Here is a 57,671-nt window from a genome sequence, read left to right on the forward strand (position 1 = left end):
TGTGGAGTTAACAGATTTAATTTGGCTTCATATTTTAAAAGTTCATCAGTTCCTGGCAGATTCTTAAGAGCCCAAATCATATCTCCACACGCCCTTACGCTATCATATCCAGATCTTGAAGCTGATAATAAAGTCTGTTCAAGCGTTTTATACATTTTTTCGGCAGCAAACTCGCCATCTTTTATATACGTATTTTCAGAAGCTAGCACTTCTAATTGACCACTCGCGAGTTTTTGAGCAATAGATATTCCATTATCTGCCAGACAACGACAATGTTCTCCATGGCGGTTTCCTTCAAGGATATTAATCACTTTATCATTCGTTTCCAGTCCCTCCAAAATATAAGGAATAATGACTTCATACTGTTGTTCTCTCGAATCGAAAAAACCACAAATATGCATTGGAGCCGAAAATGATTCTCCACATACCGAAAAAGACATTTGTTTGTTCATAACTCAAATATCGCAATAAGCTTTTGCTTACACAAGTACTACATTTTAAAATTTCAATACCATTTCGTGTTTCAATTTTCCCAATATAAAAAGGCATCAAAAATCAACTCTACGTTAATAATCAATGCCTTAATAATGATACTATACTAAATGATGCCTATTCTTTCGTTTTAAAAACTTTATAAAACACAAAAAGAATACCGAGCCAAATCGGAATTAATTCTACAGATATCTCCATATTCGTCATCCACATAATGGCTAAAATACCCAATAAAAACGCGAAACAGATGTAATTGCTTATTGGATAAAATATAGAAGCAAACTTGGTTTTGGTGTTTTCTTTGTCTTTGGCACGTCTAAATTGCAGATGCGTATACGAAATCATAACCCAGTTAATTACCAAGCAAGACACGACTAAAGACATTAAAATACTAAAAGCTTCTTCTGGAATTATTTTGTTTATTAAAATACAGATAGCCGCAAAGCATGAAGAAACTAAAATAGCATTAACTGGAACCGATTGTTTGTTTAACTTCTTTAAAAATTTAGGCGCACTATTCTGATCTGCCAAACCAAATAACATTCGCGAGTTACTGTAAACACTGCTGTTGTAAACAGATAAAGCGGCAGTTAATACAATTAAATTAAGCACATTGGCGATAAGACTTGTAAAAAATATTTTGTTTCCAAAGAGCTCAAATTCCATTCCGTTTAAGTTTTGAAAAACCATTACAAACGGACTACTGTCAGTCGTAATTTGTCTCCAAGGCGACAAAGCAAATAAAATGACCAATGCTCCAACGTAAAATATAAGGATTCTATAAATAACCTGATTGGTAGCTTTTGGAATGTTTTTTTCTGGATTTTCTGCTTCAGCAGCGGTAATTCCAATAAGTTCCAAACCACCAAAAGAAAACATAATCAGAGCCATTGCTGACAATAAACCTTGAAAACCGCCATTTCCAGTTTTTTCAAAAATCCCTTTTGGAAAAAAGCCTCCGTCGTTATATAGATTATGAATTGTAGCGTGCTCTCCTCCTGTTCCGCTTATTAGCAGATAAGTGCCAAAAAGAATCATGGCAATAATCGCAACCACTTTTATAATTGAAAACCAAAATTCTGTTTCTCCGTACACCTTTACCGAGGCAAAATTTAAGGCATTAATAACCAGAAAGAAAAATAAACTGGATGCCCAAAGCGGAATTTCGGGCCACCAAAACTGCACATAAACTCCAATGGCTGTAAGTTCGGCCATACTTACCAGAATATACAAAATCCAATAATTCCAACCTGATGCAAAACCGGCAAAAGAACCGCAATATTTATAGGCAAAATAACTAAAGCTTCCAGATACGGGTTCTTCGACAACCATTTCTCCAAGTTGTCTCATAATAAAGAAAGCGATAATTCCGGCAATAGCGTATCCTAAAATAACAGATGGCCCTGCTAATACGGCCGCTGGACCAATGCCAAGGAAAAGACCTGTTCCTATAGATCCGCCTAAGGCAATTAACTGAATGTGTCGGTTAGTTAGTCCACGTTTAAGCTGATTCTCTTCTACAGCATCATGATTATTTTTCACAGATTTTGTTTTAAGGTATTTAAATGTATTCAGAATGTATAAAAAGCGAAGATAAGTTAAAAAAGCAATCACACAAAGCATCGTTCTGTGACTTCTTTTATAATCAAATATAAATATTCTTTTTTTAGCCGTTGAACTAGCAAATCAACAACAAGCGATATTCTCCATCATTTTCTTTTGGCGCCCTATGAATACAAGGCTTTACTTGCTGTTTTGGATGATCGACGGCCAAACGCCAAAGGTGCATTTGTCCTAAATTAATAGGTTCTGCACCTTCATGCAATTGATAATGCAGGTCAAAGAAATTTTCTTTTAAAAACTCTTCGAATTCTTCCTCTGCTCCATCATGCAGTTCTTTTAGTTTTGCTCGAATTTCTGGAATTAAAATTTTCTGTTCTGCCTGCGAATTAGGAATTATATCACTTGCTGTTCCGTGATAAGTGCACAAAAATGTATCGGTTGCAATGGGCGAACGATCAACGTGAAACGAATATACATCGGTAGATATGAAATCAAATTCGTCATCGCGCTCGTAACACTTCAGTAAATTAAGAGAAGGCGAAGCGCCAAATTCAGTTAATAGTTGCAAATCGGTTAAGATTATTTCTCTGGCTCTATTTCCTTTTTCAGATAATTGAAGCGCGATTAAATCTTCTGGATAAATTTCTGTTATATTTTCTTTTAAACTTAATTGATTCACAATCTCTTTAAAATCCCCATCCAGATTTCTGTACCAACATAATGCATTCATTTCTTCCTTAAAATCGGTATGCACAAGCTCCGAAAAAGTAGAGACCACGCCAATTTGACTGTTGGAAGAAAATGTTTTATTCATAGTTTGGATATTTTAGATCGATTGCAAAAATAGGCAATAGCAGTTGCTTCTTACCTTTTTATGCATTTAATTTTATTTGATGCTGCGCTCTTTTCTTAAAGAAAAGCTACTGCTTTTTAATAGCAAATAACCATGAAATCAGGTATTGTTTACTGCATCTTGCATTGGTAAATTTGTTATGAACTAAAAAAAATATAGAATGATAGATACTAATGTTGATGGTTTTAAAGTAATGAAGTCATTTTCTTTAAAAAATAAAACTGCTCGTTTTGTAAAACAGCTTTTTTATGTTTCCATTTTAACCGTGCTTTTCTCGGCTTGTTCAAGCAGTGATAGTGAATCAAATAACAATGAATCTGATTATTATTTTAAAGCCACTCTAGATGGTCGTAAAATAAATTTTCATAATGCCAACTTTCAGGCCTCTGGCAACGATAATCGATTTGAGTATATTATACTCGGGGGATATGAAGCGCCTTATCCTAAAACTGCTGGTGAGCAACTTCCTCCATCATTAGATTTTGAAATTTGGAAAATTGGAGGAAACATCACCGCAGGCACTTATTCTACTCCAGCAGAATTAGAAATGGTGGCCCGATATGCTGTTCAAACCGCAAACGGAACTATTTTGTATAGTACTCGAGCTGCCGATGACGTTTTTATAGTAAAAATTGAATCTATAAGTAAAAACGGAATTAAAGGCACCTTTTCTGGAAAGGTTCGAAATCTAGAATCAGGAGTAGCAGTAGAAATCACAGACGGATCTTTTAACCTTCCGGACTCAGACATAATTAATCCGTAAAGTAGGATTTCTAAAATTAGAAAAGGTGTTTGAAACTCTCAAACACCTTTTCTACTTCTATTAATATTTATTAATGTAAACCGTTTTCTTGTTTACAAATTCCTGAATGCCGTCTTGCGAAAGTTCACGGCCATATCCGGAGTTTTTAGTTCCGCCAAAAGGCAGCCTCTGATCACTCTTTACCAGTTCGTTTACAAATACTGCTCCTTCATTAAATTTGGGCACTAATCGGAATGCTTTTTCGAAATCTTCTGTAAAAATGGTAACACCAAGTCCGAATGGGCTATTGTTTGAAAGTGCAATAGCTTCTTTTTCATCCTTAAAAGTCGTGATTCCAATTAATGGACCAAAAACTTCTTCTTTAAAAATCGACATATCTGTCGTCACGTTTCCAATAACAGTCGGTTCAAAATAAGCCTTATTCCTTTTGCCTCCCAATAAAACTTCACCGCCTTTATCCAATGCATCTTGAAGCTGTTTTTCCAATTCTTCAGCAAGGTCCAATCTTGCCATTGTTCCTATTGTTGTTTCTTCACTCAAAGGATCGCCCGAACGAAGTTTGCCAACTTCTTCGATAAAAGCTTTTGTAAACTCATCTGCAATAGACGATTCTACTAGAAGACGTTTTCCGGCAATACAGCTTTGCCCCGCATTCTGAAAACGCGCTTGTACACAAGTTTTAACCGTTTTCTGCAAGTTGCAATCTGCAAAAACCACCAAAGCATTACTGCCTCCTAACTCTAAAACTGTTTTCTTAATTTCATTTCCAGCAACCGCAGCTACGGCTCTTCCTGCCGCTTCGCTTCCTGTTAGTGTAACTGCTTTAATTTTAGGATTTTTAATGATTTCTTCTACCATTTTACTTCCAATAGGCAAATTAGTAAAACATCCTGAAGGAAAGCCTGCTCTATCAAATATTTTTTCAATGCTCATAGCACTTTTCATCACATTGCTGGCATGTTTTAAAACAGCAACATTTCCGGCCATTAATGCTGGAACCGCAAAACGCATCACTTGCCAGAAAGGATAATTCCATGGCATAATGGCTAAAACAATTCCTATTGGTTCGTAGCTTACATAACTCTTATGGGCTTCTGTTTCTATTATTTTATCGGCAAGCATCTTTGAAGCATTCTCAGCATAATAATCACATAAAGTGGCGCATTTTTCTACTTCTGCCAATGCCTGAGTAATCGGTTTTCCCATTTCTTGGGTAATAATTTCGGCATATTCGCGTGCATTTTTTCGTAGCTCTTGACCAGCGGCTTTCATTAACACGGAACGTTCAGAAAAGGGAATTTCTTTCCAAATCGAGTATTGAGTATCAGCTTTATCAATTGCATTTTCTACTTCTTTCCTATCAAACTCAGCAACTTCATAGACAATTTCTTGATTATAAGGATTTATAGACTTTATCATAACATTATTTTTTATCGTATTTATTTAAAAACGATATAAAAGGTACAATTTATTTTTAGTTTTTAAATTGTGTAAAGCTTGTTTTTTTGATGAAAGTCTCTTTTTAAAACAAAAAAAGAGACTGCCTAAACAGTCTCTTCTGATATTCTGATGTTAGAAATTCTTTTTTCTATAGTTATATTACATTATGTTAAAGCACCTAATCTGAAATATAACAGAATTTGAAATTCTTATCCTGGACAACTAGTACCAATTAGTCTACATAGCTGTTCTCCACTTGGATAAGGAGGACAACAATAATTACCAGGTTTTGGACATACTCCATCAACACACGCTAAACCTCCTTTTACACTTCTTTTTTCAATTTTAGTTAGCTCAGCAACACCGTCTAACTTTAAAATGTTTTTTAACATAGCATATAGTTTTTAATATTAGTTAATACTTCAATCAGTTTAAAGACACTTGAAGTTTATGTCTACTCTTGCGCAAGAATTTTTTATATATTTTTAAATACTATCAAACTACTTTTCTTAAACTTTTTGCTTCTGAGAAATCACCTAAAAAGTATCTTAAGTCACTTATTTCATACTCATGAGGAAAGATTTCATTATTTACAATTTTCACTGGCGTGTAATTAAATTGATTTTCACGACACCAATCGTATTGCAATTCCACCTGTTGATTTGTCTTCATGCTGATAGAACCTGAATTCCATTTCTCTAACCATTTATCCAATCCGACCTTTTTGATGTGCCAATCTGAAACTGCTTCTAAAACAGAGTCCTTATTTTTGCTATTAATTTCCAATAATTGATCTACCACAATTTTATATGGATTGTTCGTGTTATCAGGATTAATATTGAATAAAACTTTAAGAGATATTTTTTCTGGATATTTAGTTATTAATTCCATAGATTCCGCAAAAGCTTTATGGCAATACCCGCAACTTGGACTTAAAATAATTAGAAGTTCAACATCAGCATCAATTTTACCAAACTGAAGACCTTCTAGCTTATTAAAACCAGCCAAAACCGGAATCTCCTTTGTCAACGAATTGAAGACTCCAAAATTTCTTTTAAATTTTTTCAATTTGTTTACCTCTTCTTCTGCTTTCATTTTACCTGTTAAAATAGGTTTTATTGCTAACCAAGAGGTTCCAATTAATATTAACGAAAACAAATAAGGAAAAAGACTAGATGAATTGTAAACAAATGGCTGCAACATAAAAATCCAAACAGCACTTTGAAGAATTATAATAGCGGAAACTGTCAAACACAACAAACACCACTTTTTAAGTTGCCATTTTTGTATATAAATAGAATAAGCAATTACAGGAAGAGATAGTAAACTTAAAAGTCCAATTACAACACTTGATCCAGAAGGATTGGCTAGTACCGCAAGTAAATTGACACCGAAAAAAAGAACAGGTAAATCTGCAAAGTTGATCCATTTATTAATCTCTCCTTTATTGGAGCCAATTACTGAGTCACATGATGCGCTAGGACTCATACTACAAAATTTAGATACCATTTCGTTTTTTACACCTAGTTTTTCTTGAACTATAAAAACGCTGAAAACAAGGCCTGCAATTGAGGTTAAAAGCAACAGAATTTCGCTAATGCCGTAACTATTATAAACAAACGAAACAATTACCAAAGCAAGAATTGCTAAGGCATAGTTGTGCCAATTTGAAGTTGTTTTAAAGCCGGCTGATTTTGAAGTTTCATTGGGTTCAATAACTGCTACAATTCCATCCCACTCTTGGGTAAAATCATCAAATGGTAAAACCTTCTTTCCTTCCTCTTCTGACTCAATAGTTATGGTGTCTTCTTTTTGAGTTGCCAACACTATATTGTTTCTGTGTACGGCTATGAAAGAATCTGGCAATTCAGATAATTGTTCTTTTTGAATTCTTACGGCTACATTTTCTATAGATAATAAATCAAAAGTATCGGTAATGGCAAATAAGCTGGGAAAATCAGGATGAGATTGAAATAGGTCTTCGAATTCTTCTGTTTGATCTTTATAATTATTGATGCTTAAATACTTTTGAACTAATTGTACCATGTCTAAAGATTATGTTTGTTTTTTGTAAATGTAATTTAAATCTTTCAAAACAAGCAAGGTTTTTCAGTAAAAAAAATAGTACATTTTGGCATATTTTTTGATAATTTCGACAAAATCATACGATATAAACACTATATCGACATATATTTTAACATATTATCAATATAAACAATCCAAGTATTTATTGATATTTTTGGGTATTCTAAGCTCAAAATGGATTATTCAATTAGTCATAAAAATCATTCTAGTTTTCTTCTAATAGGTCATCTTTCTATTTAGACATTTGTTAAAATGTGCATCTCAAAAAAGTTAAAATTTGCGTAAAAATCTTTTAAAAAAATCTCTCGAGATTCTGAGTGAGAGAAAACTTTTTTATATCCTAAATAAAACTAATAGCATCATTTTTCCTTTACACTTCTTTTAAACTGATTTCTACTCTAGCGACATTTTTTGCTTGTGCCGAAAAGCTTCTCAATATCAGTCTTATCTATTTGAGTTTGCAACAAATAGACACGCTGGATTTCTGTGTACGTAAAAACGTACTTTATTACTCCTAGTGTAAATTATTAATAATCAACTTTACACTTTCGGTTTCAAATACTACTATCTATTTTACTAACTATTAATTGTTTACTAACCTTAAAATTTAAAAAATGAAGAAAATCATAAAATTATCTTGTATGCTAGCTACTGCAGCATTGGTGTTTTATTCCTGCGAAAAGGAACAAGATTTAGAGGTATCTCAAACTGCTAAAAAAGATGCTGCCTTAATCGCGAATAGAGATACTGTTTCAAATAATTCTGCCATACAAGCCGGTACAACAGCAAAAGGAACTGCTGGCGCAAGAACCATTACTTTGCAAACCAACACCTTATCTTGCCCAGGTGGATTGTGTACTTCTTATGGCGTTTGGTCTACAGGCGTTTATACAGTTTGGTTTCAGATGAAATTTAACAACGGATTTTATTGGAGCCGAGGCGGAAAATGCGGATATGGTATCTTAATTGGTGACCAAAATACGGGTGGCGATGCAGCTTGGGATGGAAATGGCGGTAGCGCAAGGTTTATGTGGTATTGTCCAAGCGGTTCTAATACTGCTAAAGGAAGCGGCGCTTATCTTCAACCTTATGTATATTATAGAGATCAGCCGGGACAATATGGTAATGATTTCGGAAAGAAGTATTACATACAAGAAGGTGTTACTTATAATTGCCAGATATCTGTGAAGTTAAATACAGGATCAAATACCGACGGATATGTAAAATATTACGTGAACGGTACAGAGATATTGAACGAAAAAATTCGCTGGGTAACCAACGATGCTAAGCGAAATGTAAATGCAGTGAGTCTTCACACTTTCCGTGGAGGAAGTCAAAGCTATTGGACAGCTCCTGTAACAAGCTCTATCTACTATCCTAGTGCATCTTGGGATGCTCTATAGTGTTTAACGCACTTTAAAAAACATTTGAACCGAAAAAATAAACCCAACAACTTCGATGCTATTTATTATCATAAAAGCATCGAAGTTGTTATTAGTTAAAAGCTTTCTACAATTCCTTTTTGAAGCAAATACTAGTTTCTATTCCAGCATATTGTCCATAATTTTCGATAACAGTATACGTTTTAGTGTACAATGCAACTGCTTCTGTTTGCACATTACTAGTTTCTAAAACGGTCGATGCATAACCTAATTCTTTAGCCCAGTTTTCCAGCTCATTTAAAACCTTTGATGCAATGCGTCTTCCTCTATATTCGTCAGAAACAAACATGCGTTTTACCTCAACAGAATCATTATCAAACTGTTTTATAGCTCCGCAGCCCACCGCAATTCCGTTGATATAAGCAATAATGACGTGTTTAATGGCATCAACCTTATTAAATTGGTTGAAGTATTCCTGCATATCGCCATTTCGGCTTGCTAAATTCTCATCTAGTTTTACAATTAAACTGGCGAAATCTGCATTTTGAGAAGTCGTTCTTACAAGTTCCAGATTTTCAGTATATGCGTATATTTTCATATCTGTCAAATCTTCTTCTCTTTTTCTATAATCTTTTTTTAGAAGTCCTTCATATACAAATCCAGAACGTTCGGCTACTTTAATGCTTGCAGCGTTTTCTTCTGCAATTTTCATAAAAAGTCTATTAAACTTTTTAGTTGCAAAACACCAGTTTTTAAAAGCCGTTAATGCTTCGGCAGCATAATTATGACCGCTGTATTCTTTGAAAATAAAATAAGCCAATTCGCCTTTTGGAATTCTCCAATCAATTTCTCGTACAGATACATGACCAATAAGTTCTTGGTTTGAAAATATACCGCAAGCATAACTTTTATTTTCTTGCCAATCTATCTCTTTCTGCTCCAGATATTTTTTTGTCGATTCTAAGCTATCATTCACTTTTATCATGTTTGCAAAGTAATCATACAAATATTCGCTGTTGTCGGTTATACTTTTAAAGAAGCGTTCGGAATCTTCGACTCTATAAGGTTTTATTAAAAGGTTTTGGGTTGTTATCATTTTGTGGTTCTTTGGCGTTGTGTTTTTCTAGGGATAAAACTAGACAAAAACCTAATGCGTAAAAATGCTATTTTTTAATTTGTTAATGCGTTTTTTGCATTACGCTCCTTTTTAACCATTCGTTAAAGTGTATTAAAAAATAAATACCAAAAATTAAAAGCCGACTCGTTTCTATTTATATTTTTTAAACAACGCTGCCATGGTCTCCACATCCAAAGCCTCCAAATCATTAAGTTTTAGCGACTTGACCATCTTAAGTGTAGATGTTTTGTAAAGTAAAAAATGAGGCGTTTTTAAATGAGACTGATATGCTTCATTATTAGCATAAATCTCTAATATTTTTATCTGATTTGGATGCTCTTTTTGAAACATTGGAAAAATAGCAATCACTCCAGACTCCAACCTTATAGATGCCTCTGCTTCTTCTTTAAGAATAGCTTTGTATTGCTCCAGATAATCGGGTATTATCTCAACTTCTGCAATGCGAACCATGTGATCTTTATTTTGTGCCATAATACCAAGTGAGAAAAAAGTAAATAAAAACGATACTTTTATTTTATTCCAAAATACATTCATAATTAATTCTTTTGTCTTGAATTTATAATTACTCTAGTTTAAATTCATTACTAGTGCTTTTAAATATACTGAAAATATAAACATCTGTCCGCATAATGGTTTTGGGTAATAGTGTTTAAAATACTTTAAATCGAAAAGGATTCCAAAACTAAATCAGTTTATTTTTAATCTCTTTGTATTTCGAACGGCCAATGGGTAGTAAGTCACCGTTTTTAAGCTGCATGCTGTACTTTCCTCCTGCTTCTACTACAATTTTGTCTGCTTGTTCCCAACATAAAATATACGATTTATGTATTCTTTCAAATGTTTCAGGAAGCAGTTTTTCTAAAGCTTCAAGCGATTTATCGTGCAATTCTATTTTGTTATTTGCCAAATGCAATTCGGTATAAATCCCTGCCCCTTTGATGTATAGAATCTCATTAATGGGCACGAGTCTAAATGTCTTTGCTTTTCTTACTGCCAAAAAACGAATATCTCCGCCCGATTGTTTTCCCTGTGTCGTAAAACGCATAAAGGCTTGCTCCAATCTGTTTTGATCGAAAGGTTTGGGTACAAAATCCAAAACTCCATAATTGAAAGCTGTAATAGCTTTATCGGTATAAGCCGAAATAATAATGGTCTGAAACGGTCCTGCCACAAAAGTCTGCAAGATTTCAAATCCGTCTTCTCCATTCAAATTTAAATCTAACAGCAGAAGATCGATCGGATTATTCTCAATCGCTATCAATCCGCTTTCGAGAGAATCAGAAAGTAGAATTTGCACGTCTTTGTCAAAAAAATCACGAGTCATTCTTTCTACTCTTTTGGCAATACGAGCTTCGTCTTCAATTATGAGTATCTTCATCTCAATCAAAAATTTTAATGATGGTCTCCCACCCTTTTTCTACAGCATGAGAATCAAAAGACCACTTGTTGCCATAACTTTCTGTTAGTCTAGCTTGAATGTATTTAAATCCAGTTCCTACCCGCTTATCTTTTTTAGTTTGCCGATTTTCAGCAAAAGTCAATAAAGTGTATTCTTTGTATTGTTTTTCTCTGGTGAATTTTAAACAGAAAACAATGCAGCCTTCTTTTGGCGGAAGACTATGCGTAATTCCGTTTTCTATTATAGTATGAAAAATAGCTGGCGGAATCGTTTCATTTTCGTCTATTCTTTCTTCCTGCCATTCATAACAAATTTCTTTACGAAAAGACATTACCTCCAAATGTCTTCGGCACAAATCAATCTCTTGCCTGATTGGAATAAGTGTGTCTTCGGCAATATCATTCATTATATCAAATTCTTCCGCTAGAGCGCGAATAAAAACAACTCCTTCTTTAGGCGATTCCTCAATCCAATCAATCAGCGAGGTTAAAGTATTTCGAAGAAAATGCGGTTGAATATTTTTCTTAATCAGTTCCAATTGCAATCTGGAAGAAAGCAGCAATGATGCATTATGAGCTTCTTCCATTGCTTTTGCCCGTATCGTATGGAGATAAAGCATGCAAAGCACCAAAATGGTAAAAGCAATAAACAATCCGAAGTCATAAAACATAAAATAATTGACCACTACTCCTGCCAATAAACCCGCTGCAACAATAAGTCCGCCTTTTGCTTTTCTAATAGCGGCTTCAATAGCGATTACAATAGAAAAGAAACGAGCAGTTATAGTAAAATAAGCAGCTGAAATATCATAATGCCCATAATAGCCAATATAAACCGCTAAAAGGACAATGAACAAAAAAAACAGCACTAGTTTCTTTCTTTTAAATTCAAACTGTAGCATAAAATACCACGGTATGAGCATTGAAACAGCAAAAGTGAGCCACCCGATAATCTTTAAACGGGTATAAAATTCATTATAAGGAATGTCTAGATAATACTTGACATATTCGATAATGAGCAAACAAAAGAAAAGCAGGCAAATAATTCCGAAAAGCAAAACGGCTAGTTCTTTTCGGGTACTATTGAGATAGAGAAAAAAATAGTAGATGCCTGCAATAAGAAAGGCGCCTGCCATAATATTCATAAAAGAAACCACGATAAGTGGTGAACGTTGAAGTTGCAGATAATCTTTAAGTTTTACATCAATACCGCGCTGTGCTTCTCTATTGTAGGTTTGCGAACCCATTAAAACAACGGTGTGTTTCCCAAGTTTAGACAAATCGTTTGGTATTTGGTAATAAGATGTTTCTGTTCCTGGTACCTCAACACGATCTGCTTGTGCCATTTGACCATTTCTCCCAATCAAAACTCCATCCCAATACACATCAAAAGCACCAAAGGCATTTATTTGAAGCCCTAACGATTGAGAAGTATTTTTTCGTTTTTGTATTTCAACGTCTGTTTCAAATCTAAAACTCGAACTATCCGGTTTACCCCAATCCATCTTCTGATGATTGTAATCAACATCATATGTTACATCGGTTGTAACGTACTCTTTGTAATAGTTACAAGAGGTACACATGAGAAGAAGTAAAACGATAAAAAAGTAAGATTTATACATAAGATAAAGATAGAACAAATATCGAATTGCCAAATGCTTTTGAGAAGCTTATAGAGCCGTTTGAATGTTTTCGAAAACGGTGCTTTCTTTTATGAATTAATCTTGTACAACAAAATCAATCAAAATGAAATCTCTAATAATCAAAACCTTAATTCTCTTTATTCCATTTTTAGGAATAGCACAGCAAACCGTTATTTCTGGTAAAGTTCAAGACGGCGCTACAAAAGAAACACTGCCTTATGTAACGGTAACCATACAAGACAATGCATCAAAAACATTGGCCACAGCCATAACAGACGACCTTGGCTTATTTACTATTGAAGCAACTCCAAATGGTTCGATCACTATCTTGTTTAGTTACACGGGTTATCAAAATCATACCCAATCTTTAATTGCAGGAAAACAAAAAATTGATTTGGGAACAATTGATTTAATTACCAATATGGTACAATTAAAAGCAGTTGAAATTAGCGGTCAAAAATCGAATGTTAGTTTAAAACTAGACAAAAAGGTTTTTGAAGTGGGTAAAGATGTGCTTTCGCAAAATGGCTCTGCTCACGATGTATTAAATGGAGTTCCATCTGTCGCTGTTGATGCTGCGGGAACGGTAAGTCTTCGTGGAAATAGTAATGTTTTAATATTAATTAACGGAAGACAATCTGGACTTACCCAAAGCAATGCGCTTGACCAGATTGCAGCCGACCAGATCGAACGAATTGAGGTTATTACCAATCCTTCTTCAAGATATGATGCTGCGGGTTCTGCGGGGATTCTTAATATTATATTGAAAAAGAACAAAAAAAGCGGTTTTAGCGGTCAGGTTAGATTGGTTGCCGGCTCGCCAAATGATAGTCGTCTTAATCCGAGCCTTAATTTTAAATCAAACAAAATCAATATTTTTTCCAATTTCAGTATTCGTTCTAGCGATTATGTGGGTTTGTACACCACCGATCAGGTAACCAATAGCACCACTTCTCCAAATTACATGCATCGCGTGCAGAATGAAGATCGTCACGACGATGGAAAATTGCTTTATATGGGTGCGGATTATTTTATTAATGAACATCAAACCATTACGGCTGCTTTTTTAAAGAATGCCACACATGATAATGATAAAACCGATTTGCGTTATCAGTACGATAGTGATCTAGGCCATACAACACCTGATAGTCTTTTGACAAGACACGGAAAATCATTGGAAAAACGGGATTACAGTCAGATTGAGTTTAATTATACACGAACATTCCAACAGAAAGCAAAAAAATGGACTATTGACGTTCAATACGATTGGTGGAACAGCGACAAAAAATGGGATCTTTCTACACAGCGTTTGCTTCCAGACACAATGGTTTATCCTGGCATTAGAACAAGTTCTATAGGAAACAGCAAAGATTTTCTGGCCAAGACCGATTTTATTCAGCCTATTGACAGTCTTTCTACTTTGGAATTTGGATTAAAAACTGAAATCAGAACGGTTACGAGCAATTATCTGGCAGAAGAACAACAGGACAATAATTGGATCGTTTATCAGAACATTGATAATGATTTAAATTACGACGAAACCATAACGGGCGCTTATACGCAATTTAGCAGTAAAATCAACAAGTTTAGTTATATGTTGGGCTTAAGAGCCGAGCTTACAGATATTGCCATTAAAGATGTAGAAAATGCTTATAGCGATAAAAAAAACTATAACAAACTCTTTCCTACTGTCAATCTAGCTTATAAGTTTGATGCTTCGTCATTGCAGTTAAATTACAGCAAACGCATTAAACGTCCGTCATTAAATGCTTTATATCCTTTCAATGAAGTCACCGATTTAAATGCACAATATATCGGAAATCCTGATTTAAATCCTTCCTACACAGATGCATTTGAAATGGCATTTCTTAAAAATTGGAAAACATTTACTTTGAATCCTTCGCTTTATTATCAATACGAAAAAGGCTTTATTCAAGATTATACGTATCGCCAAGATGATATCTTTCTAACAACTCCCATAAATATTGATTACGAAATAAGAAGCGGAATTGAATTATCGACATTATATAATCCGTTAAAATGGCTTCAGGTTAATGCCGAAATGAATTATTATCACTTCAAACAAAAAGGAAATTATAGAGACGAAAACCTAGATTATAGCAGTCAAAACTTTACTGCTCGATTAAGCACGCAGATTAAACTTCCTGCTAAATTTAGTTTTCAAGGCCGTTATAACTTTCGTGGAGAAAAACGCAATGCACAAATTACCAGCGAAGCATTACAATCAATTGATTTCGGGTTTAGCAAACTCCTCCTTAAAGATAAAGCCACTATTGTTTTTGATGTTACCAATGCTTTTAATCTTCGCCAATACAAAAGCGTTACAACGGGAACAGATTATGTCATTAAAGATAATAGCATTCCAAATGCAGCGAGATATCGCTTGAGTTTTGTTTATCGTTTTAATCTAACCGATGCAAAAGCAATTCGACAAGCCAATGATGCCAATAGAGATTGATGTTCGTACAATAGTTAAGAAAAACAAGAAGTTGTAGTATAAAACAGAAATAAATGAAGAAAATAATCATTATATTCACAGTACTTTTAACTGCATGTAATTCTAAAAAAAAAGTATGACTTCAACAGAAATATTTCCAAAAGGAGAACCTCTTTCTAAAGATTGGTTTACAGGCAATGCATTTTTGAAGCCTTTAATTGCAAGAGATAAAAACAATGAGTTTTCAGCAGGCAGCGTAACTTTTGAACCTGGAGCGAGAACGAACTGGCATACACATCCAAAAGGTCAAGTTCTGTTGGTTATTGAAGGCCATGGACTTTATCAAGAAAAAGGCAAACCTGCTGAAATAATTCAAAAAGGAGATGTAGTCAATATTCCCGAAAATGTAGAACATTGGCATGGTGCGAGCGCAACAACTACAATGGTTCATGTGGCAATCACTAACTTTAAAGAAGATACTCAAGTAACTTGGCTCAATCCTGTTACTGATGAAGAGTATAAAACTGCAAATGAAAACTAAATCATAAAAAAAGCCCTCTATAAACAGAGGGCTCTTTTCATTCTTTTTGTCAAAACTTATCGCCAGCCCAATGCAGGTGCAACGTGTTCTAAAATAGAAGACAAAATATGAATATTGTAATCTACACCAATGGTATTCGGAATAGTTAGCAATAAAGTATCCGCTTCTTGAATAGCTTCATCTTGAGCAAGTTCTTCAATTAGTTTATCGGGTTCTGCCGCATAGCTTTTACCAAAGATGGCTCTTTTGTCTTGCTCGATATAACCAAAACTATCATTGCCTTTGGCTTGTCCGCCAAAATAATATCGATCCTGCTCATTGACCAATGCAAATATCGAACGACTTACCGAAACTCTCGCTTCACGCTGATGTCCTAAATTTTTCCAAGCTTCTTTATACAATCTTATCTGTTCGGCTTGCTGCACATGAAAAGGTTTTCCGTTTTCATCGTACTTAAGCGTAGAACTCTGAAGATGCATTCCGTTTTCGGCAGCCCAAACCGCCGTTGCATTTGACGCCGCTCCCCACCAGATTCTTTCTCTTAATCCTTCAGAATGCGGTTCAATACGCAATAATCCAGGCGGATTTGGAAACATTGGGTACGGATTTGGTTCTGCAAATCCTTCTCCTTTAAGTTTATCCAAAAATTCTAGTGCTTTCTTACGGCCCATATCGGCATCCGTTTCTCCTTTTTCAGGTTCATAACCAAAGTAACTCCAACCGTCAATAACTTGTTCTGGTGATCCTCTACTAATTCCTAGTTGCAAACGACCTTCTGATATTAAATCGGCAGATCCAGCATCTTCTACCATATACAATGGGTTTTCATAACGCATATCGATTACGCCAGTTCCGATCTCGATTTTACTTGTTTTCGCTCCTACTGCCGCAAGCAAAGGAAAAGGCGATGCCAGTTGCTGCGCAAAATGATGTACTCGAAAATAAGCACCATCTATACCTATTTCTTCAGCAGCCACTGCTAAATCAATGGATTGCAACAATGTATCTGCCGCAGTACGAGTTTTATATGACGGATGATTAGCCCAATGCCCAAATGATAAAAATCCTATTTTCTTCATAATGGCTTTATTTTTTTATTCTCTCAAATATACGCATCAGAACCGATTAATGCTATACTTTACTCCATAATTGCACTAATTCTAAAAAAATACATAATTGGAATTTGATGCATTTTTATAATGTGCTTTTTGACAACTGATAAGAAAAAGAAAACATTCTTTCAAATTTCAATTTCTTAGGGGCGGCTTCCAATTTGCAACGTTAAGTTTCAAGTTTTCTTGTTTCAAGTTATAACTTGAAACATATCCTCCTCAAAATCATGCAATTATTCTCACTTTATGACATATTTTTGAATGGCCTAAATAATTTCTTCTTAAACGCCTCTCCCATATCTTTTCGTACTCCTCGATTTTCATAATCAATTATTGATATATCTAAACTAAAAACAAATAATTATGGATTGGATTATTACTACATTAAAAGATTATCCCGAACTGGCAATTTTTCTCACGCTATCACTAGGTTATTTTATCGGAAAATTTAAAATCGGAAGCTTTTCTTTAGGAACGGTTACCAGTGTTTTGCTTGTGGGAGTCTTAGTCGGGCAATTAGACATTGTAATTTCTCCCAACGTTAAATCTGTCTTTTTCCTTATGTTTCTTTTCGCCGTTGGATACAGTGTCGGACCCCAATTTTTTGGAGGTTTAAAAAAAGACGGGCTGCCTCAAATGCTTTATGCCGCAGTAGTATGCGTTTTATGCTTGATCTGTCCGTATCTAATAGGAAAGATTATGGGCTACGACATGGGATTAACCTCTGGAATGCTTGCAGGCTCTCAAACCATATCTGCGGTAATTGGTGTTGCGTCTGACACTATCAATCAGCTTAGTATTCCTGCCGATCAAAAAACGGCTTTAATTAACAAAATTCCAGTTGCTTACGCTGTAACGTATATTTTCGGAACTGCTGGATCTGCTTGGCTATTGGCTTCTCTTGGTCCAAAACTATTAGGTGGAAATCTGGTGGAAAAAGCAAAAGAACTCGAGATTCAGCTTGGAGGAGATGCCATTGGCGATGATCCAAGTATTGCCTCTGCTTATGATCGTGTAATATACAATGCCTATCAGATTGCCGCACATTCTTATGCTAACAACAAAACAGTTGCAGATGTCGAAAATGAATTGGAAAGAAAAGGCAGACGTTTGTTTATACAGCGAATTCGAAGAGGAAAAGAGATCATAGATGCTAGTCCAGAATTTGTAATTCAAGAAAATGATGTTGTCGCACTCGGCGGAAGAAGAGAATACATGATGAACTATGTTGCTGTAAATGAAAAAGAAGTTCTAGATATCGAACTTCTTAATTTTCCTGTAGAAGTTTTAAGCATCTTAATTGTAAAAAAAGAAGTCATCAACAAAACCATTGCCGATTTGCGTCATTTAAAATACATGCACGGCGTGGTCGTGAGATCTTTAAAGCGAGCTGGAATCCAGATGCCCATATTACCCAATACTGTTCTTCAAAAAGGAGATATGATCGAACTAATTGGTATTAAACGAGACGTAGATCAAGTTGCGACACATATTGGATATCCGGACCGCCCTACAAATTCTACAGATATGGCCTTTGTTGGTTTAGGAATTGTATTAGGCGGACTACTTGGCGCATTAACCATTAAAGTTGGCGGAGTACCAATAAGCCTTAGTACCAGTGGAGGTGCCTTAATATCTGGACTATTCTTCGGATGGCTAAGAGGTCAGCATCCTACTTTTGGGCGAATTCCAGAGCCTGCCTTGTGGATTATGAATAATGTTGGTTTAAACATATTTATCGCTGTAGTGGGTATTACAGCGGGACCAAGTTTTATCGTAGGTTTTCAAGAAGCTGGATGGGGGCTTTTCATCGCGGGTGCTGCAGCAACAGCCATTCCGTTAATCCTCGGACTTCTTATAGGGAGATACATTTTCAAATTTCATCCTATTATTACTTTAGGATGTGCTGCTGGGGCAAGAACAACTACTGCCGCCTTGGGAGCTCTGCAAGATGCTGTAAAAAGCAAAACCCCTGCATTGGGTTATACCGTGACCTATGCAGTTGGTAATACGCTGCTCATTATATGGGGTGTCGTCATTATTTTAATCATGAGTTAGTCGAATTTTTATATAATCTCTAAATATTTTAGTTATGGCAATTGATATTTCAAAAATAAAAACATCAAGAGAGGTAGAAAAAACACTTCAGACCCTCAGCCCATTTGAAATTAAAAATGAATTAATTCATTTGGCAGATGAAAGTGCGCTTAAATCTACGGCGATAACACTTAATGCCGGAAGAGGAAATCCGAACTGGATTGCTACAGTTCCTAGAGAAGCTTTTTTCCTTTTCGGACAATTTGCATTAGAAGAATGCCGCAATGTTATGGAAGAACAAGGCATTCTAGCAGGAATTGTACAAAACAAAAGCGGAGTGGCTTCTCGTTTTGAAGCTTTTTTATTGAAACATAAAGATACTCCTGCTGCTGCACTTTTAGAAAAAACATATCATTATGGTGTAGACAAACATGATTTTGATGGCGATGCGTGGATCCGTGAATGGATAGAAGCTGTAATCGGATTTAACTATCCTGTCCCAGATCGTATGCTAAGTCAGATAGAAATTATTGTTCATGATTATTTGGTACAGGAAATGTGCGGTGCAGGAAACAATAAAGGCAAATATGATATTTTTGCTGTTGAGGGCGGAACAGCTGCAATGTGTTACATTTTTGATTCGCTTATGCAAAATCACCTTACCGAGCGTGGTGATAAAATAGCCTTGCTTACGCCTACTTTTACACCTTATATCGAAATTCCGGAATTAGATCGATACAAATTTGATGTCGTTTATGTAGAAGCAAGTGGAGTTGGCGAAAACGGATTCCATACTTGGCAATATCCAAATTCTGAATTAGATAAGCTTAAAGATCCTGCGGTTAAAGTGGCTTTTGTGGTAAATCCGAGCAATCCGCCATCTTCTGCAATGAGCACTGACACGCTCAATTATATCGCTGATATAGTAAAAAATCATAACCCAGGTTTGATGGTTATTACAGATGACGTTTATGGAACTTTCGTTAATAATTTTAGATCATTAATGGCTATTATTCCACAAAATACCATCACGGTATATTCATTCTCAAAATATTTTGGCTGTACAGGCTGGAGACTTGGAACGATTGCCATTCATCAAGACAATATTTTCGATAAAAAAATTGCCGATTTAAGTCCAGAACTTAAAAAAGAACTGCACGATCGTTATTCTTCTCTAACATTAGAACCAGAAAAGATCAAGTTTATTGACCGACTTGTAGCTGATAGCCGACAAGTAGCTCTAAACCACACGGCTGGACTATCTCTGCCTCAGCAATTTCAAATGATGCTTTTCTCTGCATTTTGTTTATTAGATACTCAGGATGTTTATAAAACGCTTACACAGTCTATTATTCACAAACGCCTGAGCTTGTTATGGGAAGGATTAGAAGTTCCGATTCTAGAAGATCCGATGCGTGCAGGATATTATTCTGAAATCGATATTATGGTAGCGGCAAAACACTTTCATGGTGATGATTTTGCCAATTGGCTTAAAACAAATTTTGAACCCGTTGATGTTTTATTCCGTTTAGCAGAAAAAACAGCAATCGTACTTTTAAATGGAGGCGGTTTTGCTGGCCCAGAATGGAGTATCAGGGTTTCTCTTGCTAATCTTCCAACTGATAGCTATCTGATTCTTGGAAAAAATATCCGTAAAATTTTAATGGAATATGTAACCAGTTGGGAAAACTCAACAAAATAATAGAAGCTTAAATTAAAATATTAAACCTATGAAAAATTTATTTACTTTATTATTGTCCGTTTTATTAGTAACAGGTACTTATGCTCAAAAATTACCTAGAATTAAGATACTCGCAACTGGAGGAACAATTGCCGGACAAGGCGCATCTGCAGATCGCTCTGCTTATACTGCGGGACAATTACCTATAAAAGATTTAATCGCAGCGGTTCCAGGAATTGATAAAGTTGCCGAAATTTCTGGAGAACAGATTTCAAATGTAGGAAGTCAGGACATGACTGTGGAGATTTGGATTAAGCTGAATAAAAGAATCAACGAAATTTATAAAAATAATGAAGCCGATGGTATCGTAATCACCCACGGAACCGATACGCAGGAAGAAACAGCTTATTTTTTATCGCTAACGGTACGATCTGATAAACCCGTAATCGTTACCGGATCTATGCGTCCAGCAACAGCCATAAGCGCAGACGGTCCAAAGAATTTATATGATGCTGTAACTTTAGCTGCGTCTAAACAAGCAGCACACAGCGGTGTTTTACTGGTATTTAATGAATATATTTTTACAGGAAGAAATGCCGTAAAAACGAGCACTACTCACTTAAATGCTTTTACAGCTCCAAACAGTGGTCCAATTGGACAGGTGTATGACGGAAAAGTGACACTTTATGAAAGTCCAATTAGAAAAACCAATAAAAATACTCCGTTTGATATTACAGGCTTAACCACTTTACCAGAAGTAGCTGTTGTCGAATTATACGCTGATGCGCCGGCAACTGCCATAAATGCGTATGTAGCTTCGGGAGTAAAAGGAATTGTAACTGGTGGTTTAGGTAACGGAAATCTAAATAAAGTAAACTCAGATGCTGCGGCAAGCGCTGTTAAAAAAGGAATTGCTGTTGCAAGAGCTTCTAGAGTACCATCTGGAAGAGTTACTTTGTTTGACGAAACCGATGATCAAAAGCTTGGTACTATTGTCGCAGATGATCTAATTCCTCAAAAAGCGAGGATTCTATTAATGTTGGGACTTACCCAAACTAAAGACAGTAAAAAACTCCAAGAATACTTCTTTGAGTATTAATCCAATTGAAATTGTAAACTATGCGTATCTTACCTTCAATAATTTTGAGCGTTTTTCTGGCAGCTGGCGTCTATGCACAGCAAGAAAAACAGACTGATACCGTCCTAAATCATAAAACACCTTTGATCAAAGCAACCAAAGTTGATTTGCTTAATAATGTTGATTTAATTTTCAATACTCAATTAGGATTTAACACCTATATAGAAGATGGAAAATATACTGAAAGTAAATTTGAAGTAAACCAGTTTAGACTGGAAGTAAAAGGGAGAGTCTATAAGGACAAAGTATTTTTTAGGTTTCGAGACCGATATACTAAAGAAACAGAACCACAATCTACAGATAACATCAGCAGTTCTACCGATTTAGCTTTTATTGGGTATAAAATATCCGACAGAACCAGTATTGCAATTGGAAAAATGACAGCAAACTGGGGTGGTTATGAATTTGACATGAATCCGATTGATATCTATCAATACAATGATATTGTAGAGAATTCGGATAACTTTTTAACTGGAGTTCAGGTCAACTGGAAACTAAATGAAAATCATACCTTTTCTGGACAGGTTTTAAATTCTAGAACCAAAACTTTTTCTGAACTTTATCAAAATGTACCCAATGTAGAAGAAGCAAAATTTCCTGCAGCGTATGTAGGAAATTGGAATGGAAGTTTTTTAGACGGAAAATTTAAAACCATTTATAGTTTCAGTATTTTTCAGGAAGCCACAAAAAATGGAAAACCTGTAAATATGTATTATACCGCATTAGGAAATCAGTTTAGATCTAAAAAATGGCTCTTTCAATATGATTTCAAATGGAGCAGCGAAGATCTTGACCGAACAGGAGTTGTGAGTTCTTTGCTTCCAGATACTGTTTTAGATCATGCGGCAGAAAATGTTTATTATATCGAGCATTGGCTTAGAGCGGTATACTCTCTAAATGAACAATGGAAAATTTCGGCTATCGGAATGGTCAGCAAAGCTTCATGGAAAGATATTCCAGATCCAAATGTGAGTTCAAACCGAATTCGTACGGCTTGGGGCGTTATTCCAACTGTAGAATTTTATCCGATTAAAAACTTTAACTTGAAGTTTTTTGCCACTTATGTAGCTCGATGGTACGATTACAGTGATTATGCCAAAACAGATTTGGGACAATCTAACAACACAACAGGAAGAATTATGCTTGGTGTAATTTCTCCTTTGGTGGTATTATAATATTGTAAATTCACATAATACAAAATGCTGGAACACATCGTAAAACGCGATTTATTCCAGCATTTTGTATTATTTGTTCTCTCGCAGATGAGCAGTTTTTAAAGTTCTCTTTATTCTTTATTCTTTATTCTTTATTCTTTATTCTTTATTCTTTATTCTTTATTCTTTATTCTTTATTCTTTATTCTTTATTCTCTCCCCATCAAATATTTTAAACGAATAAAACAGATCGTACTATAAAAAGCAAAAAGCAGTATAAGATGCAATAAAACAGACGGATTATCCCATAAACTGGCACCCGATTGTACAATGGCGGTATATAAAACAATAAAAGGCGTTGTAGGCAAAAGATTAGACAGCCACTGCAATGCTAGCGGAAGCGATTCAAATGGCCAACTGTATCCTGTAATCAAGAAAATCGGATAAGTTGAAAAAGCCATCATCTGCAAACAAAGCAATTGCGATTTGAATAACGAACCTATAAACTGCGCCATCGGAATTAAAGTAACAATAAACAAGAGCAGTAATAAGCTTAACTCGAATCCGCTGCCTCTCATGGGTAAATTGAGCAGTTTGTAATTTACATTTAAAAAGAAAAAGCCATACGAAGCAAAAAGTATCAGATAGAATAATCCTTTGCCCCAAATTCCATTAGAAATACCCGAACCGAGCCATTCTCCTAAACGAGAACGCTGCCGCTCGCCTGCTACACTTTCGCATAAGCCAATTAATAAGGTTTGCTGCAGAATTAAAGCCAAAAGTCCTGGCAATAAAAATGCGCCATAACTCGATCTTTCGTTAAATAAAGGACGATAATCTAAGTTTACAGGCATCACATTTTCCATCGCAATGGTAGTACTCATTCCTTCCTTTTTCTGATAATATTGAAGACGTACTCCTGCTCCAACGGTCAAACATATCTGCTGCACATTTAATAACAAATCGCTCGATGGCAGAAATCTGGCCGCATTGATTGCCAATACTACATTGCTTTGTTTTAAACTCAGCAAATTCGCTTCTGTTCCTTCTGGAATATAAAAATATCCCTGACAATTGCCTTGATACATCTGCTCTTTTGCCTGTTCCAAATTCGAAAAATGAATCAGTTCTACAATTGGGGAATCATCTATATTTTGCTGCAGCAAACGTGATAATCTCGAACCATCATCATCTACCACAGCCAATTTTACATCGAATTCCTCTTTATTGACATAAATGCTTCCGTAAAAAAAAGCATACAGCAAAGGAGCAATAAGAAGCGTAAGCAGCAAACTATGATCCTTTACTACTTGCGAAGCTTCTCTCAAAAAGAGATTAATCAGCGATTGTTGCGGTTTCTTTTTCATCTTTAATCGAATTAAATTGACGTTTAAACAACAACATTGCTGTCGGGTACATGACCAAGCAAAACAACAAGAGTTTCGCAAATTCGCCTTGAGCATATTTTAAAGGCAAATTCATATAATACACCTTAAAAAAACCGTCTAAAAAAGCGGTATAAGGCATTATAAGCGCATAATACTGATCGTACCAAGGCATTGCCCACCTGGGAAAAGTAAATCCGCTAAACACAAAAGCAGGCGAAGTATAAAAAAGAGCCACATCCCCAGAAAGCATCACATCTTTGAACAAAGCCGATATAAACATACCGATGCCAATACAGGCTAAAGAAAGCATAGTGTATAGTCCAAAAAACTTTCCGGTGGCTGCAGGAATGCCAATATCAAAAAAAGGAAAGATTATCCCTGTAATGATGATAAAATTAATCCAGCTGATGGCAAGATGCGCTATTGTTTTTCCTATAATTGCAACAACAACAGAACCTTTTGATGAATCGTATAGTTCGTGCATCGTTCCTGTAACCCATTCATAATTTAAAGCCAGCATAGAACTGATAATTAGAATCATCTGCATTCCGACTGTTATTAAACCCGGAACCAAATATTCCTGATAATTGTAAGTTGGATTATAAAGCTGATAGGTTCTCAAACTAATCGGATTAGCAATCGCCATCGCTTGATCAGATTTCATTCCCGTTTTTACCAGTTTCTGCAAAATTACACCTGTGCTTCCTGTAATTACAACTTCGGCGACAGCTTTATAAACTAACTTAGCAGGAACAAGCGCGGCGGCATTGGTGTACAAAGTCACATTACTCGGATGCCGGCTGTAGATATTCTTTTGCAGATTTGCAGGAAAATGCACGGCGCCCAGTATTTTACCTTCTTGAATCAGTTTTTTAACTTCGGCTTCGCTGCTTACTCTTCTCGTAATCTGCAACGTTTCTTTTTGCTCTAATAAAAAAATCAGCTCTCGGCTTATGGCGCTTTGATCTTCATCCCAAATAGCAAATGCTAAGTTCTTGGCATCTTGTTTTTGGTAAATAAAAGCGTAAAAGAAAAACAACGCGACAGGAACAACAAGCATTACCAAGTAAAAAACCTTTAAACTCAGAATGCGCTTCCACTCCCTAATGATTATGTTCGTCATCAAAATCATTGAGGAAGAATTAAAGAAGCAGTCATACCAGAACGAAGGCCTTTAATCTGTGCAAGGTTTTCGGGTTTCACTTCTATTGTAAAAGTTCTCAATTCAAATTCTCCTTTATCTTTGGACGGAACCCAATTGGCAAATTCTAAGGTAGGCGCAATAGAATGCACAACGGCATCAAACGTTTCGGGCTCGCAACCTGGAACTTTAACTGCTGTCTTGCTTCCCACTTTAAGCAAATTGGATTTATCCTGTCGGATATTAAACTTAATTATCGTTGAGTTCTTTTTCTCTATGGTCATAATCGGATACCCAATAGAAATAATTTCACCCTGATGTGTAACCAAGTTAGAAATTACTCCGTCTGCTGGAGCATAAACTCTAGTATTATCTCCAAGTGCTTTTGTTAGTTCGTAAGCTTGTTCTGCTTGTTTTACGATGGCATTTGCGGTTTTTAACAATTCGGGTCTTGTACCATTTTTGAGCATTTGCAGATTTAACTGAGCGGTTTCCATTTCCTTTTTTGCGGCTTGAAATTTAAAATAGAAAACATCTTTTTCCTGTCCCGAGATCACATCTTCATTATACAGACGTTCCATGCGGTCATAAGTCGTGCTAAACAATTTATATTGCTCTTGACTGATTTGATACAGTTTAGAAGTCGCTTCTATCAATTCTGGTCTTGCTCCTTGCGTAAGCAGCTCCTGCTGTCCTTTTGCAGCATCAATTGCCGATAATGCCTGTGCTTTTATGGCGTTTATTTCGTTAGATCGAAGTACAGCCAGCAATTGTCCTGTTTTTACGGTATCGCCCTGTTTTACAAGCAACGAATCCAATCTGCCTGGAAATTCGGCCGCCACATCTACACTGGTTGCATCGACCATTCCTATAAAATTGCCATCTTCTTTATTGTTGTCTTTTAAGAAAAAAATCAGTCCTGCTATTACTACAAAGATTGGAATAATCAGCGCCCAGTAGTTTTTAAATATATCTTTCATCTATTTAATAAATTGCGTTATTTGACTTGGATTTCCTAAACTATTAAAATATTCCGCTAATGCCAGATAGTATCCTAAAACAGCTGTATAATACCCTTTTTCTATTTCTGTTTCTATCAATAAAGCATCATTAACATCTTTTGGCGACGAGAGCTGATTGTTCATTCTCTTGGTTATTAAACTGCTTGTCGTATTGGCTTCCTTTCTCGCTGCATCCATAGCCATAACATCATTTTGCAATGATGTCATTTTGTTCTTTGCCACTCTCGACTGCACCTGAAGCATTAAACTGGAATTCTCTTCTCCTAGTTTCGCTTCTTCTATCAACTGTTTTGCGGCTAAAGTCCTTTTATTGGTCTGTCCGTTATACAAAGTACATTGCAATTCCAGCCCTACAAACCAATCGGGAATAGAAACGGGTAAGTCTTTCTGATATAAATTGTAATTTCCAATGGCAAAAATGTTAGGCAAAGCCAATGATTTACTGATTTTTTCAGCAGTTTCTGCATAAGAGATTTTGTTGTTTGCAATTCTGTAAACCGGGTTTGTAAGCCAATACTCATTCATAGGTTTCTCTAGATTGATTTCGGCATATTTTAAAGTATCAGAAATCACTATTGCAGCGTCAAGATCAACTCCCATCAGTTTATTCAGCTCAAGATGGGCATTTTGTTTTTCCATCTTGATATTGTTATACTGAGTCTGCGCCTGAATTAAAACCACATTCGTCCAGTTCTTTTGGTATGGAGGCAGTATTTTATTCTTGACCAATTCTTCGGCGTAATTTTTATTTTTGTCTAAAGCACTTACAATCTGTTCTTGTTTCTTGATTAAAGAGTTGAGGTATAATATTCTAAGATATTGCACTGCAATTAAAAAATTAACTTCTTTACCGGCAATCTCAACACCAATTCCTGCCGAATTAGCAACCGATTGAGCCAGATCTATACTCGAGTTTATTTTGTTTCCAAGAAAAATAGGCTGACGAACTCCCACTCCTGCAACAAAATAAGACTGTTTGCTTAAACTAGGATTATAGTCTGGATAAATACCGCCAATAACTGTTTTTGAAGTATTATAAATACGATCCTGCGCTGCCTGCGATAAGTTGTTTCCCGTAATTTCATGGTAAATTTCGTTTGCCGTATTCACACTTTGCTGTGATGAACCTTCAACGATTCCGTCTTTAACGGTCTGTAGATTTATCGTAAGCGGACTGCTCAAATAAGAATAACTCGATAAAAGATCTACTTTAGGCAAATAGCCTTTCTTTTCTGCCTGAAGATTGTATTCGCCTGTCTTTAATGCAGATCTTGCCTGTTTGATGGTAATATTATTTTGCTGTGCTATAGAAAAACATTCTTCTAGAGAAGTGGTCTGCGCTTTTGTTTCCAAGCAGGATACAAAAAGACAAAACAAAATAAAAGGTTTGAGAAAACTTAGTCTTACGTACATCTATATAATATTCTTATGAATTGAAATTACTTTTAACTAGCGACTTCTTTGCTGTTTAATTAAAAACTGCAGGATAAAATAGAAATGAAATAAAAACTTATTATTCAGATAAATTCTGAAATGGTTTGAATGTATTTAGAATAGACTGTTTATGAAAATTTGGGGTCCTTAACTTAAACAGCGAAAAAAAGTATATCAGCAAAAATCATATATAAACCAATATACCAACTAGTTAAAGATAAAGATTTTATTTTATAAGTGCTATTTTAATTTACGGAAAATCAGCGTAATGCAATCTCCTTCTCTAAAACCATTTTTATGCCGCTCCTCTGGAGCTTTTTTGTAGATGCGAAATAGATTCTTCTATAAATATTTTGCTCCGCTAGAACGTTTAAATACAGTTCTTAATAATTTTGCTTTTATAACGTCATTCCCCACTGGCACATTTCTTGAAAACCAATATTATTATTAACTGATTTAAAACGTTTTACCATGAAAGTTACTTACTACGGACATTCGTGTTTTTCTGTTTATGCCGGCGGAAAACACCTTCTTTTCGATCCTTTTATTACACCAAACGAATTAGCCAAAGAGGTTGATGTAGATGCTATAAAAGCAGATTACATTTTTATCTCTCATGCGCATTATGACCATATTCTCGATGTAGAGCGAATTGCCAAAAATACGGGCGCAAAAGTGCTCGGAAATTTTGAAATCTATAATTGGCTACTGAAAAACGGAATCGAAAATGCACACCCCATCAATCCAGGAGGAAAGTTTGATTTTGATTTCGGAACTGTAAAATGTGTAATAGCCCAGCATCCAAGCAGTTTTATAGATGGTTCTTACGGCGGAATTGCGTGTGGTTTTGTACTTACAACAACAGATGGAAATTTCTATTACAGCGGCGATACGGCTCTAACTTTAGACATGCAGCTCATTCCTAAATTTACCAAACTTGACTTCGCTGTTTTCCCTATTGGCGACGGACTTACTATGGGAATTGAAGAAGCTATTGAAGCCGCAAAACTCGTTGCGGTAAACAAAATATTAGGCGTTCATTACGATACTTTCGGATTTATTGTAATGGATCATCAGAAAGCTTTAGAAGAGTTTAACAAAGCTTCTTTTCAATTATTCCTGCCTAAAATAAACACAACCATCGAGATTTAAATTAGTTATTTTTCTTTGCTATATTTCGCTAAAATGTGGGTTTTAGCGAAATATCATTTTATAAAAAAGACTACAGAAAACAACACCATTTTTTTTCATAAAAAAAAGGAATAGCTGCTGACACTATTCCTTTTGCATATAATGAAGTTCTGCTGATGAACTTCAAATTATATGTATTCCACAAAATTAATGATGTATTGCGCGGTAAGTTCCGGATATTGATGCTGAGGTCCGTGCCCAGTTGCCGAATACACAATCATTTGCGCATTTGTCATTTGATTGATAATCGAATACCAATTGTCTACAGCAAAACTGATATCATGATCTCCAGAAATGATTAAAATAGGAGTTTTGGTCTTTTTCAATTGTTCTCTAAAGTTTAAAGCATCTTCTCTAAAAGTATCTCCTCCGCCAAAATACAATTGAAAAACATCCATTGTAGAAGGAATTTTATCTACGGCTATCTTTTTATGAATTCTATCGTGCGAAGCTTTTGCTGCCAAACGGCTTGATTCTGATTTTGGTTCAAAAAACAGCACAATTTCATCATCAAAATCATTTAAAGGTTTGAGTGCGGCATCAAAAAAAGCTTGCTCAATAGGAATTTTGTTTTCTCCCGGCGGATTTGTTCCTACCAAAACGGCATGCGTTACCAAATTAGGATAAAGCAAAGTTGCCGTCTGTGCCACCAACCCACCATAAGACCATCCTAAAACAACAACCGAATCTAATTTTAAGGCATCTGCCAAATCTTTTACATCTTTGGCTACAACGGTAATGTCTGGAGCAAGGCTTCCTGTAGAAGAGCCAATTCCAGAATAATCAAATACGATAACGTTGAACTTTTCTGCCATCGATGCAACAAACAACGGATCCCAAGTATCTAGTGTTCCTCTAAAACGGTTCACAAAAATTACTGCTTTTCCTTTGCCGTACGAACGATAAGCAATTTTACGATCGCCTAAATCGGCAAAACGTGTTTCTGCGTCATAAATTTTTTCCATAATTATAAGTTAAAGATTGAAATCAATATTCGTTTTCATCAAGTAGACAAAGATTAAACCAAAACGCAGAACACTAACAATAAAGCATTTAACGATTATTCGTATGCTAAAGAATTATGATATTTCAAGAATCCAATCTTCTTTTTAACGATATATAATAATTCCTAAATCTGTTTTACAAACAATTCTTTTAGAATCAATACTTTATAAAAAAGGCATTCCTTTTGTTTTTTGTAAATGAAATAGTACTCTTTTCTAAACATTAATCTAACAGCTTCGATATGATGTATTTATCTACTAAAAAAACGATTATGTTTATTACTGGAACATTCATCAGCCATGCTTGCTGGAAAGAATGGATTGTTTTTTTTGAAAATGAGGGCTATAAAACGGTTGCTCCGCCTTGGCTTTACAAAAACGAATTGGCAGTCGATTTGAGACAAAACCATTCAGAGTCCAAAATTGCTTTAATTCGTTTAAATAACTTATTGGATTATTACACTGAAATCATTGACAAGCTTCCTGAAAAACCAATTTTGATTGGTCATTCCTATGGCGGACTTCTAACGCAGTTACTGCTTCAAAAAGAACTGGGATCGCACGGAATCTGCATCAATTCTATTCCGCCTGGTAATCTTATGCATTTTAATTTTTCGTTTTATAAAGCAATATGGAATCTTTCCGATTGCTTTAGTTCAACAAATAAGCCCTTTTTAATGCCTTTTAAGACATGGCAATACTATTTTGCGAACCAAATGCCGTTTGAAAAGCAAAAAGAAGCTTACGAAGCTCTATTGATTCCCGAATCAAAATCAGTTATACGAAACATTTATTCTAAATCGGCTAAGATTGATTTCAAGAAAAAACACAATCCGCTTTTGTTTGTATCGGGTTCAGAAGATGCTTTTGTTCCTGCTTCTCTAAATTATTTAAACTTTAAAAAATACAAAAACCTTCATTCTATCACTTGTTACAAAGAATTTCAAGAGGGCAATCATTTGAGTATAAATCAAGAAAACTGGCAGACTATTGCTGAGTTCATCGCCAATTGGCTAAAGAAAATTTCTTAATGGATTGCAGATTTTTTTTGTGTTCACGTGGTTGAAACCTCTTGCGGAATTTTTAAATGTTCCCGTGGTTGAAACCACGGGCTATGTTTAAACATGATTAAAAAAACAGAATCAATATTCCCACTAAATAATCCCTTTCTTAATTTCCAGCTTTTTAATCTTAGAATTTAAAGTCGACGGATGAATATCCAGAATTTCGGCGGCGCCACCAGCACCAGAAATTTTTCCGTTGCATTTTTTAAGGATATACAAAATATAATCTCGTTCATTTTCTAATATCGTTTTTATAGAAAATGATTCTTGTGCTGGTTCAGGATGCATTTTGGAAGACATAGAAAGTTCAATTTCTTTAATCGCATTTCCTTCTGTCAGCAAAATGGCGCGTTGCATTACATGTTCGAGTTCTCTAATGTTTCCTGGCCAATTGTAATTTATAATCTGCTGCAAAGCAAAATCGGAAAGAATAGGCGCTTTTCTACCCATTTTCTCACTATAAACTGCTATAAAATGATTAGCTAAATCTGGAATGTCTTCTTTTCTCTTTTTTAATGGCGGAACCATAATCGGAAAAACATGCAAACGATAGTACAAATCCATTCTAAATCGTCCTGCTGCCACTTCTTCTTCCAAATTTTTATTGGTTGCCGCAATAATCCTAACATCTATTTTCATTGGCGAAGTACCGCCTACACGCTCAATTTCTCTTTCTTGCAAAACACGAAGCAGTTTTACCTGCAATTCGAGAGACATCTCTCCTATTTCATCTAAAAAAATAGTTCCTCCATCTGCCAATTCAAATTTACCAATGCGTCTGTCCAAAGCGCCTGTAAAAGCCCCTTTTTCATGCCCAAAAAGCAATGATTCGGCAAGATTTTCAGGAATAGCGCCACAATTGATAATAACCAAAGGTTTGTCTTTTCTCGGAGATAAAGCATGTATGCTTTGCGCAATTTTTTCTTTTCCTGTTCCGCTTTCTCCTAAAACTAAAACCGAAGTATCTGAAGGCGAAACTTTCCGAATATAATTAAAAACTGTGCCCATTTGCGAACTGTTGCCAATAATCCCTTTAAAACCTTCTTGCGTGTTTACAGGAGGAGTTGTGCTTTTGACTTCCGTTTTTTTAATAGGCAGATTTAAATCTTCTTTCGAATAAATTTTAGCAATAAATTGATGAAAAAGCGTTTCAAGTGAACCTAATAATCGCAAGTGTTCTTGAGAATAAACACTAAGGCTACGGCTGTAAAAAGTAAAATGATAGCTCTGGATCGAGGCAATTGAAAGCGGAAAAACCAAATAAGATTTGATCCCAAAATTGTGTGCAATTAAAGCTTTAATTGGCGCTTCTTGCAGGTTGTTAATCAATGCTTCTTCGCTATAAATCACAGGCTTTTTATCTACTTTAGATTTCCTGTAAGTTTCGTTGATTTCTTTTTCTGACAATACCGCTATTTGCGAAAGTTTCTGCAAATTGATGATTTGATATTGTTCTAAATTTCTGCGGACAATTCCGAGATTATCATAATGCGTGGAAGTCACAAAACCCGTTTCCAAATAATCAAAAGGAATAAAAGTTTGAGCCGCTTTTGCAAATGCCAATAACGCCTCTTCTTTCTTTAGATTTGAATTTATAATTTCTGTAATTGCGGTCTGAAACTGAAACTGCTGCATGAGCTGACTTTCTAAGCTGTATTGCTGACGATAAAATGCAATTTCAAGAGTCGTTAGCACATCTTGATCTCGGAAAGGTTTTACGATAAACCCATAAGGATGAGTAGTTTTAGCTTGATCTAATACAGTTTTACTTGAATTGGCAGAAATAAATATGAAACCAATATATTTCTCTTTAAGAATATGCGCCAACTCAATACCATTTCGGCTTCCTTTGAGCATAATATCCAAGAAGACCAAATCTGGTTTTTCAATTTCAATTTGTTCCAATGCCTGTTCTACCGACCGCGCGATTCCGATAACTTCATAATTTGCTTTCTCGAGAATTAACTGTAAATCGTGAGCTTCAATAAATTGATCTTCTACAATTAAAATTCGTTTTTTCAAACCTGAAGAAACAGTTTCATATCCGTTATCGGGAGAATTTTTCATAAGTGGTTATTTTTTATCTATCTTGCACTTAATTTATTGATACAAAAATAGTTAATTATCACAATTAAAATTAGTCGTTTCCAAATTTAGATAAATAAAAATCACAATTAACCGTAATTTTCATATTATTTTTCAAAACATAAAAATTGTTTATTCCTATATTTGTTAATCCAAAACCTACTAAATTTAATTCTAATAAACCATGAAGCTACTTTACACGTTTTGTCTGCTGTTTTTTATTACAATTAATTCTCAGGCACAAAGCCATCCTGCAACAGCAAATTATGACTTAAAAAAGAAACGTCTATTAATTCACACCTGCTCTTCTTACTTATACAATTCAAATCAAGGCTCTATTGATGCCGATAGTTCTGTAGTTTTAACCTGCAAGGCCTATAAACTTCCTGTCTCTTTAGCTTATGATGAAGGTTTTAATGATGGTTCTTATCTAATTGGAAATGATTTAATTGAAAAAGGAAACATCGATGCCGCAAAAAGACTTTATTTGAAATCTAAAGGTGTCGATAAAATAAAACTGGCGCTACAATTGGGAATCTTTTATTTGTTCAAGCCTTTTACAAAACCAGACGATTTAAAAAACGCTAACCTTTATATCACCGATGCGGTAAAAATTAGTAATGAGCTAAAAATACAAAAGTGGCAGCATGAAAGTGTAATGCTTTTGGGAAAGTTTTATTTTCAAATCAACAACTATCCTGAAAGTAAAAAATGCTTTTTGCAAGTCGTAAACGAATGCCGAAAACAAAACGATAAAGCGGCGCTGGCACATGCATTATTCAATCAGGCGAGCTATCAATACGACTTAGATCCCGAAAAAGAGAAAATTCTAAAAGAAGCCGAAGCTTTGTTTAAAACATTGGGCTTTGAAGAAAAAAGATTGGAAACAAAAGCCAATTTGTGCACCATTTATTTCTGGCACGGAAAAATAAATGATGCAAAAAAAATACTCTATCAAAATATTGCCGATATGCGAAAAATCGGCTTCAGACAGCAGCAATTTGGAGAAACTACAATTGCGCACATCGAAGCCGTTCAGTTTAACATGAAAAGTGCTTTGTATTATGCTCTAAAGAGTGTGCAAACAATGGAATCTACCAAAGATTACACTTTTGCAGATATTTTTTATATGCGTCTAGGTTTAATGTATTTGCAGATGGGACATACCGATGATGCCATGAAAATGGCTGAAAAAAGCATAAAATACGGGCAAAATGTTTTTAGCAGTGGCAGCTGGTATAAAAGTTTCATCACGGCTACAGCCTCTTTGTCTGCCAAAGGAAAAAACAAAGAAGCCATAGAATATATGAATTCTATAACAAGCCATTATCCGCCTCCAAATAAATTTGATAACATGATTATGAATTTTGCCTACGCAAATTGTTATTGGCGAATTAAAAATTATGGCACAGCCGAAAAGTATTTTATAAAAGCCGGAGAAGCTGCAGATGCTTTAGATTCGCCACAGACTTATCGAGATCTCTGCAATACTTATTCGTCTATTGCTCTATTTTATGCAAATCGACAAAATCTGCCCAAAACAAAATTTTATATTGATAAAGTCGAAGCGCTTTCTAAAAAATATGGCAAGAACTACAACTCAGAAGCGTTGGAAATGTCTTTGTATAAATTGGATTCGCTAAATGGGGATTTTAAATCGGCTTTGGTACATCATAAATTGTATAAAAAATTCAGTGATTCACTTTTAGATTATTCTAAAAACAAACAAATTGAAGAGCTTAGAATTCAATATGAAACAGAAAATAAAGAACAAAAAATCAAACAATTAGACAAAGAAACCGATTTACAGCAAACGGCTTTAAAAAAATCAAAATTATTAAATACGCTTTCCATCTGGAGTTTGGTTTTATTGGCTCTTTTTCTTGGTTTATTATACAATCGATACCGCCTTAAACAGAGAACGAATGCTGAATTGGAATTTAAAGAAAAAGAAATCAATCAAAAGAACATTAATCTTAGACATTTGCTAGATGAAAAAGAATGGCTTTTGAAAGAAATCCATCACCGCGTAAAAAACAATCTTCAAACCGTCATAAGTCTTCTTAATTCGCAATCGGCTTATTTGGAGAACGATATGGCGTTGTCGGCCATTAAAAACAGTCAGCATCGCATTCATTCTATGTCGTTGATTCATCAAAAACTATATAGTTCCGAGAATATTTCGACGATCAATATGCCCAATTACATCAAAGAATTGGTCGAATATCTGAGAGAATCTTTCTCGCTTGGGCAACGCATTCGGTTTGAACTTAAAATTGATCCGCTCGAATTAGATGTTGCACAGGCCGTTCCGCTTGGGCTTATCTTAAACGAAGCGATTACCAATTCAATAAAATACGCTTTTCCAGACAACAGGACAGGAATGATCTATGTTACGCTCCAAGCGACAACCGAAGACAAATACCTGCTGACTATTGCCGATAACGGAGTGGGCTTTGATGCAAACATTAGCAACAAAAAAATCAATTCGTTTGGCTTAAGTCTAATAAGAGGTCTCAGCGATGATTTGGATGCGGCTTTTTCGATGGAAAACAATAACGGAACAATTCTTAAAATAGAATTCTCTAAAGAGTTTCCAATCAATGAAAAAAGAAGATAGTTTTCTATTGGATACAATTAATTTCAACACATAGAAACATAGTTTTGTTTGTATCTGAAAGAAGGCAAAAGAAACAAGTTTCTAAACATAGATAACTATGTGTTTTTAAATTAGTAAAATGCCTTTTCTAGTTCAAGGTCAACACTTTAAACCATGTCTCTATGTGTTTAGTATCACACTACAATGCTTATTTCTTTTGTAGCGAAATCTCACGAATCGAAATGGGTTTAGCGAAATATAGCGCTTTTAATCTTCATAAAAAGCGCTAAAACCTTATTATTAAAGCTTTTATTGCCATGGCATATAAATTGGTTTTCTAGGAAAGTTAACCCTTAAAAACCAATTTATTATGAAAAAATCAATATTGCTAATCATCATTTTATTTCTAAATTTTAGCGCTACAAAAGCCTGCGATAAATGCAGTTCCTACAATAACAATGATTTTAAAATAAAATCGGCCACAATAACTCATAAAGCAGATTTAGGTCTTACGGTTTGGGACATTAAAGTAGAAGGAACTGCAGGAAAAACAATGCCTAAACCAGTTGGCCAGTTAAATGGTGCGCCAGTTTTGGCCTATGTTTTTCCGACTACTTTAAAATCTTCTGATATTGGTTTCGGTCAAGCCGAAGGAATAGTAGCACTTGCGCTTACTTCTCATCCTGATTTTGAAGACACTCCGCTTTGGGATGAAAATCTTGACGGAAACTATCTAAATGACGGTTTAATCTGGCATGCACACTGGGTTTTGTTAGTTGAAAACAAACGTGTTGCCGGCGGACTTTCGGTTAGAGAATTTACAAAAGGAGATCCAAATGTGGTTCTTCCTCCAACAAATCCTGGAATGGCAATGTATATGGATAGTCCTGGTTTTAATATCGTGGCTAAAGGAAATTCTATAAAAGTAATCGTGCCCGATTTTAGAATCAACAACAAAACCAATTTTAAGTTTGATGCTGTCAGCTGCTATATGGAAGTTAGCACTGGCACTGGCGGTTCGCATGATTCTGAAGGCTCTAAGCCAATGCTCGGGGTATACAAAGTTTACACTGTTGCCAGCGGAAATCTTTCATTGCCTTATTCTGTAAAATAAAACATAATCCTAAAGCTTAAACACAATGAAAAAATCAATTCTCTTAAAAATGATCTTTATTCCTTATATAATTTTAAACACTTTAACAACAAAAGGTTATGCGCAAGGCGATTATGCTACAGACCCGCATTTGACTCCAGCCGTAAAAGCCTTTTTAAAACCTCTAAATTCTGGAGGAGCTCCATTAGAATCGCTTCCGGTTGCAGATGCCCGAAATGTATTGGTTGGCGCACAAAATGCTTTTAAAGTTGATTTGTCTGGAATTGAAGAATCTGAAAAAGAAATTACAGCTGACGGTTATAAAATCAAGCTGAATATTGTTCGTCCCGCTGGCGCGAAAGGAAAACTGCCTGTTTTTATGTTCATTCATGGCGGTGGTTGGGTGCTGGGCGATTATCCTACGCACAAAAGAATGGTTAGAGATTTAAGCGTTTTAACGGGTTATGTGGGCGTTTTTGTCAATTATTCTCTGGCTCCAGAACACAAATATCCTCAGCCTATAAACGAGGTTTATGCAACTGCAAAATGGATTTCGGCGCATGGAAGCGAAATCAATGTGGATGGAAGCAAATTAGGAATCGTGGGCAATAGTGCAGGTGGAAATCTGGCTACAGCGAGTGCTTTGATGGCTAAAGAAAAAGGAACGCCACTCTATAAAGTGCAGATTCTTTTCTGGCCTGTAACCGATGCCAATTTTGAAACAGAATCGTATAAACTATATGGCAAACAGCGCTTTCTGACCGATTCTTTAATGAAATGGATGTGGGATCAATACGTAGATCCTTCCAAAAGAAAAGAAATATACGCTTCGCCACTGCAAGCCAATTTATCTCAGCTGAAAGGTCTTCCTCCTACTTTGATTCAAGTTGCCGAAAATGATATTTTGAGAGATGAAGGAGAAGCTTACGGACGTAAATTGAGTGATGCTGGAGTTGTCGTTACAACTGTTCGCTACAACGACGTCATTCACGATTTCGGGTTATTGAATGGTTTAGCTGAAATTCCGCAGACAAAAGCACTTTTTATTCAAGCCGCAGCAGAACTTAAAAAGTATTTGAAGTAAGATTAATTCTTGAATAAAACAAACATAACAATCTGTAATTAAATATTTTACAAGAAAATAAATTTGTAAATTTAATTCTCAAAAACAATAAAAAGAAGTCGTTATGCTTGTACAAGAAAAAACTGGATTGATTGTAATTGATGTTCAAGGAAAATTGGCCCGAATGGTGCACAACAGCGAAAAGCTGACCGTTAATTTGGAAAAACTTATCCGAGGCTGTCAATTACTTTCAATTCCGATAATTTGGGCCGAACAAAACCCAAAAGGACTTGGCGCAACGATACCTGAATTAGAAAAGCTATTTCAGGATCAGAAGCCAATTGAGAAGTTTTCTTTCAATGCATTGGATAACGAAACTTTTAAACAGGCGATTATAGATTCTGGTAGAAAGCAGTGGCTAATCTGCGGTATAGAAGCTCATATCTGTGTGTATCAAACGGCAATAGGATTACTGGCCTATAATTTTGAAGTCGAAGTTGTAGCCAATTGTATTTCTTCCAGATCAGAGGAAAGCATTGTAATTGCTTTGCAAAAACTGCAGCACAAAGGAGCTTCAGTAACCAATGTCGAAATGTGCCTTTATGAACTTGTAAAAGATTCGAGACGGGAAATTTTTAAAGAAATTCTAACATTAATCAAATAAAAAGAATCATGTCAAAATCGAAAACTATTGTACTCATTCATGGAAATTTTGTGAACGACAAAACGTGGACAGAATGGAAAAAGTACTATGAACAAAAAGGATATACGGTTTATACTCCCGCAAATCCAGGACACGAAGGTGTTCCTGCCGAATTGAGAGCAAGAGTGCATCCTGATCTTACCAAAACTGGATTTATAGATATTGTTACGGCCATCAGCAAATTAATAGACAGTTTACCCGAAAAGCCTTTGGTAATAGGGCATTCCATGGCTGGCATGGCTACTTTAAAACTGATTGAATTAGGTAAAGCAGCAGCTGGAGTAAGCATTGATGGAGCGCCTCCAAAAAATGTGTTTCCGCCATTTCAAACCTTAAAAACAGTAATACCGGCTTTTGGCTTTTTCTCTACAAGCAAATATTTTATGGGAAGCAGAAAATGGTATGATTATGCTTTTTTTAATACCATTCCGGAATCGCAAAAAAGCATTGCTTTTGAGAAATTCGCAGTGCCTGAAAGCTATAAAGTCAGCAGAGAATTGGTTTTGAATTCTTTCTCTAATATCAATTTCAAAAAACCGCACGAACCTATTTTGTTTATTGGCGGCGGAAACGACCATATCTTCCCTCCTAATTTAACAGAGACAATTGCCAGCCGATATAAAGAAAATGCAGGTCGTGTCGATCTAAAAATATTTGATGGCAAAAGCCATTTTATTTGCGGAGAACCAGGTTGGGAAAGTGTTGCCGATTATATTTTAGATTGGTATGAATCGTTATAGAAATTATATATTTCGACTTTAAAAAATATATAAAAATGCTAGATCTTTTGGATTTAGCATTTTTAATTTTCTTTCAAACCATCATTCTGATTAAGATTGCTGCTCCCTTTTTATTTCTTCAATTCCGTTTCTATAACTTGTTACAGCAAAATCTGGAAAACGCTTTCTAAATTTTGAATCATCAAAAACATTGGCATGCTCATATCTTGGAAGCAATTCTTGGAGTTCTTTTGCTTGTTTACTGAAAAATGCACCAATGGTAAAAACAAACTTTGGAATAACTTTATATTTTAGTTCTCTCCCATATATTTCAGAAGCTAAGGCAATGAATTCTTTATAATTAAGATGGCTTTCATCGACTGGCAAATGCCAAGTCTGCACAAAAGCATCTGGTGTATTGCCTATTAAAGCTGTGGCACGGCTTGCGTCTGGTGTCCAAATTAGACTTCTTTTTTTAGAGTCTTTCAAAGGAACTTTTAGTTTTTTATTTTTTTTAATAGCATTAAAGATTAAAGTATTGGTAATGCTCTGCGTTTTGGCAGGTCCATAAAATTCAGGTGCACGACAGATTACGCCTTCCAATTGTCCCGCTTTTATTTCGCTTAGCACCATTTCTGCCATTTCTTTTCTAATTTCTCCCTTTCTGCCGACAGGTTCAAAGGCCGTTTCTTCGGTAAGCACTCTGCTGTCTTGTGGATACATATAGGTATTATCAAAAAAGACCAATTTCGTTTTATTGATTTTACAGGCTTCAATAACATTTCTTAAAATCAGCACAAACTGTTTTTCCCATAAGTCAGTATCCATCGGAAGTCCTAATGTAAAATAAGCTATTTCACTACCTTTGACGGCTTCTATTGCTTTTTCTTTAATGGTTAAATCTGCCGAAAAAACGGAATCTGTATCATTTACTTTTTGTGCTTTACGGCTTACAATTCGTATATCTGAGGTATAATTTCTTTTTAATTCTCTTGCCAATTCTTCTCCAATCTGTCCGTTGGCTCCTAATATAGTTTGCATACTGCTTAACTTTTTAAATTGCTTTGTTTTTTCTGACACTTGTATTTACTGTAGAAATTGTAGCAAGTCTCATAAACTCTAACTCATTTATATTCTACTTTATTGCTATTCTAGAACCTATAAATCAGTTAATTTATTTCTAAATTACAACAAAAAAACATACCATTTTTTCTGTGTTTATTATTAGTAAAATCGGAGAAAGTTTTGTTACTGAATTCTATAACTTTTTTTACTTCTTTTAGATCCTGATATACCTTTTGGGTAGTACACCAAACAAATAAGCGTCATAAATGTGATTGAAAAAATCATGGTTTATATTTTCCTATTTGCAAAGGAAATTATTTCGCTAAGACGAAAATTGAAAAATAACGAGTAACTTGTTTTTAATACTTTTAACTTTGGAGGTAAAAAACTGCATTATCCAATCTAAAACATGAGCCTGAATCATATTGAAATACATAAGGACGAAATGAAAACTATTGGAATAGATGTTATTCCAATTGGAGCATTTTCAGAGAAAGCTCAGTCGCCTCATCGCGATGACCATTATATGTTTATTGTACTGACTCAGGGAGTTTTTGAATTGGAACTGGACTTCAAACACATTACAATGTCCAATCATTGCGCCTATTATGTAGCGCCTGGACAAGTTCATTCTTATATCAATCAAAATAACTGTAAGGGATGGTATCTTTTTATGGATTCGCTTTTAATTTCTGAGAAATATACCCAAATCTTAAACACTAATTTAAATAGCAAACAGGGAATTCAACTGACATCGGATAATTTGTTGTTTTCTGCTGTTCCGTTGCTTGAAAATTTGCTCAAACAGAAAAAAGAATTCTTTCAGGATCAGACTGAATATTCGCTAACCGATACTATTTTGGGATTTTTTATTGGCGCTCTTATACAAGAAGACTCGGATAAAGAGCTTATTGGCAGACAAAAGTATCAGACCGTTAATATGTTTAAACAGCTTTTACAATCCCGATATAAAGAAAATAAAAAAGTAAAAGATTATGCAAGTCTCTTAAATATAACTCCATTGTACTTAAATGAGATTGTAAAACAAGTTACAGGCTTCACCGTAAGTTATTGGATACAACAGACGATTGCATTGGAAGCTAAACGTTTATTGTATTATACAGAATTGGATATCAAACAAATTGCTTTTGAATTAGGTTATGAAGATCATGCTTACTTTTCTCGTTTTATGAAAAAGAACATTGGCATGACTTCATCTGAATTTAGATTAAAAAACCATGATTTGTCCAATAACAGCCCTGTTATAGATAACCATTAAAACTTATAGCAGATATAATTTTGTCTTTGTAAAATTATTAATATACAAAGTAAAATTATGACAGAAAGTACAACTACAAACAGTACTCCCAAACTAAATCCTGAATCGATTACCAAACTTTTAATTCCTATTGTTATAACAGTTTTGGCAGTTTATACCACAATTGGTATTTCTCTAGGCATACTTCCAAAATTTATAAAACAAGAATTAGGATTTGACAATCTTGCCGTTGGATTAGTTATTGGTTTACAAGCATTGGCAACACTGCTTACACGAGCTTATGCAGGAAAGACAACAGATGTTCTGGGGGCAAAAATCAGTACAACACGAGGCATTTTACTGGTTTTATCTGCTGGTGCCTTATATATGTGCGCTTGCTCTGCAGTCTCAATTCCTTTATTATCGCTTTCTTTATTGCTATTATCCAGAATCGTTCACGGAATAGCCGAGAGTTTTCTCGTGACGGGAATGCTTACTTGGGGAATCGGACTTTTAGGACAGCAGAATTCTGGTAAAGTAATGACATGGAACGGAATTGCGATGTATGCCGGAATTGCAATTGGCGCGCCTTTTAGCCTGTGGATTGTCCAATTTGGAACTATAGTGACCTTTTCTTCAATCCTACTTTTAGCTTTTATAAGTTGGATAGCTTCCAAAGGATTGCCTATAGTTCCTGTACACAAAGGACATTTAAGAACTCCTTTTTATAAAGTAATCGGAAAAGTATTTCCGCAAGGAATTGCACTGGCCTTCTCTTCTATTGCTTTTGCGTGTATTGCATCGTTTATCGCTTTATTATTCAGCCAGAAAAACTGGAATGGTGCTTCTCTTGGATTTCTATTTTTTGGAGGTTCTTATATTTTAACCCGCGTCTTTTTCTCTTCTTATCCTGATCGTTTTGGCGGGTTTAAAGTTGCTATGATTTCTATCTTGATTGAGATTGCAGGTCAGTTATGTATAGGTTTATCTACTAACGGCTGGACAGCTATTTTAGGATGTACTCTAACCGGAATTGGATTTTCCCTTGTTTTTCCATCTTTAGGCGTACTGGCGATACAAAAAATAACGCCTCAAATGAGAGGAACAGCTTTAGGCGCTTATGCGGCTTTCTTCGATCTTTCGTTAGGAATTGCCGGACCAACGGCAGGTTTAATTGCGGGATGGTTCAGTTACCAATCCATCTACTTTTTTGGAGCATTTAGCTGTGTTATTGCCATTGCAAGCCTTCTTCAATCGGAGCGAAAAGAAATTCAGGCAATTGTAAACTAAAACATCAAAATAATTATGGATAAACTAATACGAAATATTGCGCGATCTATTTTTGTGGTAAAAGAAAAGGCGTTTCTTACTCCACATTACATCAGAATAACTTTTAAAATGTCTGACGCACAAGTAGATATATTTCAGAATATGCGTTCTGGAAGTAATAATAAAATTTATATACCCTCTGAACAAGCAACGTATTGCACAGATTATGACGAATCAATCTGGAATTCTAGCTTTTTCGTCGCGACACGAACCTACACCACGCGAAATATTGATTTAATTAATAAAACAATACAAATCGATTTTGTTGCACATGGCGATAATGGACCTGCTTCTAAATGGGCAGAAAATGCTAAATCGGGAGATTTTCTTGGAATTGCCATGAAAGAAAGTCAAAAACCACTTGTTCTTATTGCTGAAAACTATTTTATTGCTGGAGATGCTACTGCAATTCCAGTTATTTCAGCTATTTTAGAAACTTTGCCTTCATCTGCAAATGTTATGCTTTTGCTCGAAGTGAATTCTTATCGAGATACGTTTGTTCTGCATACCAAAGCCAATCTCAATGTAAAATGGATCTATAATTCTTCACCATTAAATGGAAGTCGATTGGCAGAAGAATGTATTGCTTTATTAGCGGAAGAAAAACAACAATATGTATTTGCTGCGGCAGAATTTGAAACGATTAAGAAAATAAGAAAACATCTAAAAGAAGAGCTTCAATTGGAACGTGACTGTTTTCATGCTGTTTCATACTGGAAACGCGGAAGTTCTGAAGAAGAATCAAATCAGGAAAGACAAAAACAACGAATAGAATAATGCAAAAGCCCTGTATCAAATAAGATACAGGGCTTTTTTTGACTCAAAAAAACAACAACATTTTTTATTTTACATCAAACCATAATTTGGTTGTCAATAAATCTTTTCCTTGTTCCGCTACAGCTGCTTGGTAACTAGCACCATTTAAAGACTGTTCTGTACCAGGATAGAAAAGACGCGAAGGAATTTTTCCGTCCAAAACAGTAGCAGGACCAGCTGTAAGAACTGGATAATCCAATCTTCTCCATTCTGTAAAAGCATCTAAACCTTGTCCGAAAAAAGAAATCCATTTTTGCGTACCAATAGATTTAGCATAATTTGATGCATCATATTTCACACTTGCTTGATCTAAATAAGTTGAAATAGTAGTCGAATTAGTAATTCCAAACTGATTCAAAGATGCTGTAATAGCATTTTTATAATACTGTTCTGCATCTCCCGAAATATATCCGCGGGCTGCGGCTTCTGCAAGATTAAACAATGTTTCTGAATAAGAAGCAATTACAGCTGGAGAAGCCGATGTCAAGAAATAAGTTCCAGGTTTTGATGTTTTAGCAAAACCTTGGCTATTAGCATCACTATTTGATAATCCGTTTGCACCTCCAACATATTTCCCTACAGTTGCATCTGAAGGCAATTGTGCAAAAACAGGCAAACGAGGATCTGACAATGCATATAATTGATCGACCATAGTTTTTGAAATACGGAAATCATCTCTAGTTTCAAACCAAGCCGAAGCTGGATTTTGCTGTGGTGAACTGGTATAAACAAATTGGAAGGTTTCGGCGTTGCTGCCAATTAATCCTCCTGCATCGCTTGTAGCATCTATAGCAGCTTGTTTTGCCAAACCTGGCTCTTTGTCTGAAATTCTCAGCGCAATACGCAAACGAAGTGAGTTTACCAGTTTTTTCCATTTCAAGATATCGCCTTTGTAAGCCAAATCACCTGTAACAGAACCATTTGCTGGATTTAACAAAGATTGCGCTTGTTTTAAATCATCAAGCAATCCTGTGTATACTTCTTTTTGTGTGCTATAGGCAGGCGTTACGTTTTGACCCGCTTCTTTGTACGGAATGCTTCCGTAAGCATCTGTCAGTAATAAAAAGGTCCATGAACGCAACGTTAAGGCGATACCTTTATAGTTAGAGTTTGCCTGAGCATCTGGAAATTTTATAATCGTATTCAAATCTGTAATTAGAGTCGAATATCCCTTATCCCACAATGACGTGAAAGAAGCATTAGAAACATCGTAACGATCTGGTTCTGTATATTGAATTTTAGCCCAATGCTGCACAAACAGCAAAGTCGAGTTAAAGTTATTTGCATCACCCCAGTACAAATCGGCACTTTGCTTTAAGGTACCTGTTAAAAGATACGGTGCAAGAGGGGTTTCAGTTGCATTTGGATTTTTATTAATATCGTCCAAAGTATCACTGCAAGAGCTCAGTGTCAATGCAAACAGTATTGTATATGATAGTTTTTTTAGCATGATTCCGAGTTTTTAAAATTTAACGTTAAGGTTTAAACTGAAATTTCTAGTTGTTGGTAAAGCCAAACTTTCCAATCCTTGCGCATTTCCAGTATTGAAAGCCGTTTCAGGGTCAATATTTGGAGCATCTTTGTAAATAAAGAATAAGTTACGGCCGGCAGCGGTAACGCTTGCTCCTTCTAATCCTAGTTTTTTAATCAGCTTTTTATTAAAATTATAAGTAAGTTTTATCTCTCTCATTTTTACGAAAGTTGAACTATAGATGTAAGCTTCACTAATATTGTATGATGCTTTATAATATTCTTGTGCGCTAATCACTTTATTATTAGGAGTTCCGTCTGCAAACACACCTCCGAAAATCATTCCATCATCATAAATCGTTGCACCACCTGGAGCTGCTCCGCCTGTTACCAAAGTTTTCGGATTAGCGGTATTGTTTCCTGGATAATAGTAGCTTAAACCTCCGTTTTCAGCACCACGTCCTGGAAGAGTCTGTGCTAAAACTCCTGTATAGTTACCTGTTCTGTTTGTTCCTGAGAAAAGTTCTCCACCAACACTAGCATCAACAAGGAACGAAAGCTCAAGATTTTTGTAAGTCAAAGTATTCGTAAGACCAGCTAAATAATCTGGAGTATAATGTCCTAATACTTTTTTTGTCGGATCTGCTTTTGGAAGACCATTTGCTCCTACCACAATATTTCCGCTTGCATCACGCTCGTAAGCTGTTCCGTACAGTGCTCCATAAGCTTGCCCTACAGATGCCAATACATCTACACCTCCAGAAGAACCAATCGTATAGTTTTTAATATCTCCTGCGTAATCTAGAATTTCTACTTTACTTTTGTTTTTAGAATAATTTACAGCAACATTCCACTTAAAGTTTTCTGTTTGCACAGGATTTCCGTCTAACTGTATTTCAATACCTTGGTTATTAATTTTACCTGCATTGATTAACTGCGAAGTGTAACCGCTTGCTGCTGTAGTTTTGATTTCTAAAATCTGGTCAAAACTATTGGTATTGTAATACGCGATATCAAAATGAAGTCTGTTTTTCCAGAAAGAAGCTTCACCACCTATTTCAGTAGAACGTGTCGTTTCTGGCTTCAAATTTTCATTCAGTTTTCTTTGAGAAGAAGTCTGGATCGGATTTCCGTCAAATGCAGTTTGGAAATTATAAACTGTAGCCAATTGGTACGGATCTGCATCGTTACCTACTTCAGACCATCCTCCACGAAGCTTTAAGAAATCTAATGTACTGCTCTTAATATTTAATGCATCTGTTAAAACCACACTACCGTTAATAGATGGGTAGAAATAAGAACGATTGCTGCTTGGTAATGTAGAAGACCAGTCATTACGGGCCGTAACGTTCAAGAAAGCATAATTTCTAAAACCAAACTGAGCAGAAGCGTAAGCACTGTAAACTCTCAATCTAGATAATGAGTTTGATGATGTTAACGGATCTCTAGAGTTTGTTAAAGTATACAAATCTGGAACCGCTAAACGTGGCGCTTTCTGATAGTTGTTGGCATCGCTATGGTTACGAATGTTGAATCCCGCAAGTGCATCTACAGTAAAATCATCATTAAGCTGTTTTGTATATTGAAATATACCCTCAGTATTTTGCTCATTTACAGTGTAAGCATCTTCTGCGTACGATCCGAAAGGAGTTCCATTTGTACCATATTTAATAGTATATTTTCTTCTATCGTTATAATAATCAACTCCTGTACGGAATCTGAAGTTTAATCCTTCAGCCAATTTCGCGTCTAAATGGATCTCTCCAATTAAACGGTTACGCTGTTGGCTTGTTGTATTGTAATAGGCATTCCAATATGGGTTGCTGTAATAGCTGTTATTCCAGTTGGTATTTCTATCTTTTTCCAATTCATTAATATCAACCTGACGTCCGAACCAAAGAAACTGAAGCATTACACCAGCCGCACGACCACCAGATGGACCACCTGGCAATTGAGGGGTATTTGTAGCGATATAATTGGCATTAACCCCAACTTTTACACTTTCAGAAATCTGATAATTAGTATTGATAGAAAAGTTGGTTTTGTTGATTTCACTGTTTGGTACAGTTCCAAGCTGTTTTTGATTGTTTACACCTAAACGGAAATCTGATTTGTCGTTAGCTTTTGCAATAGAAACACTATTATCGTAAGTAAGTCCTGTGTTGAAGAAATCTTTTACGTTATTTGGATGCGCAATAAAAGGAACTGCTTCTCCTTTAGAATAAAATTGTGGGATAAGGCGTCCGTCCATTCTTGGTCCCCAGCTTTCATCAACACCATCATTAACTCCTCCACCTTTTCCGTCTACATAGCTGAATCTTCCGTTAGATCCTTGTCCAAAAGTGTTCTGGAAAGAAGGCAAAGTAGCCACTTGAGAAACAGTTAGACCTGTATTAAAAGTAACACCAAATCCTCCTTTTTGTCCTTTTCCTGATTTTGTTGTAATAAGTACAACACCATGAGCAGCACGCGATCCGTAAAGAGCAGCAGCATTTGGCCCTTTTAAAACAGTCAAAGTTTCAATATCCTGCGGATTCAAATCGGCAATTGCATTTCTGAAATCACGAGTAGCTCCACCAAAATTCAATTGTGAGTTATCTACAGGAACACCGTCTACCACAAAAAGCGGTTGGTTGTTTCCTGCAATAGAGGTTTCTCCACGAATAATAATACGAGAAGATCCCATATCTCCTTGTGAATTGGTAATACGCACACCCGCTACTTTACCAGAAAGCGCATTCAAGAAGTTGGTTTCTTTGGTAGTCGCCAATTCTTTTCCTTTTACTGATTGAGTTGTATATCCTAAAGATTTCTTTTCTTTTGAAATTCCAAGTGCTGTAACCACCACTTCAGATAAAGCGTTTTGTTCTTCGGTAAGATCGATCGTAATATCGTTTTTGTTTACTACAACTTCTTGTTTTTTATATCCTAAATAACTAACTAAAAGTACATAAGGGAATTTTTGTCCTGTTTGGAAATAAAATTTTCCATCTGTATCTGTAATAACACCATGTGTAGTTCCTTGAATCGTTACCGAAGCCCCAATAATAGGCTCTTTTGTAACGGCATCGACAACTGTTCCTTCCAGTTTAGACTGAATTAGTGGCTTTGTTTCTTGAGCTTTAACTCCTATGGAAATCAAGAAAATACATAGCCAAGCATATCTTTTTAATTTTATTTTCATTACTTTGTTTTAGTTTAATAAATAAGGCGAGCTTAGAGCGCTTTGTGCTATTCTAGCTTTCCCTTTTAGAGATGACAATTTCTTTTTAAGCTTCTACCATTTCTGCTGCAACAGAAATGGTTTTTTCTTTTTATCTGCAACACATTCGTTTTTTCATTTTTACTTTTTTTTTTGGATTACTATTCTTTTAAATTGGCCTATAAAATTTTAACCCCTATTCGGGATTGTTGTACTTCTTAAAATTTATAATGAATTAAAAAAGAGGACTTTTAACCGTAGAATGCATAAGGACGAAAACTGCCAAATGCTTTTTGCTTATTTTGGAATGAAATATCGTGGTTCTAATCTCTGGCTTTTAACTTATATTTTAAACTCTACTAATTTGATAGAACAAAAGTAAATTAAAAATAGTATTCCCCAAATTTTAATTAAACTTTTTGCAAAAAAAATGTTAACCTTTTTAAACAGACGAGCATAAATAACTAAAAACAAATAAGTTATAAAAAATAGGCGTTTTTATGGTTTTATAAGAATTGTACTAAAATCTTAAAATTAGAAACCCTTTTCTGGCTATTTTAAATTCCAATTCAGGAAAGTTTAAACCAAAAAAAAACTCCAAGATCATAAGACCTTGGAGTTTCTATTTTTTGTATTTCTAACTTATTATAGCTCGTTGAATTCGTGTAGGGATTTCAATGTCGTTTCATAAAATAAAATGGCTGCAATAAGATTTCCTTTATCTGAGTAAGGCATCATTTTTCTTTGAAACTCTACTGTAGTATCTAAGAAACTAGTTGTACCTAACGCCTGACCATCTAAGATTTTTTTGTTGTCAGCCGTATCAGGAATACCTAGATCTGCCATTGTAACACCTGGTTTAGTAACCAAAGCAATGTAAGGAAGTGTTTTTACTAAAACTTTAATACGTTCAATGTACAATTCTAAAAGCTCTCCTTTTTGCATACCGCTTAATTCTTTTTGATCGTGGTATTTACGGATTAAAGCTGTTGTACTAATGATACTTCTTGGTGCGTTTTTTGCCTGTGCAGAAACAGCGGCAGTCGTCAAGAAGAAAAGTGCACATAATAAAATAATTTTACTCTTCATTTTCTTAATAGATTTGGTTCTTGAATAAAAACAAAAATATATAAATTAACTTAAAATGCAATTTTTAGAAGTCCTTTTTACTAAAATTATAATAATCTTTTAATGTTATTAGCAAAATAGAAATAAAACGCCTACAAATTACGATATTCCAATCGTTCTTTTTTAAGACTTAATGATTCTAAAACGCCCTGGATATTTGATCCAAATGCTTTTCTTGTTTCCGTAGTAATCCATAAAATCTTCGCAGACAAAAACAGCGTGCGCTTTTGACCAAGCCACAACTCCGCAATATTCGCTTCCAGATTCTCTTTTTAATTTCTGAATTTGTTTGCCTAATTTAAACCCTAAATATTTGTAGATGGTTGGAGTGTATACAGTGCCTTCTTCCAATTCTTCTAAGGCTTTCTCAAAAGTGGGTTCTTTATCGATAATCTGCATGTATTTTGCCATAACAGCATACGTTAAAACAGCATAATCGCGTATTTTTTCGCTGTCACAATTATCTTTAATATAAACAAAACCCGCAGATTTTCTAGCTTTAGTAACTTCGCTGCTATCCAAATTAAAGGTTGCATTGTTTTTTAGCGTAATCCTATAAGAATTATTGTGTAGTTTTTCGCTTTCAAATAGATTATCTAATCCGTACACATTTAAAGAAGCTTTAATAAATGCTATCGATGAACAATTTGTACGTTCACCTTGCTTAAAACTTTCAAATATTTTGTCTGAACTCAATTGCGAATACGAACTTGAACAAACAAACATTAGAAGTAAAAAAAATGAAGTAACCGATTTCATGCCTTATTATATATTATTTCTCAATTATTTTTTGAAAAACTGTATTAGATTTTTACAAATCTATAAAAATCCAACCATACTTTTACTTCTTTACTTTTTATCTATTAAAAAAAAGTGTTTTCTGAGCGCAAAAAAAACGTCTCAAATAAACTTTGAGACGTTTCTGTATTATTTTTTTTCTTCGTTATTCAATTTATCATCGAGTTCAGGTTCTGTGCCTTTAAACTTTTTCGAGTCAACATCATAGTTTTCATCATTTGTCAAAACTTCGTCATGATCTTTATATTGATGTTTTCTCGTATCGTTTCGATGATCTCCTCCACCCTGTTCTTTAGGATTCGGGTTTTTCTGGGTTTGATTATTCTTCTCCATAATTCCTAGTTTTTAAATGATTATTAAAATTAGCTCAAATACAATAGTTTGGTTTATATAATCATTTTTAAAAATTATAAAATAAAACTGCCCGATATTTTATCTCATGCCTATTTACTGTATTTCGAAAATCTGCTAAATATCGCTGTTTCCTATCTTTTCTGTCTTTTCTAAAAGGCAATAAATACAACAAAACTGTAACTGGCATATTATTAGAATACAGCAACTTAAATTAAATTTTAAAAATCATGAGCTTATATCAACTTCAAAAAACCGCCATCATTATTATTGATCCTTTTAATGATTTTCTTTCTGAAGGAGGAAAATTATATCCTGTAACAAAAGAAACCGTTGAAGGAAATCATGTGGTCAGTAATATAAAAAAGCTATTAACGGCTGCGAGAGAAAAGAAAATTCAAATTATCTATGCTCCACACCGCCATACACAAATAAGAGATTATCTAAACTGGAAATTTATGGCGCCTTCTCATTTAGGAAGCAAAAGTATTTCTCTGTTTGAAAAAGATTCTTGGGGAGCTGAATTTCATCCCGATCTTATTATGCAGGAAGGCGATCTTATTGCTCAAAATCATTGGACTGCGAGCGGTTTTGCCAACACCGATTTGGATTTTCTTTTGCGTCAGCATGACATTGACCAGATTGTTCTTGCTGGCATGAGAGCCAATACCTGCATCGATTCGACCGCAAGATTTGGTGTTGAATTGGGTTATCACGTTACCTTGATAAAAGACGGAATTGGGGCTTTTAATTGGGAAGAAATCAAAGCAACGGTCGAAACTAATTTTCCGAATTACGGACATGTTCTTTCTTCTACAGATGAATTTATAGATAATATTAATTCCTAAACGATGGAATCTTTTACAGAAAGCACTGCAACTGCTATAATTAATGCACCTATGGAAACTATTAATTTGACCGAATGGCTTTTTACTTTACAGGATAAAGAATATCAGGAATGTTCTGCTTCGCATATTGCAGCAGGAAATTCAGTAGCAGAAGATGGACGCAGAATATCTATAAATGTAGAACAGATAGCTGGGAATTTATTAATTCAGCATTATGTTGAATACATTTCTGAAAGGGATCACTGCGCTGTAAATTCAGTTTCAGATTCTTTATCGCCTCTTGGCCGAACCACTTTGATAATTAAGTGGGAATTGAAAGTTAGGAAACGATCCGATTCCTCTTGCGAACTCTCCAATCATGTTGTGATTTCACTTACCGAACATTTTCTTCAATTACTTAAAGAGGCTGGCATTTCAGATTTAGAGTCCATCCGTATTGGCATGAAAAATAATTTGGAAACACATAATAAAGAAGAAACTCCTTTGTTTGCAGTAAACATTGAGAAGAAAGCATTGTCTGGTATTTGGAGTTAAAAGCCGAATCATAAACATCAACTTATTATTTTGATTATAAAGGATTGGATTCTTCAACCGAATTACCCAAACTATTTTAATCGGAAGCAAACTGCCGATTTCTCAATAAAATAGCTATTTTTACCTCTAAGCAAATTAATTAAAATTTACCATAACTAATCCATCATAACCAATTTACACTATGTTCCCATATCTCGAAAAAAACTATACACAGGCACAATGGTTTTACGGCGCGTATGAAGCAAATATGCTAAAAAGCCTAAAGGGAAATGTCAAATTTATGAAGCAGACTGCTTATTTGATAAACAGCAATACGGAAGAATTTGAACCGGTTATAGGAACAGATTCAATTTCTCTTGAATTTAATGAGCAAAAAGAAATTGTTACAAAATGGAGTATCAGTGACACTTACGAAACTAAATATAAAAGTTTTATAGAAGATAAAATTCTCTCCATAAAGCATCACTCAGAAGATTTTGTAGAGCTATTTGAATATGATGCTGTAACGGGACTTTCGAATAAGTATATCAAAATAAATAAGGAGGGTTCTAAAACCGAACAGCGTCTAAAAATAGAAATTCAAAAAAATGGATCTATTTATCATTCAGATAAAGACTATGATATTCAGTATGACAGCGATGAAAGAATAATTTGCAAAAAAGCAAATTACAGAAACTTTGAGATTATATATGATTATTTATCTCCTGTAAAAAAAGGATATTATACCAAAACGTATCACACCGATAATGAAATTAGTACTTTCGAAAAATACAGTTATGAAGATGATACTTTGGTAGAAAAAATCATGTACCGTAATGATGCTGTTAGAAGTAAACAAATGTTTTTTTATGATGAAAGAAAAAGATTGTTCCAATGTCTCACCTTATACGATGACGATTCTTATGAAAATCACTACTATTTCTATAACGAGAAAGATTTACTAATTGAAGATAAAATATCCTATCCAGGAAGAACAATGGGAACTTGTGATTTTTTTGAATATGATATTCAGGACAACGTAATTAAAACGAGAGATAACAGTTTTCAATATACCTATGATCAATTTGGCAATTGGACTGAAAAACTGGAAATTTCCAACGAGAAGGTCGTTCAAAGAATCACTAGAGAATTTGACTATTTCCCGAAAGGTCTACACATTGTCTAAAAGAACTTCTTCTAAAAAAATAATGCTAATTTTACAGCATTATAATTATAGAAGAATATGTGGACTATATGCCATGAATGCCAAGGACAGGGTAAAATAAATCGCGGACTCACTAAAAAAGCGCAACGCCTTTATAAAACGGAATTGGCTTTGTATGAGAACAAGCAGAGTAATACTGCTCCGATACGTCCTAAGGCACATTTGCATTTGTGCACAAATTGTTCTGGGTCTGGATTAATGCAATCTGAAAACTATCTTGAACCCGATCTCACAAAACCGCATGTTGCCATTATTGGCGCAGGTATTGGCGGAGTTGCTCTAGCGGTAGCCTGTTTGCATCGCGGTATTTCGTTTACCATTTATGAAAGAGACAGCAACTTTGATGCCCGATCTCAAGGTTACGGACTTACGTTACAGCAAGCCAGTAAAGCAATGAAAGGGTTAGGGATTACTTCTTTAGGAGGTGTAATTTCTACAAAACATATCGTACACAATACCGAAGGAAAAATATTAGGCGAATGGGGAACCAGAAAATGGCTGGAAACCGCAATTAAAACGCCTACAAAACGCACCAACATACATATCGCAAGACAGTCGCTTCGTTTCGCTTTATTAGAACAACTTGGAGGAAATAATACTATCCAATGGGGACATCAATTAATAGATCTTACAGCATCTGAAAATGGTGTAAAACTAAATTTTCAGGTAAACGGCGAAATAAAAACCGCAAAAGCCGATCTTGTTATCGGTGCTGATGGTATTCGCAGTGCCGTGAGAAAGCTAATAATTGGCGAAGAGGCAACACCGCTCCGTTATTTGGATTGCATTGTAATCTTAGGAATTTGTCCTTTAAGTTCGCTAGAAGGGCTTTCGAGTGATTTACTAGATGGTGCAACAATATTTCAGACGGCCAACGGAAATGAACGTATTTATGTAATGCCTTACACTGCAGATTCTGTCATGTGGCAATTGAGTTTTCCGATGTCTGAAGAAGAAGCTAGAGAACTAAGTGCAAAAGGACCGCAAGCCTTGAAAGAGGAAGCCTGCCGAAGAACGCAATGGCATACTCCTATTCCTCAGATTTTACAGGCAACACAGGAAAATCTAATTTCTGGATATCCGGTTTATGATCGCGAGTTGTTGAGTTCAGAATTATTAGGAAAGAATCAGAATATTACTTTAATTGGCGATGCCGCGCATCCCATGAGTCCGTTTAAAGGTCAAGGTGCCAATCAGGCTTTGTTGGATGCTTTAAAATTGGCTAGAAAAATTTCGAAAGGCTGTAACGCTAAGTCCAAATGGAAAGAAAGAGGATTGAGAGAATGTGTATTAAACGATTTTGAATCTGAAATGCTCGAACGCAGCGCTACAAAAGTACAAGGCTCTGCAGATGCTGCGCAGTTTTTACATTCTGAAATTATACTTCAAGAAGGTGATGAACCGCGAGGAAGGTGTCTTAATCGAGAGGAAAACAGAAAGAATTAAATATAAAAGAGGCTGTATTCAAAAGTACAATCATTTTGAGCTAATAGGATATTGATAAAACTATTCTATCAGCAAACCCCAGCGGGGTAAAATATTTATAGAATTCAAATACGCCAAATAAAAAAAGCTCCAGAGGAGCGACATATATTCGATTATGAAAAAATATGTCGCTCCTCCGGAGCTTTTATATTGTAAAAAACATTCTTGGCTATAAATATTTCGCTTCTCTGAAGCTTACAAAAAGAAACAGCTGTCTCAAAAGGACAGCTGTTTCTTTTATGAAGTTCATTTTCAATCCTATACATGAAAATTAAACAATAATTTAATATTATTTTATAACTAAATCTGGCTTGATCTTTTTAATTTTATGATCTCATTTACAAACAATTAAATACTTGCGCCATGAAAAATACACAAATAAATTTCAGTCCAAACAATAAAACCTGTACAGACCGAACTTTGGTTTGTGATGGTGATAATAATGAATTAATATTTCGTAAAACTTATGTAGGAGATTGGGGAGATTGGGACGAGAAACCAGATGAAATTTTAAAAGATCAGCATCTTTATCTGGATCAAAATACAAGTTTTACAAATGCAATTTAAACTAAAAGCGACTTATTAAGTATTATAATTTAAGCATTACAATCCTGCGATTCTATCTATTACGCTAGAACGCTGATTGTATTGCTTAAATTTTCTTTGTTTATAAAATCCAAAATAAATTCTTTTACTTCTTTACTTGCTTCTGTTTTGGTTGCAAAAGAATTAATGTAGAATTCGTCATCCTTGTCGCTAATATGGATAATTTCTGTGTAGCCTTTAGTTATTAAACTCCCTTTTAGTTTAATAATGTTTACTTCTTGTTTTCCGTCAAGTTCTTTACGAACCTGTAATTTTATAGCTCTTTCCATATTCAAAAATTTTTAAATAATTAACTATCATTCAGTTATAAATTTAAAACATTTAATCTATCGAAATCAGATTTTAACACAGTTCGCAACGTATTATTTATCAACATATTATAAACATCTTTCTCTTTTTAAAAAAGAAATGCAAAACATCAGTAAAATCAATACTTTTCAAACTAATTTCCTGTAAAACCTTTGTCGCTCAGGGTTTTCATAAATGCAAGAAGATTCTCTTTTTCTTGTTCTGTAAGCGGAATTCTATTGCCATTATTTTTAAAAATAGGATCTAAATTTTCTGCACTCAAGACTCCATTATCAAAATAATCTAAAACAGCTCTTAAGGTAGCAAACTGACCAAAACTTCCGTAAGGTGCTGTATATTCGACATTTCGCAAACTTGGAACTCTAAAACTCATAAAATCAGACGGAATTCCGGTCACTCTGCCTCGTCCTGCCTCATTAGAATCTGTGTTTAAAGGAAAACCTATATTTCTAAAACTCTGATCTGTAAACAATTCGGTGCTATGACAGCTAGCGCATTTCTGCTGAAATGTGGCATAGCCTGCAGCTTCGCCTTCTGTAAACGTTTGCCCTTCTTTTCGTTTTACTTTATCGTATTTGCTATTAACAGAAATCAAGGTGTATTCGAACTGAGCAATACTTTTATAAATTCTATCGGGTGTAATTTCCTGATCTCCAAATGCGTTTTTGAACATCTCTTTATACGAAGCATCATCTTTAATTTTCCCGATAACTTCCAAAATCGAAGAATCCATTTCTTCGTGAGTTATAATAGGAACCAAAGGCTGGGTTTCTAATTGCAATCTGCTTCCATCCCAATTAAAGAATTTTAAAAACATCAAATTCTGAATCGGCGGCGCATTTCTAAGTCCCACTCTTCCTTCAATTCCAATAGCTCGCGCGTTATGGTCTGCAAAAGCATTTGCTTGGATATGACAGCTTGAACACGAAATGGTATTGTCTTTACTAAATCTTTTATCTGAGAAAAGCTTTTCGCCCAATTCGGCACCATATTTTGTAGGCTTGTTCAAACTCACATAACTGTTTACCTCTGGAAAATCAGTCGGAATAGGCAATGAAAGCTCAGGATTATCAAAATAAGTCTCATCAGAATCACTACTGCTACAAGAAGTGAAAAAGAGTACCATTAGGATAAAGCCAACTATTTTTTTCATTTTAATGAATTTTAAAATAGAGCCGTCTTTTAAAATTTCAGACGGCTCTGAAATATTTTTACAACATTTAGATTAAATTTAATCTGTATAAATCTGCTTTAATCCTTTTTAATCTGCGTGAAAAAATCTATTCGCAAAAATATTTCACGCAGATTTTATAAAGATTTTAGCAGATTAAAATTGATTTTTGCTTGATTAAAGTTTTCCAATAGCCCCTAGTTTCAACTAGGGATTTAAGAAATGTAAATTAGCTAGGCTTTAGCCAAACTAGCGTATTTAGGCTAAAGCCTTATTGGCGCAAATTTTATTTACCTCCATCTAAAGATGGAGGCAATTAATCTTCAAAACCTAAGAGTTAATTTAGTTTTCTACACTAGTTACAGAAAACATTCCTGTAATATCGTTTGTTCCGTTTCCTCCTAAATTATCGACAAATTTTACCATTTGCGCTGCAGTATGAACATTTGGAGTTGCATTATCGCCCATTCCTGTTCCTGTAGACAATGTAATTGTATTGATTTTACCGCTCAACAATTTGTCCAAATCAGCTTTAATTTTGATTTTCGGAGCATTTTTACCTACAGTTGCGTTTGTAGTAAGGTTTAGCGTAATATCTCTATACGCATTTACACCTTGCTTATACGCTCCTTCTTCTCCTGCAACAGTACTTCCTGTATGAATAGACATAGCTTTATTGTCTGTATCATAAAATCCTTCAACTTTTGTAAAACG

Annotated in this window: 49 protein-coding genes (2 of these 49 only partly in view); 23 read left to right on the forward strand and 26 right to left on the reverse strand. The window is 35.0% G+C overall.

Features of this window, described 5'->3' with window-relative positions; translation table 11 throughout:
- The 3 genes from SOM12_RS12475 to SOM12_RS12485 form a co-directional block, all read right to left on the reverse strand.
- Positions 1-440: the 5' portion of an MEDS domain-containing protein gene (locus SOM12_RS12475; RefSeq protein WP_320493639.1), read on the reverse strand. Its footprint begins 187 nt before the window's first position; only the first 440 of its 627 coding nucleotides appear in the window; the start codon lies at positions 438-440; its stop codon lies off the left edge, out of view.
- Between the two features lie 169 nt (positions 441-609).
- Positions 610-2,034 carry an amino acid permease gene (locus tag SOM12_RS12480; RefSeq protein WP_320493640.1) on the reverse strand — a complete coding sequence of 475 codons (1,425 nt, stop codon included), beginning with the start codon at positions 2,032-2,034 and terminating at the stop codon, positions 610-612.
- 136 nt (positions 2,035-2,170) lie between these two features.
- Positions 2,171-2,869, reverse strand: coding sequence for a DUF1826 domain-containing protein (locus SOM12_RS12485; RefSeq protein WP_320493641.1), 699 nt, complete (start codon positions 2,867-2,869; stop codon positions 2,171-2,173).
- A 199-nt stretch (positions 2,870-3,068) separates the two neighbouring features.
- Here SOM12_RS12485 and SOM12_RS12490 point away from each other — a divergent pair, with 199 nt between their 5' ends.
- Complete coding sequence (locus tag SOM12_RS12490; RefSeq protein WP_320493642.1) at positions 3,069-3,671, forward strand: hypothetical protein; 603 nt, start codon at positions 3,069-3,071, stop codon at positions 3,669-3,671.
- A gap of 60 nt (positions 3,672-3,731) precedes the next feature.
- Here SOM12_RS12490 and SOM12_RS12495 read toward each other — a convergent pair whose 3' ends face one another.
- The 3 genes from SOM12_RS12495 to SOM12_RS12505 all read right to left on the reverse strand — a co-directional run bounded on the left by SOM12_RS12495 (position 3,732) and on the right by SOM12_RS12505 (position 7,157).
- Positions 3,732-5,090, reverse strand: a complete 1,359-nt coding sequence (locus SOM12_RS12495) for an NAD-dependent succinate-semialdehyde dehydrogenase (RefSeq protein WP_320493643.1) — start codon at positions 5,088-5,090, stop codon at positions 3,732-3,734.
- A 230-nt stretch (positions 5,091-5,320) separates the two neighbouring features.
- Positions 5,321-5,503: a hypothetical protein gene (locus SOM12_RS12500; protein WP_320493644.1), complete on the reverse strand. Its 183-nt coding sequence runs from the start codon at positions 5,501-5,503 to the stop codon at positions 5,321-5,323.
- Between the two features lie 103 nt (positions 5,504-5,606).
- Positions 5,607-7,157, reverse strand: a complete 1,551-nt coding sequence (locus SOM12_RS12505) for a vitamin K epoxide reductase family protein (protein WP_320493645.1) — start codon at positions 7,155-7,157, stop codon at positions 5,607-5,609.
- Positions 7,158-7,810: 653 nt separating this feature from the next.
- On the opposite strand from SOM12_RS12505, the gene SOM12_RS12510 reads away from it, so the two are divergent.
- Positions 7,811-8,599, forward strand: a complete 789-nt coding sequence (locus tag SOM12_RS12510) for a polysaccharide lyase (RefSeq protein ID WP_320493646.1) — start codon at positions 7,811-7,813, stop codon at positions 8,597-8,599.
- Positions 8,600-8,705: 106 nt separating this feature from the next.
- Here SOM12_RS12510 and SOM12_RS12515 read toward each other — a convergent pair whose 3' ends face one another.
- From SOM12_RS12515 to SOM12_RS12530, 4 genes are all read right to left on the reverse strand, one after another.
- Positions 8,706-9,674 (reverse strand): GNAT family N-acetyltransferase, encoded by a 969-nt coding sequence (locus SOM12_RS12515; protein ID WP_320493647.1) that lies wholly within the window; start codon positions 9,672-9,674, stop codon positions 8,706-8,708.
- A 171-nt stretch (positions 9,675-9,845) separates the two neighbouring features.
- Positions 9,846-10,250, reverse strand: coding sequence for a putative quinol monooxygenase (locus SOM12_RS12520; RefSeq protein WP_320493648.1), 405 nt, complete (start codon positions 10,248-10,250; stop codon positions 9,846-9,848).
- A gap of 148 nt (positions 10,251-10,398) precedes the next feature.
- A complete protein-coding gene (locus SOM12_RS12525) occupies positions 10,399-11,094 on the reverse strand; it encodes a LytTR family DNA-binding domain-containing protein (protein ID WP_320493649.1) in 696 nt (231 codons plus the stop codon).
- Between the two features lies 1 nt (position 11,095).
- Positions 11,096-12,736 (reverse strand): histidine kinase, encoded by a 1,641-nt coding sequence (locus SOM12_RS12530; RefSeq protein ID WP_320493650.1) that lies wholly within the window; start codon positions 12,734-12,736, stop codon positions 11,096-11,098.
- 124 nt (positions 12,737-12,860) lie between these two features.
- Here SOM12_RS12530 and SOM12_RS12535 point away from each other — a divergent pair, with 124 nt between their 5' ends.
- Positions 12,861-15,236, forward strand: coding sequence for a TonB-dependent receptor (locus tag SOM12_RS12535; RefSeq protein ID WP_320493651.1), 2,376 nt, complete (start codon positions 12,861-12,863; stop codon positions 15,234-15,236).
- Between the two features lie 115 nt (positions 15,237-15,351).
- On the forward strand, positions 15,352-15,756 hold the full coding sequence (locus SOM12_RS12540; RefSeq protein ID WP_320493652.1) for a (R)-mandelonitrile lyase: 405 nt from the start codon (positions 15,352-15,354) through the stop codon (positions 15,754-15,756).
- A 56-nt stretch (positions 15,757-15,812) separates the two neighbouring features.
- Here the strand turns inward: SOM12_RS12540 and SOM12_RS12545 are convergent, their stop codons facing one another.
- The gene (locus SOM12_RS12545; protein WP_320493653.1) at positions 15,813-16,835 is read right to left on the reverse strand and encodes an LLM class flavin-dependent oxidoreductase; all 1,023 of its coding nucleotides are present in this window, start codon (positions 16,833-16,835) and stop codon (positions 15,813-15,815) included.
- A 396-nt stretch (positions 16,836-17,231) separates the two neighbouring features.
- Between SOM12_RS12545 and aspT the strand changes: the two genes are divergently transcribed.
- The 4 genes from aspT to SOM12_RS12565 are packed head-to-tail and all read left to right on the forward strand — an operon-like array spanning position 17,232 to position 22,899.
- A complete protein-coding gene (gene aspT / locus SOM12_RS12550) occupies positions 17,232-18,926 on the forward strand; it encodes an aspartate-alanine antiporter (RefSeq protein ID WP_320493654.1) in 1,695 nt (564 codons plus the stop codon).
- A 34-nt stretch (positions 18,927-18,960) separates the two neighbouring features.
- Positions 18,961-20,607, forward strand: coding sequence for an aspartate 4-decarboxylase (aspD, locus tag SOM12_RS12555; protein WP_320493655.1), 1,647 nt, complete (start codon positions 18,961-18,963; stop codon positions 20,605-20,607).
- 28 nt (positions 20,608-20,635) lie between these two features.
- Positions 20,636-21,685, forward strand: a complete 1,050-nt coding sequence (locus tag SOM12_RS12560; protein ID WP_320493656.1) for a type II asparaginase — start codon at positions 20,636-20,638, stop codon at positions 21,683-21,685.
- Positions 21,686-21,705: 20 nt separating this feature from the next.
- Positions 21,706-22,899 (forward strand): porin, encoded by a 1,194-nt coding sequence (locus SOM12_RS12565; RefSeq protein WP_320493657.1) that lies wholly within the window; start codon positions 21,706-21,708, stop codon positions 22,897-22,899.
- 187 nt (positions 22,900-23,086) lie between these two features.
- Here the strand turns inward: SOM12_RS12565 and SOM12_RS12570 are convergent, their stop codons facing one another.
- The 4 genes from SOM12_RS12570 to SOM12_RS12585 are packed head-to-tail and all read right to left on the reverse strand — an operon-like array spanning position 23,087 to position 27,841.
- A complete protein-coding gene (locus tag SOM12_RS12570; RefSeq protein WP_320493658.1) occupies positions 23,087-24,244 on the reverse strand; it encodes an ABC transporter permease in 1,158 nt (385 codons plus the stop codon).
- Positions 24,213-25,388 carry an ABC transporter permease gene (locus tag SOM12_RS12575; RefSeq protein WP_320493659.1) on the reverse strand — a complete coding sequence of 392 codons (1,176 nt, stop codon included), beginning with the start codon at positions 25,386-25,388 and terminating at the stop codon, positions 24,213-24,215. The genes SOM12_RS12570 and SOM12_RS12575 overlap by 32 nt, the downstream gene beginning before the upstream one ends.
- 5 nt (positions 25,389-25,393) lie before the next feature.
- Positions 25,394-26,386, reverse strand: coding sequence for an HlyD family secretion protein (locus tag SOM12_RS12580; protein WP_320493660.1), 993 nt, complete (start codon positions 26,384-26,386; stop codon positions 25,394-25,396).
- Positions 26,387-27,841, reverse strand: a complete 1,455-nt coding sequence (locus SOM12_RS12585; RefSeq protein WP_320493661.1) for a TolC family protein — start codon at positions 27,839-27,841, stop codon at positions 26,387-26,389.
- Positions 27,842-28,333: 492 nt separating this feature from the next.
- Here SOM12_RS12585 and SOM12_RS12590 point away from each other — a divergent pair, with 492 nt between their 5' ends.
- Positions 28,334-29,014, forward strand: a complete 681-nt coding sequence (locus SOM12_RS12590) for a metal-dependent hydrolase (RefSeq protein WP_320493662.1) — start codon at positions 28,334-28,336, stop codon at positions 29,012-29,014.
- A 167-nt stretch (positions 29,015-29,181) separates the two neighbouring features.
- Here SOM12_RS12590 and SOM12_RS12595 read toward each other — a convergent pair whose 3' ends face one another.
- Positions 29,182-30,018: an alpha/beta hydrolase gene (locus tag SOM12_RS12595; RefSeq protein ID WP_320493663.1), complete on the reverse strand. Its 837-nt coding sequence runs from the start codon at positions 30,016-30,018 to the stop codon at positions 29,182-29,184.
- Positions 30,019-30,299: 281 nt separating this feature from the next.
- Between SOM12_RS12595 and SOM12_RS12600 the strand changes: the two genes are divergently transcribed.
- Positions 30,300-31,088 (forward strand): alpha/beta hydrolase, encoded by a 789-nt coding sequence (locus tag SOM12_RS12600; protein WP_320493664.1) that lies wholly within the window; start codon positions 30,300-30,302, stop codon positions 31,086-31,088.
- A gap of 123 nt (positions 31,089-31,211) precedes the next feature.
- Here SOM12_RS12600 and SOM12_RS12605 read toward each other — a convergent pair whose 3' ends face one another.
- Positions 31,212-33,188 (reverse strand): sigma 54-interacting response regulator, encoded by a 1,977-nt coding sequence (locus SOM12_RS12605; RefSeq protein WP_216359040.1) that lies wholly within the window; start codon positions 33,186-33,188, stop codon positions 31,212-31,214.
- A gap of 202 nt (positions 33,189-33,390) precedes the next feature.
- Between SOM12_RS12605 and SOM12_RS12610 the strand changes: the two genes are divergently transcribed.
- The 5 genes from SOM12_RS12610 (at position 33,391) to SOM12_RS12630 (ending at position 39,404) form a co-directional block, all read left to right on the forward strand.
- Entirely contained in the window at positions 33,391-35,826 is a 2,436-nt protein-coding gene (locus SOM12_RS12610; RefSeq protein ID WP_320493665.1) for a sensor histidine kinase, read from the forward strand.
- Between the two features lie 349 nt (positions 35,827-36,175).
- A complete protein-coding gene (locus SOM12_RS12615) occupies positions 36,176-36,919 on the forward strand; it encodes a hypothetical protein (RefSeq protein ID WP_320493666.1) in 744 nt (247 codons plus the stop codon).
- Between the two features lie 25 nt (positions 36,920-36,944).
- The gene (locus SOM12_RS12620) at positions 36,945-37,982 is read left to right on the forward strand and encodes an alpha/beta hydrolase (protein WP_320493667.1); all 1,038 of its coding nucleotides are present in this window, start codon (positions 36,945-36,947) and stop codon (positions 37,980-37,982) included.
- A gap of 103 nt (positions 37,983-38,085) precedes the next feature.
- On the forward strand, positions 38,086-38,625 hold the full coding sequence (locus SOM12_RS12625) for a hydrolase (RefSeq protein WP_320493668.1): 540 nt from the start codon (positions 38,086-38,088) through the stop codon (positions 38,623-38,625).
- Positions 38,626-38,633: 8 nt separating this feature from the next.
- Positions 38,634-39,404: an alpha/beta hydrolase gene (locus SOM12_RS12630; RefSeq protein ID WP_320493669.1), complete on the forward strand. Its 771-nt coding sequence runs from the start codon at positions 38,634-38,636 to the stop codon at positions 39,402-39,404.
- Positions 39,405-39,494: 90 nt separating this feature from the next.
- On the opposite strand, the gene SOM12_RS12635 is transcribed toward SOM12_RS12630, so the two are convergent.
- Entirely contained in the window at positions 39,495-40,424 is a 930-nt protein-coding gene (locus SOM12_RS12635) for an NAD-dependent epimerase/dehydratase family protein (RefSeq protein WP_320493670.1), read from the reverse strand.
- Between the two features lie 433 nt (positions 40,425-40,857).
- On the opposite strand from SOM12_RS12635, the gene SOM12_RS12640 reads away from it, so the two are divergent.
- From SOM12_RS12640 to SOM12_RS12650, 3 genes are read left to right on the forward strand one after another with little or no spacing between them, the layout of a single operon-like run.
- Positions 40,858-41,727: a helix-turn-helix domain-containing protein gene (locus SOM12_RS12640; protein WP_320493671.1), complete on the forward strand. Its 870-nt coding sequence runs from the start codon at positions 40,858-40,860 to the stop codon at positions 41,725-41,727.
- Positions 41,728-41,784: 57 nt separating this feature from the next.
- Entirely contained in the window at positions 41,785-42,996 is a 1,212-nt protein-coding gene (locus SOM12_RS12645) for an MFS transporter (RefSeq protein ID WP_320493672.1), read from the forward strand.
- 15 nt (positions 42,997-43,011) lie between these two features.
- Positions 43,012-43,812, forward strand: a complete 801-nt coding sequence (locus SOM12_RS12650; RefSeq protein WP_320493673.1) for a siderophore-interacting protein — start codon at positions 43,012-43,014, stop codon at positions 43,810-43,812.
- 64 nt (positions 43,813-43,876) lie between these two features.
- Here the strand turns inward: SOM12_RS12650 and SOM12_RS12655 are convergent, their stop codons facing one another.
- The 5 genes from SOM12_RS12655 to SOM12_RS12675 form a co-directional block, all read right to left on the reverse strand.
- Complete coding sequence (locus SOM12_RS12655; protein WP_320493674.1) at positions 43,877-45,301, reverse strand: SusD/RagB family nutrient-binding outer membrane lipoprotein; 1,425 nt, start codon at positions 45,299-45,301, stop codon at positions 43,877-43,879.
- Between the two features lie 12 nt (positions 45,302-45,313).
- The gene (locus tag SOM12_RS12660) at positions 45,314-48,505 is read right to left on the reverse strand and encodes a SusC/RagA family TonB-linked outer membrane protein (protein WP_320493675.1); all 3,192 of its coding nucleotides are present in this window, start codon (positions 48,503-48,505) and stop codon (positions 45,314-45,316) included.
- Positions 48,506-49,168: 663 nt separating this feature from the next.
- Positions 49,169-49,612, reverse strand: coding sequence for a hypothetical protein (locus SOM12_RS12665; protein ID WP_095929165.1), 444 nt, complete (start codon positions 49,610-49,612; stop codon positions 49,169-49,171).
- A 162-nt stretch (positions 49,613-49,774) separates the two neighbouring features.
- Positions 49,775-50,410: a hypothetical protein gene (locus SOM12_RS12670; protein ID WP_095929164.1), complete on the reverse strand. Its 636-nt coding sequence runs from the start codon at positions 50,408-50,410 to the stop codon at positions 49,775-49,777.
- A gap of 168 nt (positions 50,411-50,578) precedes the next feature.
- Complete coding sequence (locus SOM12_RS12675; protein ID WP_095929163.1) at positions 50,579-50,782, reverse strand: hypothetical protein; 204 nt, start codon at positions 50,780-50,782, stop codon at positions 50,579-50,581.
- 248 nt (positions 50,783-51,030) lie between these two features.
- Between SOM12_RS12675 and SOM12_RS12680 the strand changes: the two genes are divergently transcribed.
- The 5 genes from SOM12_RS12680 to SOM12_RS12700 all read left to right on the forward strand — a co-directional run bounded on the left by SOM12_RS12680 (position 51,031) and on the right by SOM12_RS12700 (position 55,438).
- The gene (locus SOM12_RS12680; RefSeq protein ID WP_320493676.1) at positions 51,031-51,648 is read left to right on the forward strand and encodes an isochorismatase family cysteine hydrolase; all 618 of its coding nucleotides are present in this window, start codon (positions 51,031-51,033) and stop codon (positions 51,646-51,648) included.
- A gap of 3 nt (positions 51,649-51,651) precedes the next feature.
- The gene (locus tag SOM12_RS12685) at positions 51,652-52,182 is read left to right on the forward strand and encodes a hypothetical protein (protein ID WP_320493677.1); all 531 of its coding nucleotides are present in this window, start codon (positions 51,652-51,654) and stop codon (positions 52,180-52,182) included.
- 181 nt (positions 52,183-52,363) lie between these two features.
- Positions 52,364-53,347 carry a hypothetical protein gene (locus tag SOM12_RS12690; RefSeq protein ID WP_320493678.1) on the forward strand — a complete coding sequence of 328 codons (984 nt, stop codon included), beginning with the start codon at positions 52,364-52,366 and terminating at the stop codon, positions 53,345-53,347.
- A gap of 57 nt (positions 53,348-53,404) precedes the next feature.
- Positions 53,405-54,832 (forward strand): NAD(P)/FAD-dependent oxidoreductase, encoded by a 1,428-nt coding sequence (locus SOM12_RS12695; protein WP_320493679.1) that lies wholly within the window; start codon positions 53,405-53,407, stop codon positions 54,830-54,832.
- Between the two features lie 402 nt (positions 54,833-55,234).
- Positions 55,235-55,438 (forward strand): hypothetical protein, encoded by a 204-nt coding sequence (locus tag SOM12_RS12700; protein ID WP_095929159.1) that lies wholly within the window; start codon positions 55,235-55,237, stop codon positions 55,436-55,438.
- A gap of 59 nt (positions 55,439-55,497) precedes the next feature.
- Here SOM12_RS12700 and SOM12_RS12705 read toward each other — a convergent pair whose 3' ends face one another.
- The 3 genes from SOM12_RS12705 to SOM12_RS12715 form a co-directional block, all read right to left on the reverse strand.
- A complete protein-coding gene (locus SOM12_RS12705; protein WP_095929158.1) occupies positions 55,498-55,746 on the reverse strand; it encodes a hypothetical protein in 249 nt (82 codons plus the stop codon).
- Positions 55,747-55,919: 173 nt separating this feature from the next.
- The gene (locus SOM12_RS12710) at positions 55,920-56,939 is read right to left on the reverse strand and encodes a cytochrome-c peroxidase (protein WP_095929157.1); all 1,020 of its coding nucleotides are present in this window, start codon (positions 56,937-56,939) and stop codon (positions 55,920-55,922) included.
- A gap of 360 nt (positions 56,940-57,299) precedes the next feature.
- Positions 57,300-57,671, reverse strand: the final stretch of a protein-coding gene (locus SOM12_RS12715; RefSeq protein ID WP_320493680.1) for an MbnP family protein. 495 nt of this gene lie beyond the right edge of the window; 372 of the gene's 867 nt are visible here — the last part of the coding sequence; its start codon lies off the right edge, out of view; it ends in the stop codon at positions 57,300-57,302.

It is taken from the genome of Flavobacterium sp. CFBP9031 (assembly GCF_034044945.1).
GTDB lineage: Bacteria > Bacteroidota > Bacteroidia > Flavobacteriales > Flavobacteriaceae > Flavobacterium.

Coding starts and splice junctions, on each gene's coding strand:
- SOM12_RS12640 (WP_320493671.1), top strand. CDS start 40,858: ATGAGCCTGAATCATATTGAAATACATAAGGACGAAATGAAAACTATT.
- SOM12_RS12655 (WP_320493674.1), bottom strand. CDS start 45,301: ATGCTAAAAAAACTATCATATACAATACTGTTTGCATTGACACTGAGC.
- SOM12_RS12695 (WP_320493679.1), top strand. CDS start 53,405: ATGTGGACTATATGCCATGAATGCCAAGGACAGGGTAAAATAAATCGC.
- SOM12_RS12700 (WP_095929159.1), top strand. CDS start 55,235: ATGAAAAATACACAAATAAATTTCAGTCCAAACAATAAAACCTGTACA.
- SOM12_RS12590 (WP_320493662.1), top strand. CDS start 28,334: ATGAAAGTTACTTACTACGGACATTCGTGTTTTTCTGTTTATGCCGGC.
- SOM12_RS12545 (WP_320493653.1), bottom strand. CDS start 16,835: ATGAAGAAAATAGGATTTTTATCATTTGGGCATTGGGCTAATCATCCG.
- SOM12_RS12615 (WP_320493666.1), top strand. CDS start 36,176: ATGAAAAAATCAATATTGCTAATCATCATTTTATTTCTAAATTTTAGC.
- SOM12_RS12600 (WP_320493664.1), top strand. CDS start 30,300: ATGATGTATTTATCTACTAAAAAAACGATTATGTTTATTACTGGAACA.
- SOM12_RS12485 (WP_320493641.1), bottom strand. CDS start 2,869: ATGAATAAAACATTTTCTTCCAACAGTCAAATTGGCGTGGTCTCTACT.
- SOM12_RS12515 (WP_320493647.1), bottom strand. CDS start 9,674: ATGATAACAACCCAAAACCTTTTAATAAAACCTTATAGAGTCGAAGAT.
- SOM12_RS12690 (WP_320493678.1), top strand. CDS start 52,364: ATGTTCCCATATCTCGAAAAAAACTATACACAGGCACAATGGTTTTAC.
- SOM12_RS12635 (WP_320493670.1), bottom strand. CDS start 40,424: ATGCAAACTATATTAGGAGCCAACGGACAGATTGGAGAAGAATTGGCA.
- SOM12_RS12675 (WP_095929163.1), bottom strand. CDS start 50,782: ATGGAGAAGAATAATCAAACCCAGAAAAACCCGAATCCTAAAGAACAG.
- SOM12_RS12540 (WP_320493652.1), top strand. CDS start 15,352: ATGACTTCAACAGAAATATTTCCAAAAGGAGAACCTCTTTCTAAAGAT.
- SOM12_RS12665 (WP_095929165.1), bottom strand. CDS start 49,612: ATGAAGAGTAAAATTATTTTATTATGTGCACTTTTCTTCTTGACGACT.
- SOM12_RS12705 (WP_095929158.1), bottom strand. CDS start 55,746: ATGGAAAGAGCTATAAAATTACAGGTTCGTAAAGAACTTGACGGAAAA.
- SOM12_RS12520 (WP_320493648.1), bottom strand. CDS start 10,250: ATGAATGTATTTTGGAATAAAATAAAAGTATCGTTTTTATTTACTTTT.
- aspT (WP_320493654.1), top strand. CDS start 17,232: ATGGATTGGATTATTACTACATTAAAAGATTATCCCGAACTGGCAATT.
- SOM12_RS12645 (WP_320493672.1), top strand. CDS start 41,785: ATGACAGAAAGTACAACTACAAACAGTACTCCCAAACTAAATCCTGAA.
- SOM12_RS12530 (WP_320493650.1), bottom strand. CDS start 12,736: ATGTATAAATCTTACTTTTTTATCGTTTTACTTCTTCTCATGTGTACC.
- SOM12_RS12490 (WP_320493642.1), top strand. CDS start 3,069: ATGATAGATACTAATGTTGATGGTTTTAAAGTAATGAAGTCATTTTCT.
- SOM12_RS12630 (WP_320493669.1), top strand. CDS start 38,634: ATGTCAAAATCGAAAACTATTGTACTCATTCATGGAAATTTTGTGAAC.
- SOM12_RS12585 (WP_320493661.1), bottom strand. CDS start 27,841: ATGTACGTAAGACTAAGTTTTCTCAAACCTTTTATTTTGTTTTGTCTT.
- SOM12_RS12710 (WP_095929157.1), bottom strand. CDS start 56,939: ATGAAAAAAATAGTTGGCTTTATCCTAATGGTACTCTTTTTCACTTCT.
- SOM12_RS12505 (WP_320493645.1), bottom strand. CDS start 7,157: ATGGTACAATTAGTTCAAAAGTATTTAAGCATCAATAATTATAAAGAT.
- SOM12_RS12565 (WP_320493657.1), top strand. CDS start 21,706: ATGCGTATCTTACCTTCAATAATTTTGAGCGTTTTTCTGGCAGCTGGC.
- SOM12_RS12560 (WP_320493656.1), top strand. CDS start 20,636: ATGAAAAATTTATTTACTTTATTATTGTCCGTTTTATTAGTAACAGGT.
- SOM12_RS12500 (WP_320493644.1), bottom strand. CDS start 5,503: ATGTTAAAAAACATTTTAAAGTTAGACGGTGTTGCTGAGCTAACTAAA.
- SOM12_RS12525 (WP_320493649.1), bottom strand. CDS start 11,094: ATGAAGATACTCATAATTGAAGACGAAGCTCGTATTGCCAAAAGAGTA.
- SOM12_RS12620 (WP_320493667.1), top strand. CDS start 36,945: ATGAAAAAATCAATTCTCTTAAAAATGATCTTTATTCCTTATATAATT.
- SOM12_RS12650 (WP_320493673.1), top strand. CDS start 43,012: ATGGATAAACTAATACGAAATATTGCGCGATCTATTTTTGTGGTAAAA.
- SOM12_RS12575 (WP_320493659.1), bottom strand. CDS start 25,388: ATGACGAACATAATCATTAGGGAGTGGAAGCGCATTCTGAGTTTAAAG.
- SOM12_RS12660 (WP_320493675.1), bottom strand. CDS start 48,505: ATGAAAATAAAATTAAAAAGATATGCTTGGCTATGTATTTTCTTGATT.
- SOM12_RS12535 (WP_320493651.1), top strand. CDS start 12,861: ATGAAATCTCTAATAATCAAAACCTTAATTCTCTTTATTCCATTTTTA.
- SOM12_RS12685 (WP_320493677.1), top strand. CDS start 51,652: ATGGAATCTTTTACAGAAAGCACTGCAACTGCTATAATTAATGCACCT.
- SOM12_RS12680 (WP_320493676.1), top strand. CDS start 51,031: ATGAGCTTATATCAACTTCAAAAAACCGCCATCATTATTATTGATCCT.
- SOM12_RS12495 (WP_320493643.1), bottom strand. CDS start 5,090: ATGATAAAGTCTATAAATCCTTATAATCAAGAAATTGTCTATGAAGTT.
- SOM12_RS12670 (WP_095929164.1), bottom strand. CDS start 50,410: ATGAAATCGGTTACTTCATTTTTTTTACTTCTAATGTTTGTTTGTTCA.
- SOM12_RS12570 (WP_320493658.1), bottom strand. CDS start 24,244: ATGAAAAAGAAACCGCAACAATCGCTGATTAATCTCTTTTTGAGAGAA.
- SOM12_RS12510 (WP_320493646.1), top strand. CDS start 7,811: ATGAAGAAAATCATAAAATTATCTTGTATGCTAGCTACTGCAGCATTG.
- SOM12_RS12580 (WP_320493660.1), bottom strand. CDS start 26,386: ATGAAAGATATATTTAAAAACTACTGGGCGCTGATTATTCCAATCTTT.
- SOM12_RS12605 (WP_216359040.1), bottom strand. CDS start 33,188: ATGAAAAATTCTCCCGATAACGGATATGAAACTGTTTCTTCAGGTTTG.
- SOM12_RS12595 (WP_320493663.1), bottom strand. CDS start 30,018: ATGGAAAAAATTTATGACGCAGAAACACGTTTTGCCGATTTAGGCGAT.
- SOM12_RS12625 (WP_320493668.1), top strand. CDS start 38,086: ATGCTTGTACAAGAAAAAACTGGATTGATTGTAATTGATGTTCAAGGA.
- SOM12_RS12610 (WP_320493665.1), top strand. CDS start 33,391: ATGAAGCTACTTTACACGTTTTGTCTGCTGTTTTTTATTACAATTAAT.
- aspD (WP_320493655.1), top strand. CDS start 18,961: ATGGCAATTGATATTTCAAAAATAAAAACATCAAGAGAGGTAGAAAAA.